The 54,813-nt window shown below is 67.9% G+C and carries 56 protein-coding genes and 2 pseudogenes (2 of these 58 cut by a window edge); 36 read left to right on the plus strand and 22 right to left on the minus strand.

Translation table 11 applies throughout. From position 1 onward, the window contains the following. From RZE77_RS32245 to RZE77_RS32265, 5 genes and pseudogenes are all read left to right on the plus strand, one after another. On the plus strand, positions 1-340 hold the 3' portion of the coding sequence (locus RZE77_RS32245) for a sigma-70 family RNA polymerase sigma factor (protein ID WP_319442745.1). The gene continues 161 nt to the left of window position 1, outside the view; 340 of the gene's 501 nt are visible here — the last part of the coding sequence; the start codon falls outside the window, past its left edge; its stop codon occupies positions 338-340. Next, complete coding sequence (locus tag RZE77_RS32250) at positions 337-1,317, plus strand: DUF4880 domain-containing protein (protein WP_319442746.1); 981 nt, start codon at positions 337-339, stop codon at positions 1,315-1,317. The genes RZE77_RS32245 and RZE77_RS32250 overlap by 4 nt, the downstream gene beginning before the upstream one ends. A gap of 57 nt (positions 1,318-1,374) precedes the next feature. Continuing rightward, positions 1,375-3,891 (plus strand): TonB-dependent receptor, encoded by a 2,517-nt coding sequence (locus RZE77_RS32255; protein WP_319442747.1) that lies wholly within the window; start codon positions 1,375-1,377, stop codon positions 3,889-3,891. Between the two features lie 39 nt (positions 3,892-3,930). Further along, positions 3,931-4,272 (plus strand): annotated as a pseudogene (locus tag RZE77_RS32260) (carboxymuconolactone decarboxylase family protein); the annotation flags it as partial. 81 nt (positions 4,273-4,353) lie between these two features. Further along, complete coding sequence (locus RZE77_RS32265) at positions 4,354-4,785, plus strand: DUF3592 domain-containing protein (RefSeq protein ID WP_319442748.1); 432 nt, start codon at positions 4,354-4,356, stop codon at positions 4,783-4,785. Between the two features lie 101 nt (positions 4,786-4,886). Here the strand turns inward: RZE77_RS32265 and RZE77_RS32270 are convergent, their stop codons facing one another. Both RZE77_RS32270 and RZE77_RS32275 read right to left on the minus strand, forming a co-directional pair. Continuing rightward, positions 4,887-5,348, minus strand: a complete 462-nt coding sequence (locus RZE77_RS32270) for a DUF1772 domain-containing protein (RefSeq protein ID WP_319442749.1) — start codon at positions 5,346-5,348, stop codon at positions 4,887-4,889. 35 nt (positions 5,349-5,383) lie between these two features. Further along, positions 5,384-5,788 carry a nuclear transport factor 2 family protein gene (locus RZE77_RS32275; RefSeq protein WP_319442750.1) on the minus strand — a complete coding sequence of 135 codons (405 nt, stop codon included), beginning with the start codon at positions 5,786-5,788 and terminating at the stop codon, positions 5,384-5,386. 142 nt (positions 5,789-5,930) lie between these two features. Between RZE77_RS32275 and RZE77_RS32280 the strand changes: the two genes are divergently transcribed. Next, a complete protein-coding gene (locus tag RZE77_RS32280) occupies positions 5,931-6,191 on the plus strand; it encodes an NAD-binding protein (RefSeq protein WP_319442751.1) in 261 nt (86 codons plus the stop codon). A gap of 350 nt (positions 6,192-6,541) precedes the next feature. Here RZE77_RS32280 and RZE77_RS32285 read toward each other — a convergent pair whose 3' ends face one another. After that, on the minus strand, positions 6,542-7,558 hold the full coding sequence (locus RZE77_RS32285) for a Bug family tripartite tricarboxylate transporter substrate binding protein (RefSeq protein ID WP_319442752.1): 1,017 nt from the start codon (positions 7,556-7,558) through the stop codon (positions 6,542-6,544). A 48-nt stretch (positions 7,559-7,606) separates the two neighbouring features. Then, positions 7,607-8,569: an alpha/beta hydrolase gene (locus RZE77_RS32290; RefSeq protein WP_319442753.1), complete on the minus strand. Its 963-nt coding sequence runs from the start codon at positions 8,567-8,569 to the stop codon at positions 7,607-7,609. A 90-nt stretch (positions 8,570-8,659) separates the two neighbouring features. Here RZE77_RS32290 and RZE77_RS32295 point away from each other — a divergent pair, with 90 nt between their 5' ends. Beyond that, positions 8,660-9,553 carry a LysR family transcriptional regulator gene (locus RZE77_RS32295; RefSeq protein WP_319442754.1) on the plus strand — a complete coding sequence of 298 codons (894 nt, stop codon included), beginning with the start codon at positions 8,660-8,662 and terminating at the stop codon, positions 9,551-9,553. Between the two features lie 175 nt (positions 9,554-9,728). Here RZE77_RS32295 and RZE77_RS32300 read toward each other — a convergent pair. From RZE77_RS32300 to RZE77_RS32315, 4 genes and pseudogenes are all read right to left on the minus strand, one after another. Then, positions 9,729-10,114 (minus strand): annotated as a pseudogene (locus RZE77_RS32300) (helicase); the annotation flags it as partial. Between the two features lie 505 nt (positions 10,115-10,619). Next, positions 10,620-11,597, minus strand: coding sequence for a Bug family tripartite tricarboxylate transporter substrate binding protein (locus RZE77_RS32305; RefSeq protein WP_319442755.1), 978 nt, complete (start codon positions 11,595-11,597; stop codon positions 10,620-10,622). Positions 11,598-11,654: 57 nt separating this feature from the next. Continuing rightward, a complete protein-coding gene (locus RZE77_RS32310) occupies positions 11,655-12,638 on the minus strand; it encodes a Bug family tripartite tricarboxylate transporter substrate binding protein (RefSeq protein WP_405547790.1) in 984 nt (327 codons plus the stop codon). A 43-nt stretch (positions 12,639-12,681) separates the two neighbouring features. Beyond that, a complete protein-coding gene (locus tag RZE77_RS32315; protein ID WP_319442757.1) occupies positions 12,682-13,635 on the minus strand; it encodes a 2-hydroxyacid dehydrogenase in 954 nt (317 codons plus the stop codon). 86 nt (positions 13,636-13,721) lie between these two features. Between RZE77_RS32315 and RZE77_RS32320 the strand changes: the two genes are divergently transcribed. After that, positions 13,722-14,876 carry a citrate synthase family protein gene (locus tag RZE77_RS32320; protein WP_319442758.1) on the plus strand — a complete coding sequence of 385 codons (1,155 nt, stop codon included), beginning with the start codon at positions 13,722-13,724 and terminating at the stop codon, positions 14,874-14,876. On the opposite strand, the gene map is transcribed toward RZE77_RS32320, so the two are convergent. Both map and RZE77_RS32330 read right to left on the minus strand, forming a co-directional pair. Beyond that, complete coding sequence (gene map, locus RZE77_RS32325) at positions 14,840-15,652, minus strand: type I methionyl aminopeptidase (protein WP_319442759.1); 813 nt, start codon at positions 15,650-15,652, stop codon at positions 14,840-14,842. The two genes, RZE77_RS32320 and map, sit on opposite strands and share 37 nt — an antisense overlap. After that, entirely contained in the window at positions 15,652-15,906 is a 255-nt protein-coding gene (locus RZE77_RS32330; RefSeq protein ID WP_319434260.1) for a ParD-like family protein, read from the minus strand. Before RZE77_RS32330 ends, map begins: the two co-directional genes overlap by 1 nt. A 156-nt stretch (positions 15,907-16,062) precedes the next feature. Between RZE77_RS32330 and RZE77_RS32335 the strand changes: the two genes are divergently transcribed. The 8 genes from RZE77_RS32335 (at position 16,063) to RZE77_RS32370 (ending at position 25,019) form a co-directional block, all read left to right on the plus strand. After that, positions 16,063-16,704, plus strand: a complete 642-nt coding sequence (locus RZE77_RS32335; RefSeq protein ID WP_319442760.1) for a dihydrofolate reductase family protein — start codon at positions 16,063-16,065, stop codon at positions 16,702-16,704. 103 nt (positions 16,705-16,807) lie between these two features. After that, positions 16,808-17,161 (plus strand): hypothetical protein, encoded by a 354-nt coding sequence (locus RZE77_RS32340; protein WP_319442761.1) that lies wholly within the window; start codon positions 16,808-16,810, stop codon positions 17,159-17,161. 129 nt (positions 17,162-17,290) lie between these two features. Then, entirely contained in the window at positions 17,291-18,550 is a 1,260-nt protein-coding gene (locus RZE77_RS32345; protein WP_319442762.1) for a TolC family protein, read from the plus strand. Then, positions 18,547-19,161 carry a hypothetical protein gene (locus RZE77_RS32350; protein ID WP_319442763.1) on the plus strand — a complete coding sequence of 205 codons (615 nt, stop codon included), beginning with the start codon at positions 18,547-18,549 and terminating at the stop codon, positions 19,159-19,161. Before RZE77_RS32345 ends, RZE77_RS32350 begins: the two co-directional genes overlap by 4 nt. A gap of 56 nt (positions 19,162-19,217) precedes the next feature. Next, positions 19,218-20,330, plus strand: coding sequence for an efflux RND transporter periplasmic adaptor subunit (locus RZE77_RS32355; protein WP_319443451.1), 1,113 nt, complete (start codon positions 19,218-19,220; stop codon positions 20,328-20,330). 15 nt (positions 20,331-20,345) lie between these two features. Beyond that, complete coding sequence (locus RZE77_RS32360) at positions 20,346-23,489, plus strand: efflux RND transporter permease subunit (protein ID WP_319442764.1); 3,144 nt, start codon at positions 20,346-20,348, stop codon at positions 23,487-23,489. Positions 23,490-23,569: 80 nt separating this feature from the next. Then, complete coding sequence (locus tag RZE77_RS32365; RefSeq protein WP_319434273.1) at positions 23,570-23,956, plus strand: hypothetical protein; 387 nt, start codon at positions 23,570-23,572, stop codon at positions 23,954-23,956. A gap of 7 nt (positions 23,957-23,963) precedes the next feature. Beyond that, positions 23,964-25,019: a DMT family transporter gene (locus RZE77_RS32370; protein WP_319442765.1), complete on the plus strand. Its 1,056-nt coding sequence runs from the start codon at positions 23,964-23,966 to the stop codon at positions 25,017-25,019. A gap of 96 nt (positions 25,020-25,115) precedes the next feature. On the opposite strand, the gene RZE77_RS32375 is transcribed toward RZE77_RS32370, so the two are convergent. The 3 genes from RZE77_RS32375 to RZE77_RS32385 all read right to left on the minus strand — a co-directional run bounded on the left by RZE77_RS32375 (position 25,116) and on the right by RZE77_RS32385 (position 27,907). Continuing rightward, a complete protein-coding gene (locus RZE77_RS32375; protein ID WP_319442766.1) occupies positions 25,116-26,381 on the minus strand; it encodes an MFS transporter in 1,266 nt (421 codons plus the stop codon). Next, on the minus strand, positions 26,378-27,277 hold the full coding sequence (locus tag RZE77_RS32380) for a Fe-Mn family superoxide dismutase (protein WP_319442767.1): 900 nt from the start codon (positions 27,275-27,277) through the stop codon (positions 26,378-26,380). Before RZE77_RS32380 ends, RZE77_RS32375 begins: the two co-directional genes overlap by 4 nt. A 195-nt stretch (positions 27,278-27,472) precedes the next feature. After that, positions 27,473-27,907 (minus strand): nuclear transport factor 2 family protein, encoded by a 435-nt coding sequence (locus RZE77_RS32385; protein WP_319442768.1) that lies wholly within the window; start codon positions 27,905-27,907, stop codon positions 27,473-27,475. Positions 27,908-28,046: 139 nt separating this feature from the next. Here RZE77_RS32385 and RZE77_RS32390 point away from each other — a divergent pair, with 139 nt between their 5' ends. From RZE77_RS32390 to RZE77_RS32470, 17 genes are all read left to right on the plus strand, one after another. Further along, positions 28,047-29,228 (plus strand): CaiB/BaiF CoA transferase family protein, encoded by a 1,182-nt coding sequence (locus tag RZE77_RS32390; RefSeq protein ID WP_319442769.1) that lies wholly within the window; start codon positions 28,047-28,049, stop codon positions 29,226-29,228. Positions 29,229-29,298: 70 nt separating this feature from the next. After that, a complete protein-coding gene (locus tag RZE77_RS32395; protein ID WP_319442770.1) occupies positions 29,299-30,312 on the plus strand; it encodes an AraC family transcriptional regulator in 1,014 nt (337 codons plus the stop codon). Positions 30,313-30,410: 98 nt separating this feature from the next. Next, complete coding sequence (locus RZE77_RS32400) at positions 30,411-31,913, plus strand: class I adenylate-forming enzyme family protein (RefSeq protein WP_319442771.1); 1,503 nt, start codon at positions 30,411-30,413, stop codon at positions 31,911-31,913. Next, the gene (locus RZE77_RS32405; RefSeq protein WP_319434292.1) at positions 31,913-32,332 is read left to right on the plus strand and encodes a PaaI family thioesterase; all 420 of its coding nucleotides are present in this window, start codon (positions 31,913-31,915) and stop codon (positions 32,330-32,332) included. The genes RZE77_RS32400 and RZE77_RS32405 overlap by 1 nt, the downstream gene beginning before the upstream one ends. Positions 32,333-32,378: 46 nt before the next feature. Further along, positions 32,379-33,359 carry a tripartite tricarboxylate transporter substrate binding protein gene (locus tag RZE77_RS32410; RefSeq protein ID WP_319442772.1) on the plus strand — a complete coding sequence of 327 codons (981 nt, stop codon included), beginning with the start codon at positions 32,379-32,381 and terminating at the stop codon, positions 33,357-33,359. Positions 33,360-33,376: 17 nt separating this feature from the next. Further along, the gene (locus tag RZE77_RS32415) at positions 33,377-34,195 is read left to right on the plus strand and encodes an SDR family oxidoreductase (RefSeq protein ID WP_319442773.1); all 819 of its coding nucleotides are present in this window, start codon (positions 33,377-33,379) and stop codon (positions 34,193-34,195) included. Then, on the plus strand, positions 34,192-34,626 hold the full coding sequence (locus RZE77_RS32420; RefSeq protein WP_319442774.1) for a PaaI family thioesterase: 435 nt from the start codon (positions 34,192-34,194) through the stop codon (positions 34,624-34,626). Before RZE77_RS32415 ends, RZE77_RS32420 begins: the two co-directional genes overlap by 4 nt. A gap of 108 nt (positions 34,627-34,734) precedes the next feature. Beyond that, positions 34,735-35,919 carry a lipid-transfer protein gene (locus RZE77_RS32425; RefSeq protein ID WP_319443452.1) on the plus strand — a complete coding sequence of 395 codons (1,185 nt, stop codon included), beginning with the start codon at positions 34,735-34,737 and terminating at the stop codon, positions 35,917-35,919. 1 nt (position 35,920) lies between these two features. Next, positions 35,921-36,364: a MaoC family dehydratase N-terminal domain-containing protein gene (locus tag RZE77_RS32430; protein ID WP_319442775.1), complete on the plus strand. Its 444-nt coding sequence runs from the start codon at positions 35,921-35,923 to the stop codon at positions 36,362-36,364. 8 nt (positions 36,365-36,372) lie between these two features. Further along, on the plus strand, positions 36,373-36,801 hold the full coding sequence (locus tag RZE77_RS32435) for a MaoC family dehydratase (RefSeq protein ID WP_319442776.1): 429 nt from the start codon (positions 36,373-36,375) through the stop codon (positions 36,799-36,801). Between the two features lie 23 nt (positions 36,802-36,824). Further along, positions 36,825-37,664, plus strand: a complete 840-nt coding sequence (locus RZE77_RS32440; RefSeq protein ID WP_319442777.1) for an SDR family NAD(P)-dependent oxidoreductase — start codon at positions 36,825-36,827, stop codon at positions 37,662-37,664. Continuing rightward, positions 37,661-38,827: an acyl-CoA dehydrogenase family protein gene (locus RZE77_RS32445; RefSeq protein ID WP_319442778.1), complete on the plus strand. Its 1,167-nt coding sequence runs from the start codon at positions 37,661-37,663 to the stop codon at positions 38,825-38,827. Before RZE77_RS32440 ends, RZE77_RS32445 begins: the two co-directional genes overlap by 4 nt. Then, positions 38,824-40,515 carry a long-chain-fatty-acid--CoA ligase gene (locus RZE77_RS32450; protein ID WP_319442779.1) on the plus strand — a complete coding sequence of 564 codons (1,692 nt, stop codon included), beginning with the start codon at positions 38,824-38,826 and terminating at the stop codon, positions 40,513-40,515. Before RZE77_RS32445 ends, RZE77_RS32450 begins: the two co-directional genes overlap by 4 nt. After that, a complete protein-coding gene (locus tag RZE77_RS32455; protein ID WP_319442780.1) occupies positions 40,512-41,315 on the plus strand; it encodes an enoyl-CoA hydratase/isomerase family protein in 804 nt (267 codons plus the stop codon). Before RZE77_RS32450 ends, RZE77_RS32455 begins: the two co-directional genes overlap by 4 nt. After that, positions 41,312-41,701, plus strand: a complete 390-nt coding sequence (locus tag RZE77_RS32460) for a Zn-ribbon domain-containing OB-fold protein (RefSeq protein WP_319442781.1) — start codon at positions 41,312-41,314, stop codon at positions 41,699-41,701. The genes RZE77_RS32455 and RZE77_RS32460 overlap by 4 nt, the downstream gene beginning before the upstream one ends. After that, positions 41,698-42,879, plus strand: coding sequence for a thiolase (locus tag RZE77_RS32465; protein WP_319442782.1), 1,182 nt, complete (start codon positions 41,698-41,700; stop codon positions 42,877-42,879). The genes RZE77_RS32460 and RZE77_RS32465 overlap by 4 nt, the downstream gene beginning before the upstream one ends. Before the next feature lie 41 nt (positions 42,880-42,920). Continuing rightward, positions 42,921-43,913: a Bug family tripartite tricarboxylate transporter substrate binding protein gene (locus RZE77_RS32470; protein ID WP_319442783.1), complete on the plus strand. Its 993-nt coding sequence runs from the start codon at positions 42,921-42,923 to the stop codon at positions 43,911-43,913. A 27-nt stretch (positions 43,914-43,940) separates the two neighbouring features. Here the strand turns inward: RZE77_RS32470 and RZE77_RS32475 are convergent, their stop codons facing one another. Together RZE77_RS32475 and RZE77_RS32480 are read right to left on the minus strand one after the other, a co-directional pair. Continuing rightward, entirely contained in the window at positions 43,941-44,753 is an 813-nt protein-coding gene (locus tag RZE77_RS32475; protein WP_319442784.1) for a class I SAM-dependent methyltransferase, read from the minus strand. Between the two features lie 100 nt (positions 44,754-44,853). After that, the gene (locus RZE77_RS32480) at positions 44,854-45,939 is read right to left on the minus strand and encodes an alpha/beta fold hydrolase (RefSeq protein WP_319442785.1); all 1,086 of its coding nucleotides are present in this window, start codon (positions 45,937-45,939) and stop codon (positions 44,854-44,856) included. A 140-nt stretch (positions 45,940-46,079) separates the two neighbouring features. On the opposite strand from RZE77_RS32480, the gene RZE77_RS32485 reads away from it, so the two are divergent. The 3 genes from RZE77_RS32485 to RZE77_RS32495 all read left to right on the plus strand — a co-directional run bounded on the left by RZE77_RS32485 (position 46,080) and on the right by RZE77_RS32495 (position 47,746). Beyond that, positions 46,080-46,733, plus strand: a complete 654-nt coding sequence (locus tag RZE77_RS32485) for a glutathione S-transferase family protein (RefSeq protein ID WP_319442786.1) — start codon at positions 46,080-46,082, stop codon at positions 46,731-46,733. 84 nt (positions 46,734-46,817) lie between these two features. Beyond that, positions 46,818-47,510 (plus strand): alpha/beta hydrolase family protein, encoded by a 693-nt coding sequence (locus tag RZE77_RS32490; RefSeq protein ID WP_319442787.1) that lies wholly within the window; start codon positions 46,818-46,820, stop codon positions 47,508-47,510. 110 nt (positions 47,511-47,620) lie between these two features. After that, positions 47,621-47,746, plus strand: a complete 126-nt coding sequence (locus RZE77_RS32495) for a hypothetical protein (RefSeq protein ID WP_319442788.1) — start codon at positions 47,621-47,623, stop codon at positions 47,744-47,746. A 137-nt stretch (positions 47,747-47,883) separates the two neighbouring features. On the opposite strand, the gene RZE77_RS32500 is transcribed toward RZE77_RS32495, so the two are convergent. The 7 genes from RZE77_RS32500 to RZE77_RS32530 all read right to left on the minus strand — a co-directional run. Further along, positions 47,884-48,579 carry an EthD domain-containing protein gene (locus tag RZE77_RS32500; protein WP_319442789.1) on the minus strand — a complete coding sequence of 232 codons (696 nt, stop codon included), beginning with the start codon at positions 48,577-48,579 and terminating at the stop codon, positions 47,884-47,886. A 5-nt stretch (positions 48,580-48,584) separates the two neighbouring features. Continuing rightward, on the minus strand, positions 48,585-49,769 hold the full coding sequence (locus RZE77_RS32505; RefSeq protein ID WP_319442790.1) for an NADH:flavin oxidoreductase/NADH oxidase: 1,185 nt from the start codon (positions 49,767-49,769) through the stop codon (positions 48,585-48,587). Positions 49,770-49,916: 147 nt separating this feature from the next. Beyond that, positions 49,917-50,876 carry an MBL fold metallo-hydrolase gene (locus tag RZE77_RS32510; RefSeq protein WP_319442791.1) on the minus strand — a complete coding sequence of 320 codons (960 nt, stop codon included), beginning with the start codon at positions 50,874-50,876 and terminating at the stop codon, positions 49,917-49,919. Between the two features lie 31 nt (positions 50,877-50,907). Next, positions 50,908-51,618: an ABC transporter ATP-binding protein gene (locus RZE77_RS32515; protein WP_319442792.1), complete on the minus strand. Its 711-nt coding sequence runs from the start codon at positions 51,616-51,618 to the stop codon at positions 50,908-50,910. 15 nt (positions 51,619-51,633) lie between these two features. Further along, entirely contained in the window at positions 51,634-53,412 is a 1,779-nt protein-coding gene (locus tag RZE77_RS32520; protein ID WP_319442793.1) for a branched-chain amino acid ABC transporter ATP-binding protein/permease, read from the minus strand. Next, the gene (locus RZE77_RS32525; protein WP_319442794.1) at positions 53,409-54,332 is read right to left on the minus strand and encodes a branched-chain amino acid ABC transporter permease; all 924 of its coding nucleotides are present in this window, start codon (positions 54,330-54,332) and stop codon (positions 53,409-53,411) included. The genes RZE77_RS32520 and RZE77_RS32525 overlap by 4 nt, the downstream gene beginning before the upstream one ends. Positions 54,333-54,389: 57 nt before the next feature. Beyond that, positions 54,390-54,813: the 3' end of an ABC transporter substrate-binding protein gene (locus RZE77_RS32530; RefSeq protein WP_319442795.1), read on the minus strand. Its footprint extends 773 nt past the window's final position; the window shows 424 of its 1,197 coding nt (coding positions 774-1,197); the start codon falls outside the window, past its right edge — the gene reads right to left on this strand; it ends in the stop codon at positions 54,390-54,392.

The raw sequence follows: 54,813 nt of genomic DNA on the forward strand, positions 1-54,813 counted from the left end.
GATCCAGGATGCGCGCGCGTTCCTGACGACCATTGCCAAACGCGTGCTGTTCCAGCTGTGGCGACGGCACGACCTGGAAGCGGCTTACCTGGACACGTTGCGGCACATGCCCCAGGCGATGGCGTTGTCGCCGGAGGAGCACGCGCAGTTGATGGATGCGATCCAGCAGATCGACCGCATCCTTTCCGCGCTGCCCGCACCGGTGCGCACGGCCTTCCTTCTCTCGCGGCTGGACGGGCTGAGCTACCCCGAGATCGCGCGCCAGCTCGGTGTGTCCCTGGCGACGGTCGAACGCCACATGCGGCGGGCCATGATGCAGTGCTTGCGCCACGCCCCGTGACGGCCTCCGCGTCACGCGACCGGGCGCTGGATGCCGCCGTGGACTGGCGGGTGTGCCAGGAGTCCAACCGCTTCGGAGAGAGGGAGCGGCAAGCCTTCGAGCATTGGCTGTCCTCCGACCCGGACAATCAGGCGGCCTGGGCCCGCGTCAGCGGCGGCGTGCTGGAGGCGCCACTCGAGACCGTGCGGGCCTTTCGGGAACGCGGTGCCATGCCCCATGCGCAAGCGGCCGTGCTGGCGCTTCACAAGGTGCGGCGCCGGCGCGTCTTTCGAGGCGCGCTCGCGGTCGCGGGCACGGCCGCGACGGCCGGCTTGCTGGCAGACCGCCTCACGCCGATCGGCGAGCTCACGGCCGACCTGCACACCGGCACCGCCCAGCGAAAGAACTTCGCCCTTGCCGACGGCACCGATGTGCTTCTGGATGCCCGTTCCGCGGTCGATGTGCTCCATCGTTCCGGCGCAACGCAGTTGCGGCTGCGGTCCGGCGCACTGATCGCGACGCCGGCCGCGTCGATGAGCGCGTCCGTCCTGACCATCGATACGCCGTACTGCCGCGTGCTTGGCGAGGGAGCCCGCGTGCACTGCCGCGCGCACGCGTCCGCCACCGAGGTGGTCGCGATGGACGGCGCCCTGCAGGTGCAGCTCGCGGACGGACGCTCGATACGACTGCGTGCCGGCGAGGGAGCTTCGGCCTCCAACGAAGCGCTGCAGCCGCTCGCAGGCCGCGCCGCGGATCGTGCCGCCTGGCGCGACGGAATGCTCGCCGTGCGGGACTGGACGCTCGGGGAGACGGTCGACGCCCTGCGGGCCTACCACGCCGGCTTCATCCGGGTGTCCAGGCCGGCGGCGGCATTGCGGGTGTTCGGCATCTTCCGGCTCGACGTGGACGATGCGCTGGCCGCCCTCGCCTACACGCTGCCGCTGCAGGTGCAGCGGCTCGGACCCTGGCTGGTGTCGATCGACGTCGAAAAAAGATGAGGGGTTTTCCGGTCTCGCTCCACAAGGTCTTCAAGACAGAGCGAAAGGCCCCTTTTCATGATTCACTCCCCTTCCCTTCTCCCGCGCTCCCGCCATCGGCTGCGCGGACTGGCCTGCGCCGCCATGCTGGCCTGCGCGGCATGGCCCGCGGCCGCGTGGGCCGCCGAGCCGGCAGCAGCTGCAGCCGCCGTACGGCTCGACATCCCTGAAGGCCCGTTGGCCGACACCCTGACCCGCATCGGCCAGGACAGCGGGCGAACCATCACGGCCGACCCCGCATTGCTCGGCGGCCGGCGGGCACGCGCCATCCACGGCGCGTTTCCGCCGGCGCAGGCGGTGCGCCATGCCCTGGAGGGCTCCGGCCTGGTGGTCGACGAGTCGCCAGCCGGCGCCCTGCGGATCCGGGCGCGGACCGAGACCGGCGACGGCACGGCCTCATCCGGTGCGTCCGCCGCTTCCGGCGCGGGCGCTTCGGCCGCCAGCGGCGCGTCGTTGCTGCCGGAAGTCGCCGTCACCGACCAGCGCCTGGGTGGTTCCCTGATGCACCCGACCCGCCAGGTCACGGTGATCGAGGGCGAGGAACTGGAGGACCTGCGTGCCACCTCCCCGAACCTCGGTGCCATGCTGACCAAGAGCGTGCCCGGCATGTCCGACTCCAGCCGCAACCTGAGCGACTTCGGCCAGACGCTGCGCGGACGCAATGTGCTGGTGCTGGTGGACGGCATTCCGCTCAACACGAACCGGGATTCCTCGCGCAACCTGGTGAACATCGAGCCCAGCCGCATCGAGCGGCTCGAGGTGCTGCGCGGCAGCAACGCGGTGTACGGCAGCGGCGCCAGCGGCGGCATCGTCTCGGTCACCACGCGCCCGGTGGGCGGCGAGCCGGTGGTGCAGACCACGGTGGGCATCGATGCCTCGCTGTCGCACCTGAGCCGCAACGGCCTGGGCGGACAGGTGCAGCAGTACATGTCGGGCCGCGGCGAGGTTATCGACTACGAGGTGGATCTTTCCGCGCGCCGCACCGGCGGCTCCTACGACGGCCATGGCGACCGCATCGCCCCCGACGCGAGCCAGGGCGACCTGTTCGATTCCAACACCTTCAGCCTGGGGGGCAAGCTGGGGATCCGCATCGACGCCGACCAGCGCCTGCAGTTCGCGGCCAGCTACCTGCGTGCGCGCCAGCACTCGGACTACGCCAGCGATCCGAGCGTCAACCGGGCGCCGCTGGGCAGCGTCGCGGCGCGCGCCATCAAGGGCCTGGTGCTCGACGAGCAGAACCAGGTCGAGAACACGCTGCTGAGTGCCAGCTACGAGCACAAGAATCTTGCCGGCAGTTCGGTATCGGCCATGCTCTATGGCCGCGACAACTTCACCCGCTTCGCGCCAGCCGATTTGCGCAACAACCCCAACCGGGGGGGCCATGTGGACCAGGTGATGCAGAACAACAAGGTGGCGGGCGGTCGCCTGACGGTGGACACCCCGCTGGGTGCCGGTGGCGATTCGCGCGTGGTGTGGGGTGCGGACTTCATTCGCGAGCGCAGCAACATGCCGATCGACGTGTTCAACCCGGCCCTCTACGACGCCAGCGGGGGCCTGGTCTTCCGTACGATCGGCCAGCAGATCTACATGCCCTGGACCCGGACCCAGAGCGCCGGCGCCTTCGCACAGCTGCAGCACCGCTTCAGCGATCGCTGGTCGGCGGAGGCCGGCCTGCGCTACGAGAAGGCGCAGGCCAGCTTCGATGATTTCCAGCCGCTGTCGCAGTCCAGGCTGGCCCGGCCGGCCACCGTTCGCGGCGGCAAGCTCAGCTACGACGCCTTGCTGTACAACGCCGGCGTCGCCTTCAAGCCGGCGAAGGGCCAGGAGTTCTACGCCTCGTTCAGCCAGGGCTTCGACCTGCCGGATGTCGGCCTGCAGCTGCGCAACGCGGGTGCGCGCTTCAACATCGGCGCGTCCGATCTGGAGCCGGTCAAGACGGACAACTACGAGCTCGGCTGGCGCGGCAGTTCCGGCAATACCGCGGCATCGCTTGCGATCTTCCATTCACGCTCCGACCTGGGTGCGGTGCAGTCCTTCAACAACGGCTTGCGCCTGCTGCGCACCCGTGAGCGCATCCATGGGCTTGAGGCCACCGTGGACCACTACGGCAAGGCCTGGTCCGCCGGCGGCACGCTGACTTGGATGGAAGGCCGCGAGACGCCGCAGGACGCGCTGCGCGACCAGATCATGACCGGCTACCGGATTCCGCCGGTGAAGGTCACGGGCTACGTGCAGTACAAGCCCGGCGATCGCTGGAGCGTGCGCACGCAGCTCACCTGGTTCGGTGCGCGCGACTACCGGCTGGCCGACGGCCGGACGCAGTTCGCCCGCGCCGACGTGAAGAGCTATTACTCGGTCGACGTGGTGGGCCGCTACAACCTGGATTCCAAGCGCTACATCACCGTCGGCATCCAGAACCTGTTCAATCGCTATTACCTGCCGCTGTACAGCCAGCTGATTCGCAGCGGCAGCAACAACAGCCGCCTGCCCGCGGCGGGCGCCGTGTTGACGGCCAGCTATACCCACCGGTGGTAGGCCGCGTCCGGGCCATTGCTAGCGCGGGCCCGGCCCGGCAGTCACCAGACGAAGCTCGCCGGTGGGCCGGTCAAGGGCGCATTGTTCGATTTCGCGCCGGCCATCGACGAATACCTGAAGACGCATCTCTTCGGCGATGTGTTCGAGCGGGACAACCTTGACTGGCCGAGCCGCGAGCTGGCGACGGTCGGGATGCTGTCGGCGCTTGCGGGCGCCGAATCCCAGCTCCAGTCCCACATGCGCATCAGCATGAACGTGGGCCTCAGCGCAACCCAGCTGGACCAGCTGACCCGGGTGCTTGCGGAGCGCGTGGATGCGGGGGCGGGCCGCAGGGCTCGTGAACCGCTGGCTCGCCAGCTGGCCACGCATGCGGGAGGCTGAGGCGGGCCGCTCGCTGCGACCCGCATAATTGCATGCGTCTTTCCCGGCGCAGAAAACCGGAGTGTCCGCACCCCTCATCGAATGAAGATCGAAACCTGCGCCAAGTTTGTTCTTTCGCTCATCGGCATTGCGCTGCTCACACTGTCGGGATTTCTGTTCTACCAGCGGCTCGCTTTCATCGCATCGGCCGATCGCGCCGAGGGCGAGGTGATGGACCTGGAACACGTGCGAAGCAGCAGCAAGAGCAACCCCGACGGCACCTGGCGGCCGCGCGTGCAGTTCCGGGCACCGTCCGGCGCGCTCATCGACTTCACGTCGTCGAGCAGCAGCGGCACGCCGCGCTACGAGGTCGGCGAATCCGTCGGTGTGTTCTTCCAGCCCTCCGACCCGCGCGACCTGTTGCTCGACGATTGGTTTGAACTGTGGGGCGGCACGCTCATGGCGGGTGTCATCGGCGCGGTCTTTACCGGCTTTGGCTGGCTGGTCCACAAGGTGACGAGCCAGGGCGCGTGATTCAAGGGCCTACCCTTTAGGCCCTCTGGCGAGACCGCGAGGCATGTGCGTGCCCGGTCGAGTGAAACCGCCACGGAGTCCAGCCCGGCACGGCCATGGCTTCAACGCCTGCGGCCACCAAGCACCGCGAGCAGGGTCAGGCCGAGGCTGGCAATCCCGGCCGATGCGCGCACCATGTGCCATCGCCACCAAGCGTCGCGCAGCTGCGCCCACTCCGCCGGCGGACTCTGCGGGTTCCAGGTCATGACGATCGCATTGATCGGCTGGTTGCCGAAGCGCGTGACCAATGCGGCGGCCAGCAGGCAGACGGCAGCGGCTACCAGCAGGTAGCGGGCGCGCGCATCATCCTTCGCCAGGATCGCAAGCCAGATGGTGAGCACGATGCACACCGCGCCGATGGCGGGCAGCAAGGTGTTGAGCGACCGGATCGCGTTCTGCTGCTGTTCGACGTAGGCCGACGCCGAGAGCGCAGCCGGGTTGTAGCCAGCCCAGATGCCGAACGTCGTGCCGACGAGCAGCGCCAGCAGCAGCAAGAGAATGAAGCGCAGGGCGTTCGCTGTCATGATTCGACGCGAGCTGATTCCGGGGCAAGCAAGCGTCACCGCGTCGGCGCCGCAACGGGCGGACGGTTCTTGCGATAGGAGTTCTTCAGAAGAATCTTGCCAGCGCGAAAAGTGAACAGATCGCAGCCTTGCACCTCGACGCGGGCTCCGTCCGTGCGTGTGCCCGTGAACGTCCACTCCGACACGCCGCGGTCCCCATGGACGAAATGGCGCGCGTTCCCCCAGTGGGCATCGGGAAAGACGGCCCAGACCTCCGCAAAGGCAGCCCGCACCGCCACGCCGCCGACGTATCGGGCGCCGCAGGCCTCGGCGCCGGCGGAGGCTTCGAAGACACAGTCGGGTGTCATGAACGACATGAGCGCATCGACATCGTGCCGATTCCACGCATCGGCAAATGCCTGCAGCACTTCCGTGGTCACTTCGGGATTCACCGTTTGCATGATGGGGCACCTCCGGCCGGCGGGCGGCTCGGATGCCGAGATTAGTCCGATCGACCCCGGCCAGCAATCTCCGTGAAACCACGGTGACTTTCTTTGCTCCGCTGGCCCAGCACGCCCAGGGCGTGATTGGAAGCCTAGCGGGATGGGCGCGGCCCACACCATGAAGTGCCTGAACAACCTCGTCACGGCATTGACGCTCACCGCCACGGCCGAGGGCCTGGCGATCGGTACCCACTGCGGGCTGGACCCGGCGGTGATGACCGAGGTGCTGAACGAATCGACGGGCAACTCGTGGATCACCCGCACGCACATCCACCAACGTGTGCTGAGGCGCAGCGGCAGCTACACCGCCATGCAGGCGAGCATGGTGCCCATGCATGCCGCACCGTCCGTGCTGAATTGATGACGCGTCCTAGTCCAAATAGCGCACGGCCGTCACCTTTCCCTCTTCGGTCTATAAGACAAGGTGCCGACTTCAAGCAAAGATCCTTCCGTTCCGACAGTTGTTCCTGACCGTTGAAGTTCCTTGAATAGCTCGGGAAGCTCTCTTCGAGAGGCTTGATTCCAAGGTGAGAGAACTGGTCGATGGGCTGCTCGCCGACGGCAATCGTGCCGCGGCAGGCGGCGCCACTACGGGCAGCGGGAAGCGGCCCACAGCCCGTAGTGGCGCATGGCCATCTTGACAACGGTCACACGCGCCAAAGCGGTCCACGGTCGCGGCTTCGTAAGTACACAACAGAGAGGCGCACAGCACTACTCGCTGCTTGCGCTTATCCTGCCACGCTTGACTGCCTCCCGAAGCTGGCGCTGGCTGTTCTGCACATACGCCTCGAAGTCCTTCACGCTGTGCGGTGGTGCGATCTCCACGCCCATCTTGGCGAATTGCTCGACCACCGCGGGCTGCTTGAGCACTGCGGCAACGGCCTCGTGCATCTTCGCCACAATGGCCGGCGGCGTACCCTTTGGCGCGAACATTCCGGTCCAGAACGCGAAGTCGATGTCCTGGAGTCCCGGCGTTTCTCCCGCTGATGGGATGGCTTTGTTGCCGAGGTCGCGCTTCTTGCTCAGCACCGCCAAGGCCTTGACCTTCTTCTGCTCAATCATGGGCAGCAGCGCGGGCAAGCCGACGATGGCGAGATCGATATGACCACCCAGCACGTCGGTGGTGATGTTGGAAGCGCTCTTGTAAGGCACCAATGGAATGTCGAGGCCGGCGCGCGCCTTGATGTTTTCCATGGCCACGTGGGGCAGCGAGCCGCTGCCAGAGGTGCCATAGCTGATCTGTCCGGGCCGGGCCCTGGCCAGTTGGATCAGTTCGGCCAGGTTGTTGGCGGGCAGGTCGGGTCGGCCAATCAGCACGATGCCGCTGGTGCCGATATTAGTAACGGGTGTCAGGTCGGCGATCTGGTACCTGGCCGTAGCGTTAGTCAGCGGCGCCAACGCCACGTCCGAGGTGATGCCCATGAGCAAGGTATAGCCGTCCGGCGCGGCGCCAATGACGCGCTTGACCCCGATGGTGCCGCCCGCGCCCGCGATGTTCTCGATCACGAAGCTTTGGCCCAGCACCTTGCCGAGCTCCTGGCCGAGCAGACGCGTCATGGCATCGAGCGAGCCTCCCGCGCCGTAAGACACGATCAGCCGGACAGGCCGGTTGGGATAGCTGGCCGCATCGCCCTGGGCGAGCGCGGGCGCGCTGCCGGCGGCGGCAAGGCCTGCGGCTATGGTGAGCGCGGCGATGCGCGAAAGAGTCAAGCGTTTGGAGGTTTGCATGTCAATGTCTCGTTGGTTAATGAATTGCGCGTCCGGCCGTGCCGGGACCTACCAGTTCAGGCGCTGGGCCTCCAGCCAGTGCAGGACCTCGCTGAAGACTTGGTCGCTGTTCTGGTCCAGCATGGGGAAATGCGAGTTGCCATGGATACCGTGTGCGGGCAAATCCAGCGTGGCGTAGGGCTGGCCGGCAAGGAATGCGTCGTGCCAGTAGCTGTCGGCTGCCGAGCGGTAGCCCGCCCAGACGGGATGCTCGGGCTTCAGCAAGTAATCGCCCCAGACTGCGAGGTGCGGCTGCGGCGCCCCGGCCGCGTTCCCGCAGGTGCCAGCGGGCTCAATCGCCACCACGGCGCGCACCTGGCGGGGATGGCGCTGCGCCGCGGCGATGGCGTAGCCGCCGCCCTGACTGTGCGCCACGATGATGCAGGGCCCCACCCGTTCGATGAGCGCATCGTAGGCGGTCTGCGCCATCTCCTCGTGGTCGACCCAGCGGGGGACCCATTGCTGCGCGAAATTGTCGAAAGCCTGCACCGGGAACTGCTGGCTCACAAACGGACAGCGACGCCCCGGTTCGCTGTCGTAGCCCTCCTGCGGGCCGATACGAAACATGTGCCATGCCTCTTGCTTCGTGCGAAACAGTGGCGCCTCTGCATAAATCTGCGGCCAGGGCGCCCACGAGGCCCGGCCGCGCTCCGCTGCATCCGTGACGAAGACGTCGAAGCCGGCCTCGAGGAAACGCCAGAGCCAGCCGGTGCGTCCGTCCGGGGTACTTTCCCAGTGACAGCCGGTCATGCCGCCTCCGTGCCATAGCAGCACAGGCAAGGCATGCCGAGGCGCGGCGAGGCGGTATTCCTGCGCATACATCTGGCCGACCACGTAGTCGCCGTTGGGGTCCACTATGCGCGGCGCGCCACCGGGCACCGTGCGCCGATGTTGCATTGGCAGCCCCGCCAGACGGCGGCCATGCCCGCCCACGTGGAAACTGCCGATGGATCGCAAGGTGACGGACGACATAAGGGGTGGCGAGGGGCGACTGAAGAAACCTCGATCCTCCTGCCCGCGGTCTTTGGCGTAAATCGCAAAGAAATGGATAATTTGTGCGTCATGCGCATCAACGTCGACTTCCCTGACCTGCAGGCCTTGTGCGTACTGGCACACTGCGGCTCCTTCACCGAAGCCGCCCAGGTCTTGGCGCTGACACCCTCGGCCTTGAGCCGCCGCATCGCCAAGGTGGAAGATGCGATTGGCGGGCGTCTTGTGGAGCGGACCACCCGTTCCATGGGGCTGACCTCGCTGGGGCAACGCCTCGTAGAGCGCATGGCGCCCCTGCTGGAGATGGTGGACGGTTGCCTCGTGGATGCCTCGGATGTAGCGGCCGGGCGCCAGGGCCGGCTGTCGGTGGGCTGCATTGCCACACTCGCGCAGTCGGTGTTCCCGCTCGCGCTGCAGCATTTCCATGCACGGTATCCCGAGGTCCGCATCAGCCTGCGCGACAGCCACGGCGCTCAGGTCCGTCGTGCGGTCCTGGAGCGTGAGGTCGAGTTCGGGTTGACGCCGCTCTGGGAGTCCAATGAGGAACTGGTGGCGGAACCTGTCGCACAGGACGCCTATCGGGCGGTCTGCGCAGCCGATCATCCATTGGCGGATCGCAAGACCCTGCAGTGGCGCGAACTGGCGCGCTGGAAGGTGCTGAGCTTCAACCCCGGCAGCGCCACGCGCCAGCAGATCGACGGCGTGCTGCGGGCGGAGGGCATTTCCCTGCCGTGGTTCGACGAGGTGGATTCACTCTCGACGCTGATGGGCCATGTCGAGCGCGGCGACGTGGTCACCGTGCTGCCAGCCCTCGCCATGGCGGCCGGCGCGCACCTGGCGAGCCTCGCGCTCGAGGGGCCGCGCATCGAGCGCACCGTCTACCTCATCCGCCGGCGCGATGTGACTTTGGGATCGCCGGCGCAGTTCCTTTGGGACGCGCTGCGGGAAGCGCTGCATGCTCGATAGATTTGAAGCTTCCACTGAAAAAATAGGTCGATGCGTCTGCAGTGAGGCTCGCTAACCTGGCGCGAAATGAGCCCTGCTCCGTATGCTGGTTCGCGTGACCGAGCTTGCATTCGCCAACGCACCCAACTTCGATGCCACACCATTCGACCTCTTCCGCCAAGGTCTCGGCGTTCTATTCGACCCAAGCGGAATCCCGATCGAAGCTCTTGCCGATGGTGGTCGCGAGATCCTTGAGGTTCTTCACCGCCTTGCTCACTGTCGAGCCATGTCCAGTTGGGCCCGCGTTGCACTGGTGAGCAGCTTGAAGTTCGCATCCTTGGCAACCCACCCCGCAAGGTCCGACCCCATCAGTAGCACGACGCAATGATCGCCTGACCCTCGAGCACCCCGCCCGATGCTCTGCTCGATCCGCTGGGCCAGCATGCGAGAGATGGTCGCGCCACCGCGCAGGGCGCTTGCGCGCAACAATTCGTAGTAGGCAGAGGTTCCCGCCGGCAGGCCCTCGATGATCAACAATCGGCATGAATCCCCGGGCGGGTCAATACCGTCGTAGCGACCGGCGATCGACCGGTTGCGGCGGGACAACTGGACGCAGCGCTGGCTGTGCAACGCCGAGGCACAGGTCATCGCGACCGAAGCACCTTCGGCCGAGGCCGATGCGGCGCAGGCCGAATCCATAGAACGGGCGCTGCGCCTGCTGGCCACCAGGCTGACACCGGCCGACGGCGCCGCCGCTCCTGGAGCACAGCAACGACGTCGCCGCACTGGCAGGTCAGGTCGCCCGCGAGTTGCATCGACAAGGCAGGGTCCATCGCCTGAACTTGAGCGCACCCAGCAATTTTGGCGCGATCGGGCTGGTGTGGGATGAAGCGGAGGCCAGCGCCATGCCGGGCAGTTTCATCGACATCTTGCGCAGCGTCGCTGGCCGGAGCAACGGCGAAAGTCACAGCCGACCTGCCTGATCGGTTGCCCAACTTTCGGCACGATGCAGCACATGGTTCCGGCAAGAGCAATCGATCGCGCTTCCGGCCGCTCACGGCGAGAGACACGCGACCCCCACCCGCCCTCACTCCGCCTGGATCCCCGCCTCCTTCACCACCTTGCCCCACTTGGCAAGGTCGGACTTGATCAGTGCGGCATACGCCTGCGGCGTGCCGCCCTGTACCTCGATGCCGGCAGCCTCCAGCTTGGCCCGCACGTCGGGCAGCTTGAGCGCCGCGTTGATCTCGGCGTTCAGCTTGGCGATGACGGCCTTGGGCGTTCCGGCCGGCGCCAGGAAGCCGCCGTTCGTGTTGGCGTCGTAGCCCTTCAATCCCTGCTCGTCCGCGGTCGGCACTTCGGGCAGCGAGCTCGTCCGCTTGCGCGTCGACACCGCCACCGCGCGCACGTTGCCGGCCTTCACCTGCGGCTGGATGGCACTGATGGTGTCGATGAAGAGCGCGGTGCGTCCGGCCAGCAGGTCCGGGTGCGCGGCGGACGAACCCTTGTAGGGCACCAGCAGCATCGGCGCGCCGCTGGCCATGCGGAACATCTCGGCCGCCATTTCCTGCGCGCTGCCGCGGCCGGAGGTCGCAACCTTGGCCTCGTCCGGATGCGCCTTCATCCACGCCACCAGCTCGGGCAGCGTCCTGGCCGGAAGCTGCGGGTAGATGGCGAACACCAGCGGAACCTCGTGGCTGTAGACGATGGGCTCGAAGCTTTTTTCCGGATCCCAGCCGAGGTTCTTGAACAGGAACTTGTTGATGTTGTGGCTGCCGCCCACGATGCCGATCGTGTAGCCGTCGGGCGCCGACTTGGCGAGAACGTCGGTGCCCAGGTTGTTGGAAGCGCCGGGCCTGTTGTCGACGATCACCGGCTGGCTCATCGACACCGCGAGCTTGTCCCCGACGACGCGGGCGATGGTGTCGATGGCGCCGCCCGGCGGGGCGGGCACGATGATCTTGATGGCGCGCGCCGGATAGGCCGCCTCGGCCGATGCGGCGATCGGCATCGCGGCGAGCGACGCCGAGACTGCAAGGATCTTGATCAGGGATGTGAGCTGCACGGATGTCTCCTCTTGGGGTGGGTCTGTCGTCTCTTGTGAAAGGCCTGCTCGCCGCGCTCACTCGATGGTGATCTTGCGGCTGCGGATGATCTGGGCGTAGCGGCGCTTGTCGTCCTCGATCAGCCGCGCGAACTCCTGCGGCGATGTGGCGCGCGGCACACCGCCCAGCCCCACGAAGCGTGCTTTCACCGATTCGTCGGCCAGCACGGCGCGCAGGTCGGCGGCGATCTTCTCCACCACCTCGGGCGGCGTGCCCGCCGGTGCGAGCAGGCCGATCCATGAGATCGCGTTGAAGCCGGGTGCCACGCTTTCGGCGAGCGTGGGCACTTCGGGAAACGCCGGCACGCGCTTGTCGCCCGTCACAGCCAGCGCACGCAGCTTGCCCGCCTTGATGTGGCCGGAGGCCTCGAGCACGGTCATGAACGACAGCTGCACATGGCCCGCGAGCAGGTCGGCGATGGCCGGCCCGCCGCCGCGGTAAGGCACATGCAGAATGAAGGCACCCGCCTGGTCCTTGAACATCTCGGCCGCCAGGTGCGGCGCGCCGCCGGCGCCCGAACTGCTGTAGCTCATCTGGCCCGGCCTGGCCTTGGCCAGTGCGATGAATTCGGCCGCTGTCTTCGCAGGGACCGATGGATTCACCATCATCGCCAGCGGCAGCTCGGCCACCAATGAGACGGGCGCAAAGGCCCTGTCGGCGTCGTAGGGCAGCTTCGGATACAGCAGGGGATTGATCGCCTGCGTCCCGATGTTGCCCAGCAGCAGCGTGTAGCCGTCCGGCCTGGACTTGGCGACGAAGTCGGTGCCGATCTGCCCGGCGGCGCCGCCCTTGTTCTCCACGATCACAGGCTGGCCCCAGCGCCGGCCCAACTGCTCGGCGATAACGCGGCCGCCGGTGTCCGTCCCGCCGCCCGGCGGGAACGGGACCACCAGCGTGACGGGGCGCGAAGGAAAAGTCTGTGCGAAGCCCGGCGCCTGGATGGCGCAAAGGGCAAGGGCCAGGGGAATGGCAAGGCGTCGAATGAACAAGGATGTCTCCATTTATAGGTTTGATGTGCGGCCGCTGCGCCGCGAAGGCGGATGCTCAGGTGGTCAGGCTCATGGCCGGTCGCTCGCCGGCCAAGGCCTGGGCGACGCTGGCCAGCACCATCTCGGCCATGGCGGTGCGGGTCTCCCAGGTGGCGCTGGCGCGATGGGCCTGCAGGGTCACGCGCTCGGACTGGCGCAGCGCCGGCGGCACGCGCGGTTCGTCGACGAACACGTCCAGCCCCGCGCCCGCAATGCGGCCCTCAACCAGCGCTTGCGTGAGGTCGGCTTCGTTGACGAGCCGGCCGCGCGCCACGTTGACCAGGAAGCCGCGCGGGCCCAGCGCGTCGAGCACGGCCGCGTCGACGATGCCTTCGGCCCGGTCCGCGGCGGCGCACAGCACCAGCGCATCCGATTCGCGCGCCAGGTCCACCAGGCTCGGCATGAAGCGGTACGCGACATCTTCCATCGCGTGCAGGTCGGTGTAGCGGATGGGGCAACCGAAGGCAGCCGCCCGCACCGCGACGGCGCGGCCCACCCGGCCCATTCCGACGATGCCGATGCGCATGCCGCTGAAGCGGCGGGCAAGCGGAATGGCGCTCGGCTGGGGATGGCGCTCCCATTGGCCGTCCCGCACGAAACGGTCGCCCGCACACAGGTTGCGGCAGGCCGCGATCAGCAAGCCAATGGCGAGGTCGGCCACGTCTTCGGTGAGCGCACCCAGCGTTGCGGTGACGGGCAGGCCGCGCTCCCGGCAGTACGCCAGGTCCACGGCGTCGGTGCCGACGCCATTGACGGCCACCACCTTCAGGCTGGGCAACTGCTCCAGCATCGCGCGCGAAATGCCGGTGTGCCCACCGGTGATCACGGCGTCGATCGACGCGCCATGCTCACGCAGCCAGCCCTCTGGATCGGTCAACTCGAAGTGCTTGTGCACGGCGTAGAGCGAGGCGAGCTTGTCGTTGATCGCGGGGATCAGGATCGGATTGAGTTGAAGGACTTGGGGTTTCATATGTTGGGCGGATGCTATTGATAGATTGATATATAGGTCAATCTTGATACATATAATCAATAGAAACTCACTCGCTCAACCTGCCCATGGCTTCCTGGATTTCAATGACCGAGGCGTGCAAGCTGCTGGGCGTGCAGCCCCAGACGATCTACGCCTACGTGAGCCGCGGCAAGCTCGAGGTCATGCCCGACCCGGCCGACACCCGGCGCAGGCTCTACCGCGCCGAGGACGTGGCCGGCCTGGCCAAGCGCAAGCAGGCCGGCCGCAAGCACGAGACGGTGGCCGCCAACACGCTGTTCGGGTCGGAGCCCAGCATTCCCACGGCGCTGTGCGCGTTCTCCCGCGGGCGGCCGTACTACCGCGGCCGGGATGCCGTGCGCATGGCCCGGACCGCCACGCTGGAAGATGCGGCGCAACTGTTGTGGGGCGCCGAACATGCCGTCGATTTCACTTGCATGACGTCCCTGCGTTCCGGCAAGCCGGGGCGAGGCGCGGCCTTCACCGCCTTGGCCAGCCTGGCGGCCGCCGGTCATTCCACCGGTGGGCGCCTGACCCGGGTGCTGCATGCCGAAGGCCAGGACCTGGTGGGCCGGCTGGCCAACGCGTTCGGCGCGTCACCGGGCCATGAAGCGCTGCATCTGCGCTTTGCGAAAGGATGGAAGCAGCCTGCCAAGGTGGCCGATCTGCTGCGAACGGCCCTGGTGCTGCTGGCCGATCACGAACTGACCAGTTCAGCCTTTGCCGCGCGCATTGCCGCTTCGACGGGCGCCTCGCTGCCCGCATGCCTGCTGGCCGGATTGACCACGCTCTCCGGTCCCTTGCACGGCGATGCCTCGGGCCGCGTCCGCGCGCTCTTCAGCGAGGTGGAACGGCTGGGGGAAGACCAGGTGCTGGCCCACCATCTCTCGAACGGCTTGCCGCTGGCCGGGTTCGGCCATCACCTCTACCCCGACGGCGACCCGCGCGCGGCCGCGCTGCTGGCCCTGTTCGAACCGCCCAAGGTGATCGCGCGCTTCATCGCAAAGGTGACCAAGCTGACCGGCTTGCAGCCCAACATCGACGTCGCGCTGGCCGCCATGGCCGCTCACCATCGGCTGCCTGCCGATGCGGCCTTTGGCCTGTTCGCCACCGCACGCAGCGTCGGGCTGCTGGCGCACAGCCTGGAACAGCTGGGCACGGCGCAGGTGATCCGCCCGCGCGGGCGCTATGTGGGGCCGGTGCCCGAGGCGCTTGGCGCGTAGCCGCCCGTACTTTCCGGCCAGGCCGTCAGCACTTCATATCCCTCGGGCGTGACGGCCACCATGTGTTCCCACTGGGCAGACAGCGACCGGTCCTTGGTCACGACGGTCCACCCGTCGGGCAATTGCCGGGTCTCGCGCCTGCCAGCGTTGAGCATCGGCTCGATGGTGAAGACCATCCCCGGTTCCAGCGCGAGCCCTTCCCCGCGCTGCCCGTAGTGCAGCACCTGCGGTTCGTCGTGGTAGATCCGGCCGATGCCGTGCCCGCAGTATTCGCGCACCACGCTGAATTGCTCGCGGTGGGCGACCGACTGGATCGCGTGGCCGATATCACCCAGGGTCGCTCCGGGCCTGACCTGCCGGATTCCGGCCAGCATTGCTTCGTAGGTCGTCTCCACCAGGCGCCGAGCCAGCACGCTGGGCGCTCCGACGAAGTACATGCGGCTGGTGTCGCCGAACCAGCCGTCCTTGATGACGGCGACATCGATGTTGACGATGTCGCCCTTCTTCAGGATCTTGGCCGGGGACGGGATGCCATGACAGACCACCTGGTTGACCGAGGTGAGGATGGTCTTGGGATAGCCCTGGTAGCCCACGTTGGCGGGAATGGCGCCCTGCACGTTCACGATGTGGTCGTGGCAGATCCGGTCGAGCGTCTCCGTGCTCACTCCGGGCACCACGTAGGGCTCGATCATGGCGAGAACCTCCGCGGCAAGCCTGCCGGCGCGCCGCGCCATCGCAAGTTCCTCGACGGGCTTGATGGGAACGCCGTGCGCCACTAGTGTTTTCCCGTCGCGGATCCGCGGGGCTTGCCGGGCTGGCTGGTGACGGCCGTGGCAATGTCCAGGCCGCCCGCGAGTTCAGCTTGGATCAGCAGCTGGCAGACTTCCCGGTAGTCCAGTTCCGGATGCATCTCGGTCAGCATGCCGACCCGCATCCAGTGCTCTGCCTGCGCATTGATGGACCTGCTCAGCGCGTTGCCCGCCACCCGCAGGTTCTCATGCATCAGGTCCGAAATTTTCACGATGCCCATCGCTTGCCTCTATATGAAATATGCTTGAATTATATATGTTTCGTATATTGCCAGGGGCGGCGCGTCCCTGGCAGAAACCGCGGCTTCATTGGCATTGCCGCGCGGCCCTGCAGTTCCTAGACTCGCCCTCTTCGGCCACCCTGCAGGAGACGCAGCATGTCAAGGCTTCGATTCAGGATCTCGATGTCGCTGGACGGTTTCGTCGCCGGTCCGGACCAGGGCTTGCGGGAACCGCTCGGCATTGGCGGCGAGCAATTGCACGAGTGGGTGTTCCCGCTCGCGGCCTGGCGGCGTCCACACGGCATGGAGGGCGGCGTGGTGAACGAGAGCACGCCGGTGGTGGAGGAAGAGCTTGCCGGCATCGGCGCGACCATCATGGGCCGCAACATGTTCGGCGGTGGCCCGGGACCGTGGAGCACCACCGCCCCCTGGGACGGCTGGTGGGGCCGCAATCCGCCGTTCCATCACCCGGTGTTCGTGCTGACGCATCACGCGCGCGACCCGTTGGTCATGGAAGGCGGCACGAGCTTCAGCTTCGTGACCGACGGCATCGAGAGCGCACTGGACCAGGCCCGCCGCGCGGCGGGCGGCAGCGACGTGGCGCTGGCGGGCGGCGCACGCGCTGCGCAGCAATACCTGAAGGCCGGCCTGGTCGACGAAATGCAGCTTCACCTGGCGCCGATCCTGCTCGGCGGTGGCGAGCGTCTGTTCGACGACGCCGAGGCCCTGCGTGGCCTCGCGCTGGTGAAAACGGTCGCGGCACCGGACGTTGTTCACATGAAATTCCTGAGAAAGTAAAAGCAGTGCGGGAGCGCCTCGTTCGCGCCTTCCCGGCCCGCAGGAAACCCGTCCGGCGCACGGGCATTCGAGTCAGGCCGAAAGCTTCCGGTAGACTGCTCCGATGCGTCGGCGCTTCGCAATCGTTCTTCTGCTGCTCTCATTCTTCTGGCAGGCCTTTGCCATCGCCGGCCAGGCGACCGCATTCGCGGACGCGCAGGAGATTGCGCACGCGGCGATGCATTGGCAAGAGGAAGCCCACCACCATCACGACGATGGATCGGTCGCCCTGGACGATTCCGACGAATCGCTGCAGCACGTGGTCGCCGATGGTTGCCTGGGCAGCTCCGCGGTTTGGGCGACCACGTCGTTCACGTTGGCGCCAGCCACCGGCGCGCGGCCTCTGGTCTCCAACGAATTGCCAAGACCCGGGCCGCATCTCGACGGCCTTCGACGACCTCCCAGACTGACCGCCTGAAAACGTCCTCGCTCACCCGGCGCTTGCGCGGGTGGGTCGTTTTCATGCAGGCGAGAGCCGCCATCTGATCCCGTGCCCCGGCGCGCGTGATCCGAGCGCCCTTTTCGCCTCACGCCAGTCAGGAGTCTTGTGAAACCCGTTCCATGGTTCGTGCCCTGCGCCATTGCAGGATGCGTGCTTCTGGCGGCCGCGTCTGCAGCCGCGCAGGCGCCCGCCGCTTCCCCGGTTGCAACGCCCGCTGCAGCAACCATCGCCCAGGCCTTCGACGCGGCCTGGCAGCGCGCCGTGCAGGCCCGGGAATCCGACGCCCAGGCCCGACGCGCACGCGCCGAGCAGAGCGCAGCGTCCAGCCTCTGGGCCGCGCCGCCCGCCGTCGAGCTCAACCACCTCAACGACCGCCTGCATTCGAATGCGGGACGCCGCGAAACAGAGGTCGGCCTTGTCTGGCCTCTGTGGCTGCCCGGCCAGCGCGATGCCCGCGCGGCAGCAGCCGACGCCGAGTCGAAGCTGGCCGATGCCGCAACGCAGGCCGCGCGGCTGCGCGTGGCCGGCCAGGTGCGGGAGGCCGCCTGGAAGCTCTCGGCCGCCCAGGCCGAAGCCGTCTCGCTGGCCGCGCAGGCACGCTATCTCGAAGGCATTGCGGCCGACGTGCAGCGGCGCGTCCAGGCCGGCGATCTCGCAAGAGCCGATGCCCTGGCCGCGCGCGCCGAACTCCTGGACGCCAAGTCCGCTCGGAGCGAGGGCGACCAACGGTTGCAGGCGGCCCGCGCCCAATGGCGGACGCTGACCGGCCTCGAGGCGGCCCCCCGGATGCAGGTTCCGGCCACCGCCACGCTTCCTGAAGCGGCGCCGCGCACCGACGAGCACCCCGAGCTGCGCCTGGCCGCCCAGGCGGTCGAGCGCGCACGCAAGCGGCTCGATGCGGTCAACCTGTCGCGCCGCGACCCGCTCGAGCTCTCGGTGAAATACCGAGAGGAATCGCCGGGCTTCAGCGAAGCAGCGCAACGCGGCATCGGCATCGGCCTTCGGATTCCGTTCGGCACCGAGAGCCGCAATGCGCCGTTGCAGGCGGCGGCCATCGGCGAGCTCGACGTGGCCGAGGCCACCGAGCAGCGTTTGCGCGAGCGGCAGGACGCCGACCTGGTCCTGGCGCAAAGTGCGCTGCAGAGCGCGGCGCAACAACTCGACGGCATCCGCGACCGCGCAGCGCTGCTGCGGGAGCGCGCCCAGCTCATCGACGCCTCGTTCAAGGCCGGCGAAACATCGCTGCCCGACCTGCTGCGCGCCGCGAACGCGGCCGCGCAGGCCGATGCGGCATTCGCGCGCCAGCAAGCCGCGCTGGGCCTCGCCCACGCCCAACTCCAACAAGCACTCGGACTTCTTCCATGATCGACCTGTCAACCACCCTGCAGCGCGGATGGCATCGCCTGCTGCTGCCGCTCGCCGCACTCCTTGTCCTGCTCTGGGCAGCCAGCGCCGCCACCGCATCGCCGGGCGCCCATGGGCCGAACGGCGAGCACCTCGATGGTCCCGCCCAGGCGGCCACCGGCACCAGCAAGGCGCCGCGCATGGAGGCCAGTTCGGAGTCCTTCGAACTGGTCGGCACCTTGCGCGAGGACGAGTTCTCGATGCTGATCAACCGCTTCGAGACCAACGAGCCCGTGCTGGACGCGAAGGTCGAGATCGAGACCGGCGCACTGAAGGCGCCTGCGAAGTTCCATGCGGACATGGGCGACTACGCGGTGGACGACGCGGCGTTTCTCAAGGCGTTGAAGGCACCCGGTGCGCATGCGGTGGTCGTCACCATCGTCGCGGGCGCCGAATCCGACCTGCTGGAAGGCACGCTCACGAGCGAAGGCGCCGGCGCGCATTCCCATGAAGACGGGATTCCGGTGACGGCATGGCTGGCGGTGGCGCTCGTCGCGCTGGGTCTCCTGGCCTACGCCTTGAGCCGCCGGCCGGGCGCGCGCACCGCGGCACCGACTGGGGGCGCGCGATGAAACAGGTGCCTCTTTACGCGCTGCGCCTGCGGGCGCGCAGCCATCAGCGCAGGGCCATGGGCATCGCCATCGTCCTGAGCCTCGCCGCCTTCGGCATCGCATCCGCCGCGCCAGGCGCCCACGGCCCGAACGGCGAGCACCTGGATGCGCCGAGCAGCGGGGGCGCCTCCGGCCTGGCCCGGCTGCCGGACGGCAGCGTGCAGGTTCCGATGCTGGCGCAGCGGCGCATGGCAATCCGCACGGCGATCGCGAGCGAGAGCGAAGCCCGCGCCACCGTGGAGCTCCCGGGCCGCATCGTGATGGACCCCAACGCCGGCGGGCGCGTGCAGCCGGCGCATGGCGGCCGCATCATCCCGGGCCCTGCGGGCCTGCCGGTGGCGGGGCAGGCCGTGCAGCGCGGCGAGGTGCTCGCCTATGTGCAGCACCATGCCGAGCCTTACGCGCTGGCGAGCCAGCAATCGCAGTTGGCCGAACTGCGCAGCAACCGCGAGCTGGCCGCAAAGCGCGTGCAGCGCTTGCAGTCGCTCGAAGGCACCGTGCCGCGCAAGGAGATCGAAGCGGCCCGGGCCGAGTTCGAGAGCCTCTCGGCGCGTGAGAAGAGCATCGGCGCCAGCCTGGCCTCGCGCGAGGCATTGGCGGCACCCGTCGCGGGCGTCATCGCGCGCGCCGATGCGGTCGCCGGGCAGATCGTCGAAGCGCGCGACGTGCTGTTCGAAGTGATCGACCCGAGCCGCGTGCTGGTCGAAGCAACGACCGCCGACCCGGCGCTGCCGGCGCGCGTCGGCGACGCCTTCCTGCAGGGCATCCCCGGCGTGAAGCTCAAGCTGCTTGGTGCCGCGCGTTCCCTGCGCGACGGCGTGCTGCCGCTCAGCTTCCGCGCGCAGGCCGAGAAGGCGGGCACACCGATGCCCGTGGCAGTCGGACAGCCGGTCACGGTCGTCGCCTCGCTCAACGAGCGCATCAAGGGCTTCGTGCTGCCTGCGCAGGCCGTGGTGCGCAACAGCTCGAACGAGCCGATCGTCTGGATCAAGTCGGGCGCCGAGCGCTACATCCCGCAGCCGGTGCAATACCGCGCGCTCGATGCCGCCACGGTGATCGTGACCCAGGGCCTGGGCGCCGACAACCGCGTGGTGGTGCAAGGCGCACCGCTGATCGCGCAGATCCGCTGAACGGGGCCGCGCCACATGTTCAACTGGATCGTTCGAAACAGCCTGCACAACCGCCTGTTCGTGCTGGCGATTGCGCTGCTGCTGCTGGTCTACGGCGCCATCACGGCATGGCGCACGCCGGTCGATGTGTTCCCCGACCTCAACAAGCCATTGGTCACGGTGCTGACCGAAGCCGGCGGCATGGCGCCCGAGGAGGTCGAGCAGCTCGTGACCTTTCCGCTGGAGACGGCGCTCAACGGCATGCCGGGCGTGACCCGCGTGCGCTCGACATCGGGCGTGGGCCTTTCCATCGTGTATGCGGAATTCGACTGGGGCACCGATGTGTACCGCAACCGCCAGCTCGTGGCCGAGCGGCTGGCGCAGGTGCGCGAGCAGCTGCCCGCGGGCATCGCGCCGGTCATGGGCCCGGTCTCCTCGATCATGGGCGAGGTGATGCTGATCGCATTGCCGCTGTCGGCGGGAGAGGGCACGGCCGCCGCCGACCCGATGCGGGCGCGCGAGTACGCCGACTTCGTGCTGCGGCCGCGGCTGCTGTCGATTGCCGGCGTGTCGCAGGTGATCCCGATCGGCGGCGACGTGCGGCAGCTGCGCGTGGAGCCCGACACCGCGCGCATGGCGCAGTTCGGCGTCTCGCTCACGCAGGTGGAGCAGGCGCTGCGCGGCTTCGCCGGCAATGCGGGCGGCGGCTTCATCGACCTCAACAGCCGCGAATACCTGATCCGGCACATCGCGCGCACCAACCGCGTGGAAGACCTGCAGGGCATCGCCGTGGCCTGGAAGGACGGCCGCGCCATCCTGCTGAGCCAGGTGGCCGAGGTGCGCTATGCAGCGGCCATGAAGCGCGGCGACGCCGGCTACAACGGCGCGCCCGCTGTGATCGTGAGCGTGCAGAAGCAGCCCGCGGCCGACACCGTGCAGCTCACCGGTGCCATCGAGACCGCCCTGGGTGAACTCAAGCAGGGCCTGCCGCCCGGCCTGGCACCGCCCAGGGTGCTGTTCCGGCAGGCGGACTTCATCGAATCGTCGATCGGCAACGTGAGCGAGGCCTTGCGCGACGGCGCCATCATGGTGGCCATCGTGCTGTTCGCGTTCCTGCTCTCGGCGCGCACCACGGTCATTTCGCTGGTCGCGATTCCCTTGTCGCTGGCGGTCACGGCGCTGGCCTTCAAGCTGCTCGGGCAATCGATCAACGTGATGACGCTCGGCGGCCTGGCCATTGCCATCGGGGAGCTGGTCGACGACGCGGTGGTCGACGTCGAGAACATCGTGCGAAGGCTCAGGCAGAACCGCGCGGCGGGCAATCCCTTGTCCACCATGGAAGTGGTGCGCCGGGCCAGCGTGGAGGTGCGCTCGGGCATCGTGTATGCCACGGTGATCGTCGTGCTGGTGTTCGTGCCGCTCTTCGCGCTGCCGGGCATCGAGGGGCGGTTGTTCTCGCCCTTGGGCATTGCCTACATCGTGTCCATCCTGGCCTCGATGCTGGTGTCGATGACCGTCACGCCGGTGCTGTGCCACTACCTGCTGCCGAAGATGAAGCGTCTCGACCATGGCGACAGCCCGCTGGTCGCGCGCCTCAAGCACTGGGATGAAAAGGTGCTGGCCTGGTCGTTCGGACGCGCGAAGCTGCTGATCGCCATCGCCGCGCTGGCGGTCGCGGCGGCCGCCGCCAGCGTGCCGTTCTTTCCCCGCGCCTTCCTGCCGGCCTTCAACGAAGGCTCGCTGGTGCTGGGCATGGTCTTCAATCCCGGCACGGCGCTGGCCGAGGCCAACCGCATGGGCGCGCTGGCCGAGACGCTGATCGCCGAAGTGCCCGAGGTGACGCAGGTCGGCCGGCGCACCGGCCGCGCCGAGCTCGACGAGCATGCCGAAGGCGTGCATTCGGCCGAGATCGACGTGGATCTGAAACGGTCGGCGCGCGGCCGCGAGGCAGTGATGGCCGACATCCGGGCGCGGCTTGCGGTGCTGCCCGCGCAGGTCGCGGTCGGCCAGCCGATCTCGCACCGGCTGGACCACCTGCTGTCCGGTGTCCGCGCCCAGATCGCGCTGAAGATCTTCGGCGACGACACCGACACGCTGCGCGGCCTGGGCGAGCAGATGCGCCAGGGGCTCGCAGGCGTGCCGGGGCTGGTCGACCTGACGGTGGAAAAGCAGGTGCTGATCCCGCAGATCACCGTGCGCCTAGACCAGCGCAAGCTCGCCCAGACGGGCCTCTCGCCCGGCGAGGCGATCCGCATCCTGCAGGCGCTGACCGATGGCGCGCATGGCGCGCAGATCGTCGACGGCCCGCGGCGCTACGACCTCGTGCTGCGCCTGCCCGATGGCCGGCGCAGCCCGCAGGACCTGGCCGCGACGCTGATCGACACGCCCGCGGGGCGGCTTCCCGTATCCGCCATCGCGACGGTCGAGGAAACCGACGGCCCGAACCAGATCGGGCGCGAGAACGGCCGGCGGCGCATCGTGGTGTACGCGAACACCGACGGCTCCGACATGGGCCGCGTGATCGCGGACATCCGCGCGGTGATCGCGAAGACCAACCTGCCGCCGGGCACCTTCGTGAGCCTCGAAGGCCAGTTCCAGGCGCAGGAGCAGGCCGTGAAGCTCATCGTGGGGCTGTCGCTGATCTCGCTCGCGATGATCTTCCTGGTGCTGTACGCACGCTACAAGTCCGCCGTGCTGGCCGGCATCGTCATGGCCAACATCCCGCTCGCGCTCATCGGCAGCGTGGTGGCGATGTGGCTCGCGGGCGTGAGCCTTTCCGTGGCCTCGATGGTCGGCTTCATCACGCTGGCGGGCATTGCCACGCGCAACGGCATCCTGAAGATCAGCCACTACATCAATCTCTGCAAGTTCGAGGGCGAGACTTTCGGTCAGCCGATGATCGTGCGCGGCTCGCTGGAGCGGCTGACGCCCGTGCTCATGACCGCGCTGGTGGCGGCCTTTGCGCTCACGCCGCTCTTGCTGGCGGCCGATGCGCCGGGCAAGGAAATCCTGCATCCGGTGGCGGTGGTGATCTTCGGCGGGCTGATCAGTTCCACCTTGCTGGACACGCTGCTGACGCCCGTCGTCTTCGGGCTCTTCGGCCGAAGGCCCGTGGAGCGATTGCTGCACGCCGAGGACCGGGAGGAAAGCTCGCCCTCCGGCTTGCGGGAGGCGTACTGACGCCGGCACCATTGGTTTCAAGGCCTGTCAGCGCCGCCTGTCGAAGCGCGCTGCAAAATGAACATGGGAACCCGATCATCATGAAGATCCAATCACTCAAGAGCCTTTGCACTGCCGTACTGCTCGGCGCGTCGGCAGTCGCTGCCGCCCCCGCCTTTGCCCACGGCGCCGCACCGGCACGCCATGGCGGCGTGGTCCAGTCGGCGAACGACATGTCCTTCGAACTCGCCCCCGCGGCCGATGGCGCGGTCATCTACGTGGTGGACCACGACGACGACTACGACGCGAAGCAGATGGGCGGCAAGCTGACCGTCCTCAATGGCGCCGACAAGTCCGAAGCCGAACTGAAGCCGGCCGGCGGCAACAAGCTGGAGGCCAAGGGCGTCAGGCTCGGCAAGGGTGCCAAGGCCGTTGCCACGGTGACGGAGGGCCGCAAGACCACGACGGTGCGGTTCACGATCAAGTAACCCGGACATGGCAGCTCGGCATCTTTCCCTGCCCGCGGTGAGAGGCGGACTGCTTGCCTTGCTCGCTGCCGTTCTCTTTGGCGTCAGCACGCCGCTGGTCCAGCATTTCGGCAAGGGACTGGGTGCCTTCACCACTGCCGCACTGCTGTATGCGGGTGCGGCGGCCGTCGGGTTTGCGTCCCGTCAGCGGGTGGAGCGCGAGGCGCGGATGGTGCATGGCGATCTTCCGCGTCTCCTGTCCATGGCAGCCTTCGGCGCAGTGCTGGGTCCCGTTGCACTGGCCTGGGGGCTGCAGCACACGAGCGGTACCAGCGCGTCGCTGATGCTGACGCTGGAGGCACTGTTCACCGCTCTGCTGGCGCGCATGCTCTACCAGGAGACGATGGACCGCCGCGTATGGGGTGCCATGCTGCTCCTGCTTGCCGGAGGCGTCGCGCTGGTCCTGGACCAGGGCCGCAGCGGCAGCACGCAGCTCTGGGGAATGCTGGCCGTGCTCGTCGCGACCGCGGCCTGGGGCATGGACAACACGCTCTCGCGTGCGCTGGCCGAGCGCGATCCCGGGCAAGTCGTGCTGGGCAAGGCCGCCATCGGTGCCACGGCGACGGCCTTGCTGGCGTGGCTGTTCGGCGAGCCTATACCTGCCTTGGGCGCCGCGCTGGTCCTGTTCGCGGTGGGAGCGAGCGGCTATGGCCTGAGCCTGCGCTTCTACCTGCTCGCGCAGCGCGCCTTCGGAGCAGCGCGGACCGGCTCCGTCTTCGCCTTTGCGCCATTTATCGGTGCCGCCTTTGCCATCGCGCTCGGCGACCGAAGCGGGACTTGGGCCATGGCGGCGGGCGGGCTGCTGATGATGCTGGGCGTGGCGCTGCACCTGGCGGAGTCGCACGGCCACGAGCACGCGCATGAGCGCGTGGAGCACGAGCATGCGCACCGCCACGATGACGGCCATCATGGCCACCCCCACGAGGTGCTCCCGGTGGGCTCGCACAGCCATCCGCATGTGCACGAACCGGTTCGCCACGCACACGCCCATGTGCCCGACGCGCACCACCAGCACATCCACTGAGTTGCAGCTCGAGCCGCCAGCACGCCGGCCGCCAAGCCGGGCGGGTCAAGATGTTGCTCGCCCCGCGAAGCAGGCGGATTCCTTCGCCTCGGACGGCTACTCCGCGTCCACGCGGTCCCGCCGCATCGCGCGCCAGAGTGCCAGGTCGTAGCCGATCTTCAGCAGCCCGCAGGCGATGAGCGGCAGAGAGATCCATCCGGCCGCGAACAGCGCGCCGCTGATCGTCGGGCTGATGGCCGCCGCCAGGCTCCGCGGCACGGCGGTGAAACTCGCCGCGGCGCTGCGCTCCGCCGGCGTCACGACCGCCATCACGTAGGCCGTTCGCGTGGGCACGTCCATCGACGACAGCGCACTGCGCACCATCAGCAGGCCGAGCGCGATCGGCAAGCTCGGCGCCAGCGCGGCCAGCACCAGGCAGACGTTGGCCGGCAGGTGCGTGAAGACCATGGTGTTGAGCAGGCCGATGCGCCGGGCGACCACGGGTGCGGCAAGCTGGGACGCCGCGCCCAGCAGACCGGTCCAGAAGAAGAACACGCCCGCCTGGGTCAGCGAGAAGCCGAATCGCTCCAGCAGCCACAGCGACATCAGTGCGTTGATGGCCAATCCGCCCGCAAACGAATCGACGCTGAAGAGCGCCGCCAGCCGCATCACCACGCGGCGCGACGGCCCGAGCGGTGCCGGTGCGACGGGCGCGCTGTCCGGGCTGTCGCCGGCACCGGCGTGGGCGGGCAGATTCCGGTAAAGCCAGAACACAGCCAGCCCGATGGCCGCATAGACCACGAACATTCCGCGCAGTGCGTCGGGCCGCGTGAACTCGCTGTGCCGGACCAGCCAGTCGGGAACGGCCGCAGCCAGCGCACCCAATGCCGCACACAGTGCACCCAGCAGGCTGTAGCGTGCGAACAGCGCCGTGCGCGCATGGCCCTGCGCCGCCGCGGCCAGGCGCGCATGCTCGAGCGGCAGAAACACGCTGACGTCGCCGGAACTGGGATTGAGCGTGCCCACCAGTGCGACCACCAGCAACGGCCAGAACGAGGTCAGGCCCGCAAAGCCCAGGCCGGTGGCCGCCATCAGCAAGGCGGCGCCGCGAAGCAACCGCCCGCCCGCGAAGCGGAACCCCCATGCGCCGACGGCCAGCGTGGCCAGTGCCGAGCCCAGCATCGTCGCCGTGCTGACGATGCCGACCTCCAGCGTCCCCAGCCCGATCGACAGCAGGTAGGCCGGCATCAGCACCGCCATGTAGCCGTCGCCGAAGGCACGCAGACCCCGCGCGGCGAGCAAGGGCACGGCGCACGGATCGACCCCGGCGGGCAGCAGCCGCGCAAGACCGCTGCGCGGCCGAGGCTGAGGGGCTGCGCTCATCGGCTTTGCCCGGCGGGCTTGGCTTCGACCGGCCGGCCCGCGGCCTGCCAGCCGTCGAAGCCGCCGCGCAGATAGCGTGCATCGACGCCCATGGCGCGCAGCCGCATCGCGGTGCTGCGCCCGACCTCGTGCCCGTAGACGCAATAGACCACCACGCCGCGGCCCGCCGGCAGTTCGCCGGCCCAGCGTTCGACGGCCGACGGATCGAACCATGCGGCTCCCGGGATCATGGCGCTGGCCTGCTCGAACACGCCGGCGCGGCGCACGTCGAGCAGCATCGATCCGTCGATTTCGTCTTGCGCCGCGCCCAGAGGCTCGCTGGCGGCGTGCACGGCCCGCTGGTAGCGCTCGTACACCCGGGCCCAATGGATGTTCTCCATGAAGGCATCGACGTACGCGCCCGCCGCGGCGCCATGGTCGAGGTGGTAGGCGTGCTCGTACATGTCGAGCGCGAGGATCGGCGTGGCGCCTGCCAGGGCATGGGTGTGGTCGGCGGCCCATTGGTTGACCAGCGTGCCCTCGCGCGGCTGGAAGGCGAGCAGCACCCAGCCCGAGCCGCCGCCGAGCGCCTTGCCCATGGCCGCGAACTCTTCGCGCCACCGCTCGACGCTGCCGAAGCTGGCAGCCAGGGCGAGGGCCATGGCCGGCTCCATCGCTTCGCCTGCGCCGCCGAGCGAGTCGAAGTACAGCTCGTGCAGCAGCATCGAGTTGTTCGCGATCAGTTCTTCCCGCTTGAGGCCGTTCAGCTGGAACCCCGGCGTGGCCGCGTACGGCGTTGCGGCGAGTTGCGCGCGAATGGCGTTGAGGCGTTTCACCGCACCGGCATAGTTGTTCTGGTGGTGGCTGGCCAGCAGCTTTCCCGACAGGCCGCGCAGCGTGGCGGGATCGAAGGGCAAGGGTTGAATTCGTGCGTCGAACGAAACAGGCTGGGAGGGCGCAGGAAGCGCAGGAGGTGCGTCAGGCAAGGCGGTGTCCACGGAAGGCTCCGTTGTGAGTCACCAGCGCTTGGACGGGACACCGTCTACTTTGCAGAACGGGAGGCTGTTTTCCCGATGCCGCCATCGTAGCACCGAGTTGAAAGTACGGGCGGCTCATGCGATGCCGTGCTTCTTCAGCTCGGCATTTTCGTCTCCGGTGATCCAGCCGAACACCTTGCCCTGGGTGCCATCGATCCGGACCAGGTACGCGTTGGTGAAATCGATCAGCTTCGTTGCGCCGTCGACGTCGTAGGTAGCGCGCCAGTCGACGTGCGCCAGGCCATGGAGCTCATCGATCGGCGTCACGCGCAGGCCGCGCACTTCCATCTTCTTCGTGCCCATCCCGCGATAGCGCGCGAAGCCGTCGGCCATCACCTTCCTGAGTTCGTCGTCGTTCTTGCCCGACATGATCCCGGCGGGCGAGGCAGCGATGAAGGTCTCGGTGTACAGGCCGGCAATGGCTTCGAGATCGGGCTCGGCCGTCAATGCGTCGTTGAAATTCCGCGCGTAGCGCTCGAACAGTTCTTTCACCGCATTGTGCATTTGCATGATTCGTGCTCCTTCGGGTAGTGGCATGCAGTTCGATTCGCGTCAGGGCCGGCCGGCCGCCGCCTGACGCTTTTCGCCAATCGCCAGGAGCAGTGCTGCCATTGCCGCGCCGTCCCGCGCCGCCTAGATTGCAGCCCACATGACCTCTTCTCCCGAACCCATGGCAGGCGCAGCCAAAGGCGCGCCGCTCGCCGGCGTGCGCGTGCTCGACCTGACCCGCCTGCTGCCCGGACCGCTCGGCGCCATGCACCTGGCCGACCTTGGCGCCGACGTGATCAAGATCGAAGACACCGGCACCGGCGATTACGCGAGCCCCAGTGTGCGCGCGCTCGTCAACCGCAACAAGCGCGCGATCCGCATCGACCTGAAGCACGTGCAGGGCGTGGCCACGCTGCTGCGCCTGTGCCGCGAGGCCGACGTGCTGGTGGAAGGCTTCCGGCCCGGCGTGATGCAGCGGCTCGGCGTCGGCTATGAAGCGGTGGCGGCCGCGAACCCGCGCATCGTCTACTGCAGCATCAGCGGCTTCGGCCAGACCGGGCCGCTCAGCAACACGCCGGGGCACGACCTGAACTACGCGGCGCTTGCCGGCGTGGCCGACCAGATCGGCAATGCCGCAGGCCCGGCCCTGTCGAACCTGCCCGTGGCCGATCTGCTGGGCGGCACCATGACTGCGGTGGCCGGCATCCTGGCCGCGCTGTTCGATGCCGCGCGCAGCGGGCGCGGGCGGCATGTCGACATCGCGATGGCCGATGGCGTGCTGGCCCATGCGGTGCTGCCGCTGGCCGGCCTGCACCAGCACGGCGGCGTGCCGCGCACCGGCCACAGCGCGCTGACGGGCGCGCTCGCCTGCTACGGCTACTACCGCACGGCCGATGGCCGGCAGCTGGCGGTGGGCGCGCTCGAGCCCAAGTTCTGGAACGACCTGTGCCGCCTGCTCGAGCGCCCCGACCTCGCACCGCTGCACCGCAGCGGCGATGCCGCCACCGAGGAGCGCCTGCGCGCGGAACTGGCCGCGATCTTCGGCGCGCGGCCGCTCGCGCACTGGCGCGGCCTGTTCCACGACGGCACGGGCTGCGTGACGCCGGTGCTGCGCATCGACGAGACGCTGGCGCATCCGCATTTCCGCGCGCGCGGCATGCGCATTGCGGCCGATGACGCGGCAGCGCCGCAGCTCGGCTGCCCGATCAAGATGACCGGCTTCGAGCCGTCTGTTCCCCGCCCCGCCCCGCGCCCCGGCGAGCACACCGACGAGATCCTGCGGCAGGCCGGGCTCGACGCATCGGCCGTGGCCGCGCTGCGGGCCGCCGGCGCCATCGATTGAGGCACTGCCTCCCGGGGCGCTGCCTACAATCCGACCGGCCGAGTTGCAGCAGCAGCAGCGGCCGCCACCGATGACGCTCACCCACCACACCGTTGCCATCCAGCAGGTGCACAGCATCCTGATGGGCGCGCGCCACCGCGGCGTCGATGCGGCGCGCGTGCTGGTCCGCGCGGGCATCGCGCCCTCGTTGCTGGAATCGCCGCTCGCGCGCATCTCGCAGCGCCAGTACGCGCTGCTGATCCGCGCGCTGCGGCGCGAGCTGCGCGACGAGATCTGGGGCCTCCTGAGCGGCCCGCTGCCGCCCGGCAGCTTCGGCCAGTGCATGCGCCAGCTGGTGCGCTGCGCCACGCTCGGCGAGGCCCTGCGCGAAGGCTTCGCCTCCTACCACCTGCTGCTGCACGACTTCGTGCCGCGCCTCGCGGTGCGGGGCGGCAGCGCGCATGTGCAGTTCGTGCTGCGGCGCGCCTCCGATGCACGGCTCGACTATGCGGTGAAGGCCTTCATGCTGTTCGCCTTCAACGCCTCGTCCTGGCTGGTGGCGCGCCGCATTCCGCTGCTCGAGGTCGACTACACGGCGGAGCAGACCAACACCGAGACCTCGCGCGTCTACCAGGTGCCGATCCGGTATGGCCAGGCGCATGTGGGCATGTCGTTCGAGGCGCGCTGGCTCGACCTGCCGGTGGTGCAGTCGCCGCAGAGCCTGCGCGAATTCCTCGCGGGTTCGCCGGCCAACCTGATCGTGAAGTACCGCGACACCAGCAGCCTCACCGAGCGCATCCGCCGGCTGCTGCGCAAGGGCCTGGGCAGCGAGCTGCCGTCGCTGGAGGAAGTGGGCGAGGCACTGGCCGTGACGCCGCAGACGCTGCGCCGTCGCCTGCGCGACGAAGGCCGCGGCTTCCAGCAGATCAAGGACGAGCTGCGGCGCGACGCCGCCATCGACTACCTGCTGCACACGCCGCTGCCGCTGCTCGACATCGCCAACCGCGTGGGCTTCTCGGAAGCCAGCACCTTCCACCGCGCCTTCAAGCAGTGGACCGGCGTGGCGCCCGGCGAGTACCGGCTGACGCACGGCCCGGAACGCTGAGCGGTTTCGCCAAGCCCTTTGGCGCTTCCCGCCATGGGTGCGGCGTGCGGTGCGGCCTAAGCTGTGCCGCATCTTCGTTACCCGTCGGTGGCTCCATCGTGTACCTGACCCAAGGCCTGCATCGCGCGCTCCAGCGCAACCCCGGCATGGCGGCGCTCACCCACGTGGGCGACGCCGGCGTGCGCCGCCAGACGCATGCGCAGATGGCGGACGGCATCGCGCGCCAGGCAGCCGCGCTGGCCCGGCGCGGCATTGCGCGCGGCGACCGCGTGGCGCTGCTCGCGCCCAACAGCGACCAGCTGGTGCGGGCCATCCTCGCATGCTGGTGGCTCGGCGCCGTCGCCTGTCCCTTGAACATCCGCTGGAGCACGCCGGAGCTCGCGCATGCGCTGCAGGACAGCGAAGCCTCGCTGCTGCTCGTGCACGAAAGCCTGCGGACGCTGGCACCGGCCGATGCACCCGCACTTGCACAGCTGGATGCGCTCGAAGAAGAAGGCGCGGCGCTGGAACCGCTGCCCGACACGCGCACCGGCGGCGATGCGCTCGCCGCCATCCTCTACACCGGCGGCACCACTGGCCGCTCCAAGGGCGTGATGCTGAGCCACGCCAATTTCTGGACCGCGTCGATGACGCGCGGCGCCGAGCTCAACAACGCGCCCGATTCCGTTTCGCTGCTGGTGGCGCCACTGTTCCACGTCGCCGGGCTCGGGCGGCTGGTGGGCCAGCTGATCGTCGGCGGCGGCTGCGTGACGATGGCGCAGTTCCGGCCCGCCGCGGTCATCGACGCGATCGAGGAGCACCGCATCGGCGACATCGTCGTGGTGCCGAGCATGCTGCAGTCGCTGCTCGACGATCCGGCATTCGCGCCCGGGCGCGTGCGCAGCCTCACGCGCATCGCCTTCGGCGCAGCGCCGATGCCGCCCGACCTGCTCGACCGCGCGCTGGAAGCCTGGCCGCATGCCGAGTTCTTCCAGGCTTACGGCCTCACCGAAACCGCGGGCGCCGTGTGCATCAACCTGCCGTCGAACCACCGGCCCGAGGCGCGCGCGCTCGGCCGGCTGAACTCGGTCGGCCGCGCCGGCCTGGGCGCCGAGATCATCATTGCGGACGACAGCGGCCGCGAGCTGCCGCGCGGCCAGGTCGGCGAAGTGCTGGCGCGCGGGCCGATGGTGATGCAGGGCTACTGGCGCAACCCCGAGGCCACGGCCGCCGCGCTGCGGGACGGCTGGCTGCGCACCGGCGATGCGGGCCGCATGCTGCCCGACGGCCACCTGTTCATCGTCGACCGCCTCAAGGACATGATCATCAGCGGCGGCGAGAACGTCTACTGCGCCGAGGTCGAGGCCGCGCTGCGCAGCCATCCGCAGGTGCGGCAGGCGGCGGTCATCGGCGTGCCCGACGCGCGCTGGGGCGAGGCGGTGCACGCGGCGGTCGTGATGGCCGACGATGCACGTGCCGACGCCGATGAACTGCGCGCCTGGTGCCGCGAGCGACTGGCCGGCTACAAGTGTCCGCGCGGCATCAGCTTCCTGCGCGAGCTGCCGCTGTCGGCCGCGGGCAAGGTGCTGAAGAACGTGCTGCGCGAGCGGCTGCAGGCGTGATGCAGCCCGTCACCGGCGCGGACCACCGCAACCTGTTCGGCCAGGTGCCGTTCATGCGGCTGCTGGATGCGCGCCGCGAGTTCTCCGAAGGCGGCCGCGCGCGCCTCGTCATCGATGCACGGCCCGAGCTCGGCAACGTCATCGGCGCGGTGCATGGCGGCGTGCTGGTCACGCTGCTCGACGTGGCCATGGCGAGCGCGGCCGTGTCGCTGTTCGACTTTGCGCGCACCGCCGTCACGCTCAACCTCAACACCAGCTTCCACGCGCCGGGCCGCGGCCGCCTCACGGCCGACGGCGAAGTGGTGCAGCACGACGCCAGCGTGGCCTGGTGCCGCGCCACGGTCAGCGACGAGGCCGGGCGCCTGGTCGCGCAAGCGCAAGGGTCCTTCCGCTACCTGCCGCTGCCGCAGGCCGCCTGAAGCGCATGCGCCGCCGCCAATTTCAAACGACAGGAGACACGACACCATGAACCGCAGCTTCCGCCCGCTCAGCCGGCGCGCCGCGCTGGGCGCACTGATCGCGCTCGGCGCCAGCGCAGCCGCCCCGGCCTTCGCCGCCGATCCGTACCCGAGCAAGCCGATCCAGCTCGTGCTGCCATTTCCGCCGGGCGGCTCCTTCGACCCGATCTTCCGCACGCTGGCCGAGGCCGCCTCCAGGGACCTGGGCCAGCCCATCGTGCTGATGCACAAGCCGGGCGCGGGCGGCGTCACCGGCACCGCATCGCTGGCGACCATGAACGAAGCCGACGGCTACACGATCGCGGTGATGCACAACTCGGTGATCCGCGCGCCGCTGGTGCAGAAGGTGAGCTGGGACCCGCTCAAGGACTTCAGCTACCTGATCGGACTGGCCGGCCTCACCACCGGCATCGTGGTGGCCACCGATGCGCCCTGGAAGTCGCTGCCCGAGCTGCTGGCCGACGCCAGGAAGCGTCCCGGTGCCGTCAGCTGGGGCAACGTCGGTGCGATCAGCATCAACCGCATCTACGCCGAGCGGCTCGCCAAACAGGTGGGCACCTCCTTCAACCTGGTGCCCTACAAGGGCGGCAGCGAGGCCTTCCAGGCGGTGATCGGGCGCCATCTCGACGTCTACGGCGACCCCGGCTTCGGGCCCCAGGTGCAGGGCGGCAAGGTGCGCCTGCTCGCCACCTTCACCGCCGAGCGCCTGAAGCGCTACGACGCGCCGACCGTCAAGGAGCTGGGCCATGACATGGTGATCGATTCGCCGGTGGGCCTGGTGGCGCCGAAGAACCTCGATCCGAAGATCGCCGCCAGGCTGCACACGGCCTTCGTCAAGGCCGCGGCGGACCCGGCCTACCTCCAGCAGCTGGAGCTGTTCGACATGCAGCCCAAGCTGATGACCGGCGAGAGCTACGCCGACTACGCCCGTGCGCAGTTCGAACGCGAGCGCAAGATGCTGGCCGAAATCGGCTTCAAGCCGGAGTGAACGAAGTGATGAACCCCATGGACTTTTCCGCCTTCGATTTCTCGGGCCGCCACGTGGCTGTGGCCGGCGGCTCCAGCGGCATCAACTTCGGCATCGCGCAGGCTTTTGCGCGCGCCGGTGCGCGCCTCACGGTGCTCAGCCGCTCGGCCGACAAGGTGGCCGCGGCGGCGCAGCAGCTCGAGGCGCTCGGCACGCAGGCACTGGGCATTGCGGCCGACGTGCGCCAGCCCGAGGCGCTGGAACGCGCTTTCGCACAGGGCGCCGAGCGCTTCGGCCCCATCGACGTGCTGGTCTCGGGCGCCGCGGGCAACTTTCTTGCGAGCGCGCTCGACATGTCGCCCAATGCCTTCAAGACGGTGGTCGACATCGACCTGCTGGGCAGCTTCAACGTCGCGCGGCTCGCGCATGCGCACCTGCGCCGGCCCGGCGCCTGCGTGATCCAGATCTCGGCCGGCCAGGCCTTCACGCCCACGCCCTTCCAGGCCCATGTGTGCGCGGCCAAGGCCGGCGTCGACATGCTGACGCAGGTGCTCGCGCTCGAGTGGGGCCCGCAGGGCATCCGCATCAACTCCATCGTGCCCGGGCCGATCGCCGACACCGAAGGCCTGAAGCGGCTTGCACCCACCGGCGACACGATGGCCGCGATGGCCGACCGCGTGCCGCTCAAGCGCCTGGGCCGCATCGAGGACATCAGCCGCATGGCGATGATGCTCGCGAGCGACTGGGGCTCCTACATCACGGGCGCCGTCATTCCCGTGGACGGCGGCCTTGCGCTGACCGGGCCGCGCGACTTCACGACGGCAGCGGCCGCGTCGAAGCGGGGATCCGCGCCATGAGCCTGCACCTTGCGAGCGCGCCGCAGGAAGGCGACGGCCGGCCGCACAGCGGACCGCAGCGCCATGTGCCCTTTTCCGAGCACCTCGGGCTCAGGCTCGAGCATGCGGAAGGCGGCGAATCGCTGGTGTCGGTGGCGCTGCGCCCCGAGCTGCTGAACAACCATGCGAGCGGCCACGGCGGCGTGCTGATGACCCTGCTCGACAGCGCCATGGCGCATGCCGCGCTCTCGCGCGTCGGCTATGCACGCGAGGTTGTCACGGTCGACATGCACATCGCCTTCATGCGGCCCGCGGGCGGGGTGCTGCAGGCGCAGGGGCGCGCCACGGGCGGCGGGCGTTCGGTGTGCTTTTGCGAGGCCACCGTCACCGATGCCAGCGGCGAGGTGGCGGCGCGTGCGATGGGTACCTTCCGCTACCGCGATATTGCGTGAGCGTTTCGGCCAATCGTTTTGGGCCGATCCGCGATTGTTGAAGCCCGCGCAGCGGCGGAGACTTCGTTCATCGTCACCGCATCTCATCCAGGAGTTTCCATGACACGTATGCAGCGCCCCGTCCATGTGGTCGGCGTGGGCATGATCCCCTTCACCAAGCCCGGCGCCAGCGATCCGTACACCGTGATGGGTGCGCGCGCCGCGAAGCTTGCGCTCGACGATGCCGGCGTCGACTACGCGCTGGTGCAGCAGGCCTATGTCGGCTATGTCTACGGCGACTCCACCGCGGGGCAGGCCGCCATCTACGGCGTCGGCCTGAGCGGCATCCCCGTGTTCAACCTCAACAACAACTGCTCCACCGGCTCCAGCGCGCTGTTCCTCGCGCGCCAGGCGGTCGAGAGCGGCATGGTCGAATGCGCGATCGCGCTCGGCTTCGAGCAGATGCAGCCCGGCGCGCTCAAGGGCGCCTACGACGACCGTCCCTCGCCGATGGCGCGCTTCGCCGATGTCATGGCCGAGAAGCAGGGCTACGTGCCCGAGGCGCCGCGCGCCGCGCAGTTCTTCGGCGGCGCCGGCCGCGACTACATCGCGCAGCACGGCATCCGACGCGACACCTTCGGCCGCATCTCGGTGAAGGCGCGCCAGCATGCCGCGCGCAACCCGCTCGCGGTGTTCCGCCAGACGCTGACGCTCGACGAGGTGATGGCCTCGCCGCTGGTGTTCGATCCGCTCACGCGCTTCCAGTGCTGCCCGCCCACCTGCGGCGCGGCCGCGGCCATCGTCTGCTCGGCCGAGTTCGCAGAGAAGCACGGGCTCGACATGCGCGTGGTGATCGCCGCGCAGGCCATGACCACCGACACGCCCTCCACCTTCGAGAGCAAGGACATGCGCAAGCTGGTCGGCTACGACATGACCGCCGCCGCCGCCCGCCAGGTGTACGAGGACGCCGGCATCGGCCCCGAGGAGCTCGACGTGGTGGAGCTGCACGACTGCTTCACCGCCAACGAGCTCATCACCTACGAGGCGCTGGGCCTCACGCCCGAGGGCACGGCCGAGCGCTTCATCGTCGAGGGCGACAACACCTACGGCGGGCGCGTGGTGACCAATCCTTCGGGCGGCCTGCTGTCCAAGGGCCATCCGCTCGGCGCCACGGGCCTTGCGCAGTGCGCGGAGCTCGTGTGGCAACTGCGCGGCCGGGCCGAGCAGCGCCAGGTCGAAGGCGCGCGCCTCGCGCTGCAGCACAACCTGGGCCTGGGCGGCGCCTGTGTGGTCACGCTCTATCAATCCATTTGAAATGATCGACCGCCGCCACATCGGCCACCAGCTTCCACCCTTCCAGGTGGAAGTGGAAAAAGGCCGCCTGCGCTTCTTCGCCAAGGCCACGGGCCAGGTCGATCCCGTCTACATCGACGAGGCCGCCGCGCACGATGCGGGGCATCCGGACCTGCCGGTGCCGCCCACTTTTCTCTTCTGCCTGGAGATGGAGGCGCCCAACCCGGCCGCCATCCGCGAGCTGCTGGGCATGGACTACCGCAGCCTGCTGCACGGCGAGCAGGGCTTCAGCTACCACGCGATGGCCTATGCGGGCGACACGCTCACGTTCCGCCAGCGCATCGAGGACATCTACGACAAGAAGAACGGCGCGCTCGAATTCGTCGTGCGCAAGACCCACGTAAGCAACCAGCGCGATGAACTCGTGGCCGAGCTGCGCTGCGTGACCGTCGTCCGCAACTCATGAGCCTCGCAATGACCACTGCCACCCTCCCCGACTGGAACACGCTGCAGCCCGGCGACGCCCTGCCTCCGCTCGAATTGCCGCCGATCCGCCGGCTCGACCTGGCGCTGTACTGCGGCGCCTCGGGCGACCACAACCCGATCCACGTCGACATCGACTTCGCCAAATCCGCCGGCATGCCCGACGTGTTCGCGCACGGCATGCTGTCGGCGGCCTGGCTCGCGCGGCTGCTGACCCACTGGGTGCCGCAGTCGGCGATCCGTTCGCTCGACCTGCGCTTTGCCGCCATCACCCATGTGGGCGAGCGCATCCGCTGCACCGGCACGGTGGCGGAGAAGTTCGAGCATGAAGGCCGGCGCAGCGTACGGCTGAAGCTCATGACGGCCAACCACGATGGCATCGCCAAGCTGACTGCCGAGGCACGCGTCGCCTGGCCCTGACACACCCTCCGAGGAGACAACCCATGAACAGCAGCACCCACAGAAAACTCGAAGGCAAGGTCGCCATCGTCTCCGGCTCCGGCCGCGGCATCGGGCGCGAGATCGCGCTCAAGCTCGCGAGCGACGGCGCGCGCGTGGTCATCAACGACCTCGATGCCGAACCGGCCGCGCAGACCGTCAATGACATCGTGGCCGCGGGCGGCAGCGCCATCGCCTGCGCTGGCAGCGTGACGGACGCGGGCTTTGCCGACCGCTTCGTGCGCACCGCGGTCGACAGCTACGGCGGCCTGGACATCGTCGTCAACAACGCCGGCTACACCTGGGACAACGTGGTGCAGAAGATGAGCGACGAGCAGTGGGAAGCGATGCTGGCCGTGCACCTGACCGCGCCATTCCGCATCCTGCGCGCGGCCTCCAACTTCATCCGCGACGCGGCCAGGCGCGAGGCCGACGAAGGCCGCGAAGTGTTCCGCAAGGTGGTCAACATCTCGTCCACATCGGGCGTGTACGGCAATGCGGGCCAGGCCAACTACGCGGCCGCCAAGGCCGGCATCAACGGCCTCACCAAGGCCATGGCCAAGGAATGGGGCCGCTACAAGGTCACGGTCAACAGCGTGGCCTTCGGCCTGATCAAGACCCGGCTGACCGAAGCCGATGCCGGCGCGGGCGCGAGCATCGACATCGAGGGCCGGCAGATCAAGGTCGGCGTCAACCCGCAGATCCTCAAGAACGCCGAGGCGCTGATCCCGCTCGGCCGCGGCGGCACGCCGCAGGAAGCTGCGGGTGCGGTCTACCTGTTCTGCATTCCGGAGTCGAACTACGTGAGCGGCCAGGTGCTGGTCTGCGGAGGCGGGCGGCCATGACCGCCGGGGCCGTCGCCACGCGGCCGTGGATGAACGAAGAACTCGAGATGCTGCGCACCAGCGCGCGCCGCTTCTTCGAGCGCGAGTGCGTTCCCCACGAGCCGCGCTGGCGCGCGCAGCACCACGCCGACCGCGAGATCTGGACCAAGGCCGGTGCGGCCGGGCTGCTGTGCGCCAGCATCCCCGAGGCCTACGGCGGCGGCGGCGGCAGCTTCCTGCACGAGGCGGTGATCTGCGAGGAGCAGATGCGCGCCATGGCGCAGGGCTTCAGCAACAACGTGCACAGCGGCATCGTCGCCCACTACCTGCTGGCCTACGGCACCGAGGCGCAGAAGCAGCGCTGGCTGCCGCGCATGGCCAGCGGCGAGCTGGTGGCGGCCATCGCGATGACCGAGCCGGGCGCCGGCACCGACCTGCAGCGCATCAAGACGCAGGCACGGCGCGACGGCGGCCACTGGCGCATCAGCGGCAGCAAGACCTTCATCACCAACGGCATGCACGCAGGCCTGGTCTGCGTCGCGGCCAAGACCGATGCGGCGGCCGGCGGCAAGGGCATCTCGCTGCTGATGGTCGAGACCGAAGGCACGCCGGGCTTCCGGCGCGGGCCGCTGCTCGACAAGATGGGCCAGAAGACGCTCGACACCACCGAGCTGTTCTTCGACGACGTGCGCGTGCCGGCCGACCACCTGCTGGGCGGCGAAGAGGGCCGCGGCTTCGCGCAGCTCATGCAGCAGCTGCCGCGCGAGCGGCTGCTGATCGCCGTCGGTGCGGTGGCGACCATGCAGCGCGCGATCGGCGACACGCTCGACTACGTGCGCGACCGCCAGGTGTTCGGCGAGCCGCTCCTGAAGATGCAGAACACCCGCTTCAAGCTTGCGGAATGCGAGACGCAGGCACAGGTGGCGCGCGCCTTCGTGGACGACTGCATCGCACGCCTGATGCAGGGCGAGCTCGACGTACCCACGGCCGCCATGGCCAAGTGGTGGACCACCGACGCCTGCTGCCGCATCGTCGACGAATGCCTGCAGCTGCACGGCGGCTACGGCTTCATGAACGAATACCCGATTGCGCGGCTGTATGCCGACGTGCGCGTGGGCCGCATCTATGGCGGCGCCAACGAGGTGATGAAGGAAATCATCGCGCGGGCGATGGAGAAGCAATGAGCGCCAGGCCGCCGCACTTCCGCTTCTGGCCCAAGGGCGTGGCGCGCGAGCTGCGCGTGCCCCGTGCCACGCTGCCCGACTACCTGGACACTGCGGCGCGCCGCTATCCCGGCAAGCCGGCCATCGTCTACTGCGGCGCGGCCACGTCCTATGCGCAGCTGCGCGAACGCGTCGACGCGCTGGCCGGCTACCTGCAGCAGCGCCTGGGCGTCGCCCCCGGCGACCGCGTGCTGCTCGCGAGCCAGAACTGCCCACAGTTCGTGACGGCCTTCTACGCCGTGCTGCGCGCGGGCGCCATGGTGGTGCCGGTGAACCCGATGAGCAAGGCCGCGGAGGTGCGGCACTACGCGGCGGACAGCGGTGCGCGCATTGCCTTCGTCGCGCAGGAGCTGCTGCCCGCGCTGGCGTTCGGCGAAGGCGAAGGCGAATTGCGTGCCGCGCTCGTCCATGCCTATGCCGACGCGGCCGATGCGTCGGCGAGCGGCGACGCGCTGCCCGGATGGGTCACGGCGCCGCGCGCGCCGCTAGCCGACTCACGCCTGCACGGCTTCGAGCAGGCGATCGCGCGCGGCCTCGCGCCCGCGGCATTACCCCTGTCGCCCGACGACCTGGCCGTGCTGCCCTATACCTCGGGCACCACCGGCCATCCCAAGGGCTGCATGCACACCCATGCGACGCTGCTGGCCTCGCTCGCCTCCTCGGCGGTGTGGAAGCAGTTGCATGTGGAGACGGTCACGCTGGCCGTCGCGCCGCTCTTCCACATGCTGGGCCTGCAGAACGGCATGAACCTGCCGATGTTCCTGGGCGCCACCGCGGTGATGATGCCGCGCTGGGATCCGGCGATGGCCGCGCGCCTGATCGAACGCCATGCGGTCACCGCCTGGTCGGCGCCGCCGGCGATGGTGATCGACCTGTTCTCCCACGCAGAAGCCGAGCGGTGCGATCTCTCGAGCCTGGCGCTGCTGTCGGGCGGCGGCGCCGCGATGCCCGAGGCGGTGGCCGCAATGCTCCTGCAGCGCCACGGCCTCTCGTACAACGAAGGCTATGGCCTGACCGAGACCGCGTCCTTCCTGCACGCCAACCCGCCCGCGCGCGGCAAGCGGCAATGCCTGGGCATGCCGACGCAGGGTGTGGATTCGCGCATCGTCGATCCGGTCACGTTCGAGGAACTGCCGGCCGGCGAGGTGGGCGAGCTGGTGACACGCGGTGCGCAGCTCATGAAAGGCTACTGGCGCAACCCGGAGGCCGACCGCGAGGCCTTCGTCGAGATCGGTGGCCAGCGCTTCTTCCGCACCGGCGACCTGGCCTCGATGGACGAGGACGGCTACTTCTTCCTGCGCGACCGGCTCAAGCGGATGATCAATGCCTCGGGCTACAAGGTCTGGCCCACCGAAGTGGAGAACGCGATGTACGAGCATCCGGCCATCCACGAGGCCTGCGTGATTGCGGTGCCCGACGGCAGGCGCGGCGAGTCGGTCAAGGCGCTGGTGGTGCTCAAGCCCGCGCAGCGCGGCCGCGTCGCCGAAGAGGACATCGTCGCCTGGTGCCGCGAGCGTATGGCCGTCTACAAGGCGCCGCGCGTGGTCGAGTTTCTCGACAGCCTGCCGAAGTCCGGCACCGGAAAGATCCTCTGGCGCGAACTGCAGGAAGCGCAGCGCGCCGCCGCCCAGGAGCAAGCACACCCATGAACGATTTCACCGCACTGCGCTGCGAGCGCCACGGCAGCACCGCGCTGCTGACGCTGGACACGCCCGCCAACCGCAACGCGCTCGCCCCCGCCCTGCGCGACGAGCTCGCCCGGGCCATCGCGCAGGTGCGCGGCGACCCCGAGGTGCGCGCGCTGGTGCTCGCCGGCGCCAACGGCCAGTTCTGCTCGGGCGGCGACCTGCGCGGCATTGCCGATGCGACGCTCGACAATGCCGGCTGGCGCGAGCGCATGCAGGCCACGCAGCGCTGGTTCAGCGAGCTGATCCTGCTCGACAAGCCCGTGATCGCCGCGGTCGATGGCGCGGCCTATGGCGCCGGTTTCAGTCTGGCGCTCGCGGCCGACTTCGTGCTCGCAAGCCCGCGCGCGCGCTTCTGCATGTCGTTCCTCAAGCTCGGCCTGGTGCCGGACTGCGGCGCGTTCTACACGCTGCCGCGCGTGGTGGGCGCGCAGCGTGCCCGCGAGCTGATGCTGTCGGCGCGCGAGGTTGGCGCGGCCGAGGCGCTCGAACTCGGCATTGCGATGGAACTGCACGGACCCGCGCAGCTGCTCCCGCGCGCGCTGGCGCTGGCCGAAAGCTTTGCCGGCGCCTCGCCACTGGCGGTGAGCCTGGTGAAGCGCGCCACTGGCGACGCGGGCGCACTGGCCGCGCTGCTCGACACCGAGGCCAACGTGCAGGCGCTGGCCTTCGGCAGTGCCGAGCACCGCGAGGCGGTGAACCATTTCCTGGACAAGAAGCCACTGCCCTTCCAGTGGCCCGCCCACAAGGAGCAAACCCGATGAACGACCACCGCATCGGCGTGCAGGCCTTCCATCAGCGCGAGCTGGACGCCGGCCGCTTCCTGCTGCAGCACTGCGGCGACTGCGGCCGCCACGTCTTCTACCCGCGCGAAAGCTGCCCGCACTGCGGCGGCACGGCGCTCGAATGGAAGGCACCCGGCGGCCTGGGCACCGTGCATGCCGTGACGACGGTGCGGCGCAAGCCGGCCGATGGCGGCGATCTCAACGTGAGCCTGGTCGATCTCGACGAAGGCGTGCGCCTCATGAGCCGCATCGAGAACCTCGCGCCCGAAGCGGTGCGCATCGGCCAGCGCGTCCGCGCGCGGGTGCAGGTGAAGGACGGCCGCGGCCTGGTGCTGTTCGATGCCGTCGAAGGAGCCACTCGATGAGCGCGGAACTGAAGGCCTTGCGCGGCAGCGCGGCCATTGCCGGCGCCGCCACCTTCGGCTGCGGCGAGGCGCCGGGCTTCACCGACATGGAACTGCTGGCGCGCGCCGCGCGCGCGGCCGTGGCAGATGCGGGCCTCGAGATGCGCGACATCGACGGGCTCTGCACTGCGAGCGCTTCGGCCGCGATGTGGACCCTGCCGGTGGTCGAATACCTGGGCCTCAACCCGCGCTACATCGACGGCACCATGCTCGGCGGCAGCAGCTTCATCGCGCACCTGCTGCCTGCGATGCAGGCCATCCGGTCGGGTCAGTGCAGCGCGGTGCTCATCTGCTACGGCAGCGCGCAGCGCAGCGCCGCCTTCGGGCGGCGCGAGATCGTGGCGGCGCGCCGCTTTCTCGATCCGCAGCCCTACGAACACCCGTATGAGCCGATGCTGCCGGTGTCGGCCTATGCGCTGGCGGCTTCGCGCCACATGCACGAATTCGGCACCACGCGCGAGCAGCTGGCCGACGTGGCGGTGGCGGCGCGCGCCTGGGCCGGGCTCAACCCCGAGGCCTTCATGCGCGAGCCGCTCACGCGCGCAGAGGTGCTGGGCGCCCGCATGGTGTCGGACCCGCTGGGCGTGCGCGACTGCTGCCTGGTCACCGATGGCGCCGGTGCCTGCGTGCTGGTGAGCGCCGAGCGCGCGAGGGATCTGCCGAAGAAGCCGGTCTACGTGCTGGGCAACGCCACGGCGGTGTGGAACCGGCAGATCTCCTCGATGGCGGACCTCACCGTCACGGCGGCGAGCCAGTCGGGCCGCGAGGCCTGCGCGATGGCCGGGCTCGCGCCCAAGGACATGGACGTGGTGCAGCTGTACGACGCCTTCACCATCAACACGCTGCTGTTCCTCGAAGACCTGGGCTTCTGCCCCAAGGGCGAAGGCGGCCGCTTCGTGGCCGACGGCGCCATCGCCCCGGGCGGTCGGCTGCCCGTGAACACCAACGGCGGCGGGCTGTCGTGCGTGCATCCCGGCATGTACGGCATCTTCGCGCTCATCGAGGCCGTGCGGCAATTGCGCGGCGAATGCGGCGAGCGCCAGGTGAAGAACGCGCAGACCGCGCTCGCGCATGGCAACGGCGGCATGTTGTCGAGCCAGGCCACCGCGATCCTGGGCACGGCCGAAACGCTGCGTTGAGCCGAGTCGAGTTATTCCACCCCCGAAGAGGAGACAAGCCCATGAAGACGACATCGATGCTGGTACGAAGGCTCTGCGCTGCCGCAGGCCTTGCGGCTCTACTCACCGCACCGGCCTTGGCACAGACATCTGCACAGCCCGCCTATCCAAGCCAACCGCTCAAGCTGATCGTGCCCTACCCCGCCGGCGGCGCCACCGACTCCCTGGCGCGCACCATCGGCCAGAAGCTGCAGGAAGCCTGGGGGCAGCCTGCGATGGTGGAGAACCGCCCCGGCGCCGGCGGCACCATCGGCAACGGCTTCGTCGCCAAGGCGCCGGCCGACGGCCACACGCTGCTCATCGCCATCACCGCGCTGATCCAGCAGCCGCCGCTCATGGACAAGCTTGCCTACGACCCGCTGAAGGACTTCGCGCCCGTCACCATGATCGCGCGCAGCCCCAGCATGCTGGCCGTGCCGCTCGACTCGCCCGCGAAGAACCTCAAGGACTTCATCGCGATGGTGAAGCAGAGCCCCGGCAAGTACAACTTCGGCAGCTACGGCGCCGGCACCTCGTCGCACATCCAGGGCGCGCTGCTGAACATGCAGGCCGGCATCGACCTGGTGCACGTGCCGTTCCAGGGCGCGGCGCCGCTGGTCACCAACCTGGTGGGCGGCCAGCTCGCCTCGGCCTTCATCGACAGCGCCACCGCGCGGCCGCACCTCAAGTCGATGCGCCCGCTGGCCGTGACCGGCACGCAGCGCATGCCCGGCCTGCCCGACGTGCCCACCTTCGCCGAGCTCGGCTACCACTCCTTCGACCCCTACGGCTGGTTCGGCGTGTTCCTGCCCGCCGCCACGCCCGCGCCGGTGGTGCAGAAGCTGTCCGACGAGATCGACCGCATCGTGCACCTGCCCGACGTGAGCGCGAAGATCGAGGCGCTGGGCCTGCAGGTGGCCGGCGGCAAGCCCGAGGCGTTCCAGAAGGTGGTGCGCGCCGATGCCGCCATCTACGCGAAGATCATCAAGGACGCGAACATCCGCCTCGCGCAATGAGCGCGGATGCGGCGCGCGCCGCTGCGGCTACGCCGGCGCCGTGCCCTTGACGGCCCATGCGAGCGCGGCATAGGAGCGCGCGCCATCGGCTTCGCCGTCGAGGTAGGCCCCCTCGACCGCCTCGCGCAGCCTGGAGCGCGCGTTTGCATCGAGCGTGGCGACGTATTCCGCGCCGGGCCCGTCCTTGCCCTCGAAGGGCGCCCAGTAGTCGGCGAACGATGCGAACTCCATCCGGATGGCGAGCGTGGTTTCTTCCACGCCCTTGAACCCCGCGTCGCGCCACGCCCGGGCCAGTTCGCCGGGCCGCGTGAGGGGTCGCGTGTAGTTGCGGGCGCGGCGGGCGCCGGCCTCGGGGTCGAGCACGGCGGCGGTGTCGAAGAACATGCGGTTGGAGACCCAGCCGCCGCGCGCATCCCACACCGCCGCGCCGACCACCGCGCCGGGCCTGGCGACGCGGCGCATCTCGGCAATGGCCCTGCCCGGCTCCGGAACGAAGTGCAGCACCAGCAGCGAGAGCACGCGGTCGAAGCTTTGCGCCGGATACGGCAGCGAACAGGCATCGCCCACCTCGAAGACGATGCGCGCATCCTCGTTGTGGCGCCTGGCATGCTCGATGTAGGGCAGCGCGATGTCCACGCCCCGCATTTCGCCGGCGCCGGTGCGGCGGGCCACGGCGAAAGTCAGGTGGCCGGTGCCGCATCCGACATCGAGGATGCGGTCGCCGTCTGCGGTGCCGACAAAGTCGAGAAAAGGCAGCGCGAGGAGGCGGCTCCAGCGGCCCATCAGCCGTTCATAGCCATCGCCGTCGGCGGCGACGAAGGTCGAGGACGTGGTGCTCATGGCAATTCCTCCGCACGGCCGGGCGCATGGAAGAGTGCCGTGCAGGCCGATGCTATGCCTCGGCCGATGGCTGCGTCAACGCCGGTGCGCCTGCCGGTTTCTACAGCCCTTGCCTTGGCGCCTTTTGCAGCAGTTCCGCAAGCTGCGCCTTCCACCACGTTGCCTGGCCTGTGGTTCCGTGCCCGGTGGTCCGGTCGCTGGCCGGAATCAGGTAGTAGCGGCCATTCTTCACGCGCTTCATTTCGCGTTCCATGATGCCCGTCTCAGGCGGGTTGCGCTCGTCGTCCGCCGCGTTGATGGCGAGCACGGAAGCCTGAATGCGCTCCAGTCCGGGGGATGGGTTGTAGTCGGCGGACGCCTCCCACTGGTAAAGGATGTCGTTTGCATCTGCAGTGAAGGGCGCACCCAGGCGCGTCTCCAGCAGCTTGTCGGCCTGGGCACGCGTCGGTGCGGCCTTGTACATCGCCAGGTCGCCGCCGTTGGTGGCGGTGGCGAAGAACACGGAGGCAAACTGGGCGCTGCGAGGCTGGGTGGTGTAGTTGCCGTTGTTCCACTCCGGATCCCTGCGGATGGACTCGGTCAGCAGCCGGCGCATCATCCAGTTGCGGCTCGACATCTCGGTCGGCTGGCACGCCATCGGCACCAGCGCGTCCATGGCGTTGGGGTGCTTCACGCCCCACATCCAGGCATGCATGCCCCCCATGGAATTGCCGATGATCGCCCGGAGGTGCTTGACGCCAAGGTGTTCGGTGACGAGCCGGTACTGTGCGTCCACCATGTCCTCGTAGTTGTAGCGGGGAAAGTTGGCGCGCAGGCCATCCGACGGGCGGGCCGACTTGCCGGTTCCCAGGCCGTCGGGAATGATGATGAAGTAGCGGGTGGCATCGAGCGGCTGGCCCACGCCGAACAGCTCGCCGGCAAATGCGGGCGTCAGCATGCTTGCTGCCGAGCCGGTGGTTCCATGCAGGATCAGCACCGGCTCGCCGCTGGGCGCGCCAATGGTGACGTAGTTCAGGCGCAGTTCCGGCATGACCTGGCCGGTGTGAAAGCGAAAGTCCTTGGCGATCCAGCTGCCCTCCTTCGGCGCCGGGTAGTCGGCGGCCCGGCTCGTCAAGGCGAGCATCGCGAGGCAGGAATACAAGGCGGCTCGCAAGGCGAAGCGGTTGAAGTGCGGAATGGCGGGCATGCGTGTCTCCTGTGGTTTGAGCACAATTTACCGTGAAAGCCACGTTTGCCGCGCCATGAACTTTCTTCTGACCGGCCTCGCCGAGAATGGCATCGGCGCTGCCAACGCCGCTCCTGCCGTACGCTGAAAGGACACTCGCCATGACCATCACCATCACCGCCTTCGAACGGTCGCCCGATGGCGGCAAGGGCCTGGCGCGCGACACGCGCGTGCGCTGGGCGCTGGAGGAAGCCGGCCTGCCCTACGAGGTGCGCCTGGTGTCCTTCCGCGCGATGAAGGAGGCCGCGCATCTGGCGCTGAATCCCTTCGGCCAGATTCCCACTTACGAAGAAGGCGAGCTCGCGCTGTTCGAGACCGGCGCCATCGTGATGCACATCGCCGAGCGCCACCCGGGCCTGTTCCCCGCCGATGCCAACGCAAGGGCGCGCGCCATCACGTGGATGTTTGCGGCGCTCAACACGGTCGAGCTTCCCATCCTCGAACTCGTCACGGTCAAGCTGGCGGAAGGCGACAAGCCCTGGAAGGCCGCGCGCCTGCCCCTCGTGGAAGACCGGGTGCGCGCCCGGCTGAACCAGCTGGCTGCCCGCCTCGGCGATGCCGACTGGCTGGACGGCGGCTTCAGCGCGAGCGACCTGCTGATGGTGTCGGTGCTGCTGCGGCTGCGACCCTCCGGCCTGCTGAACGAGTTTCCCGGCCTGGCCGCCTACGTCGCTCGCGGGGAGGCACGGCCTGCCTATCAGCGGGCGTTCGCCGCGCAGTTGGCGGTCAACGCCGCTCCGTTGCCGGCGGGCTGACCTGGAAGGCTGCCTCAACTTGTCGCCGCCAGTTCTGATGGTCTTCTCGCTTTCGAAATCACTTGCCACGAGGAACAATTTCCAATGCTGACGCAGACACTGCAAGACGGGGGTGATTCATTCGATGTCTCGGTGCGCAAAGCCGCCACAGGTTCGCCGATCGTTCTTTTCTCAGTGGGATCGGGCGGTCAGCCGGAGCGGCTCTCTACGCTCCTGGACGCCTTGGCCGCATCTGGCTGCACGGTTGTTGCGCCACATTTCGAGCGACTTGCTTCGACCACCCCAACAGAAGAGGAGCTGACACTCCGGGCAAGACGCCTCGGCCTTGCACTGGACGCATTCGTCGAGCCATCCGCAAGAGCGATAGGCGTGGGGCATTCGATTGGTGCAGCTACCCTTGTCGCCATGGCCGGGGGACAAATGTGGTTGGGGCCAGGCCGGTGCGTCAGCATCGTGCAGGACAGTCGCTTGGCTCGTCTCGCCCTTCTGGCACCGCCAACCGGTTTTTTTCAAGCTCCGGCCGCACTTGATGCCGTGCGCATCCCGGTCTTGGCGTGGGTGGGGTCGGCGGACAGCATCACCCCGCCGGCCCAAGCAGAATGGCTTGCACGTGCCATGCACGATTGGAACGTTGTGGATTTCCGCATTACCGAAGGGGCTGGCCATTTTTCGTTCATGGACGTACCACCGCCGCACACCACGGAGCCACTTCCCAACAAGCAAGCGTTTATGCAAGCGTATTCGAGCGAGATCTGCAAGTTCGTGAGGGCCGCGTAGAGAGCGAACTGCGGCAAATGGCGGGCGCGGCTCTGCGGCCTACGCTCCGTCGAGCACAAGAAGACATCAGTGCCTTGCGGATTCACCACAACCAGACACTGCCCAACACAATGCTTTCGCTTCGTATTGATCAATTCGAGTTCGACGATCCTGGCAGCGAAGAGTCGCTCGAGATCGACGTGTCGGGCCAATCGAGATTTCCGCATCCGGACGTGAAGGCGTTCGAAACGGGATGAGGACCTTCACGAACCGCTCCGCAGGCTCATCTCCATCGGTTTCGCCATGAGCCTGACCACGCCTGAAGTCGCACTTGGCCCACCCTTCCTTCCGTGCAAGGAGCGTCATTCGCTTCATCATCTCGGGCCCTTCGGAGCTACAGCACTTGCCGCTCGGCTACTCCGAAAGCCGTGATCTCGGCCAGGAACGTCTTTGCGTGGGCCATTGTCACCCTCCCGGCCTCGGAGCCGAACGCCGCCTCCAGCGTCTTAGCATCCTCGAACCAGAGCTCGACGATGCCGTCGATCGGGAAATCGCCGTAGCCACATGATTGCCCCTTCACCAATTCACGGGCGGTCACAACGTTCTGCCTGTATGCGCTGACGCCCGGCATCTTGCGGACCAGATCACCGTGGACCTTCCATTCGCGGCCAAACGCCTCCTCGCTGAGATCGCCGCGACGCTTCAAGATCGACATCCGCTTCAAGAGGCGAGCACGGGCTTGCGGCTCAGGCAAGTCGATGACCACACGTTGCTCGGCGGTCACTATGTGAAGGCCCCCAAGGAAGTGATCCTCGTCCGCCATGAGGACTGCGGCGAGCTCACTGTCGTTGAACGCGTGGTCCGCCTTGCCGACGTTGTCGAACCAAAGCTGCGAGAAACCATCGAAGTCCCACGGTCCGCGCGGGAAATCAATGCCCCGTTGCAAGCGCTCGGTCACCGGGTTTTGCCAGTACCCCCGCAAACCTGGCGCCCTCTTGGCAAGCTCTCCATGGTGGCCCTGCCAGTATTCGTTGAATTTCTCCGCGGACCAATCGGACTTCTTGCGGATCAGGCCCATTCTTACGTTCATATCGGTTACTCCTGGTTGGCGGTGGATTCGATGAGTTCAGCCGCAGCTTGCTCGCGGGCACGGGCGAGGCCCGGCGCGCGCTTGGCAAGCCAGACGCCGTGCCGCACCGGCCAGCGCTTGTATCCGGGGTCGACGCCCAAGGTGATGGCGGCATGGTGCGGCCAATACGGATCAAAGAGAGCTTCGCGACCCAGGGCAATCAGATCTGCGTTTCCGTCGGCGAGCACTGCTTCAGCCTGGCGCGCATCGACGATCATCCCGACAGCTTGTGTCTTGATCTCCGCCTCCCGCCGGATCCGCTCTGAGAACGGAACCTGGAAGCCAAGTCCCCGCGGCACCGGCAGAGCGCGGGTTTCTTCGGTGAGGCCACCGGAGGAGCAATCGATGACGTCGACGCCGCAACGTGCGAGTTCGCGCGACAGGACGATCGAGTCCTCGAGACTCCAGCCATCCACGCTGCCGTCCACCGCCGAAAGCCGGCAGAAGAGAGGCTTGCCTTCGGGCCAGGCAGCACGAACCTTGCGCGCTATTTCAAGCGCGAGACGCATGCGTCCCTCGAGGCTGCCGCCCCATTCGTCATTGCGGTGGTTCGAATTGGGCGACAGGAAGCTCGCAACCAGATAGCCATGGCCGAAATGGAGCTCCACCACATCGAAGCCCGCCTGTTCAGCGCGCAAGGTCGCATCGACGAAGGCCTGCACCACGTCTGCAATGCCAGCAGCGTCCAGCGCAATCGGCGCAGACCAGCCGGGTCCTGCCGGCAGCGCACTCGGTCCGACACGCTGCCAAGGCCGCAGATCCGACGCGAGGCGTTGCTCGGACAGCGCTGCGCCCCCTTCCCACAGTGGCTGGCTTCCCGACTTGCGACCCGCGTGGGCCAGCTGAACGCCGATAGCACCGGCGTTGGAATGGACGAAGTCGACGACGCCTTTCAACGGCTCGATCTGGCTGTCCTCCCAAAGGCCCAGATCCGCCGTCCCAATGCGCCCCCGAGGATCGACGGCGGTACTTTCGGTGAGGATGAGTCCGGCACCGCCGAGAGCGAATTTTCCAAGGTGGACCATGTGCCACGGAGTCGCGCGTCCGGATTCGGCCGCATGCTGGCACATTGGCGAGATGACGATTCGATTGTTGAGAACGAGCCCGCGAAGCTGAAGTGGCTGGAAAAGAAGTGAGGCGCTGGACGTCATACGAAGCCTGTCAGTTAGGGGCGACGACTGGAGTGGTCGCGGGTTGCCGAGTACTCAGATAGGTATCGCGCATCGCGACGCGCGCCGACCTGGCGTCGGCGCGAGACCAACTGCAGATATCGGTGCTTGCTCTTGCGAGCGAAGGCGTCAACCTTCCAGGGTCTTCCACATCTCGACGTCCCGCTCGGCGGTCCAGATGCGCGGATCGGTGTACTGGGTGACCTCGTCGTAGCACCGTGTGACGTCGAACGGCATGCAGTGGTCAAAGATCACCCAGTGGCCATATTTGGGCTTCATGGCAGCGAACGTGTCCTTGTAGACGGCGTTCAGGTCCTTGCCGGCATCGACACCCTTCTGAACATTGGAGTACACGTCCGAAATGAAATCACGTGTTTCGCTGAGGCCCTTGGAAACTTCCTCGGGCGTGGTCAACGCGGCACCGCGGCCGGGCACCAGCGCCTTGGGCTTGAGCGCAGCAACGTTCTCCAGCGTCTTGGGCCAATCCTTGAAGTAGGCATCGCCGGCATAAGGTGTTGCACCGAACTCGACCAGGTCGCCCGACAGCAGAGCGCCCTCGCCAGGGAGCCACACAACCGTGTCGCCCTTCGTGTGACCGCGGCCGAGTTGCAGCATCTGTACTTCAAGCTTGCCCAGCCACAGCGTCATCTTTCCGGTGAAGGTCATTGTGGGCCAAGTCATCCCAGGTGGCACGGTCTCGACACCTGCGAACAGACGCGGGAAGCGGCCGATCTCGCTGGCCTTGTCCTGCTCGCCACGCTCCACAATGAGGTCGTACGTGTCCTGGCTCGCAAGGATGTGTTCCGCGCCGTAGGCGCTGGCACCGAGCACACGCACCGCGTGGTAGTGGGTCAGCACGACGTACTTGATTGGCTTGTCGGTCACTTCGCGAATGCGACGAATGACATCGGCCGCCATGGCCGGCGTGGCCTGGGTGTCAGCAACCAGCACGGCGGCGTCTCCGATGATGATGCCGGTGTTCGGGTCGCCTTCGGCCGTGTATGCCCAAGCGTGCTCGGAGATCTGGCTGAAGGTGACCTTCTTTTCTTCCAAGTCAGCCTGGCTCGCGAACTTTTTCGTTTCGGTCATGGGTACTCCTTGTGTGGATTGGGTCAATGGATCAGTGCGAACCGAGATAGGCCGCCTTGACCTTGGGATCGTTGAGGAGTGCGCGACCAGTGCCCTCCGCGGTGATGTGCCCTGTTTCGAGCACATAAGCTCGATCGGCGACGCCGAGCGCCTGCTTGGCCATCTGTTCGACCAGCAAGATGGTCAACCCGGCCTCGCGCAGTTGGCGGATCGCACTGAAGATGTCCTTGATGATCAACGGGGCGAGGCCGAGCGAGGGTTCATCCAGAAGCAACAAGCGGGGGTCGCTCATCAATGCGCGGGAAATCGCCAGCATCTGCTGCTCACCGCCGGACAAGGTTCCAGAGAGCTGGTCCTGGCGCTCCCGCAGTCGCGGAAACCGTTTGAACTCGCGCTCGATGGAGGCTGCCGTGGCGGCAGGGTCGCTCCTTCGCGAATAAGCACCCAGCATCAGGTTTTCTCGCACGGTCTGATCGGCGAATACGCCTCGGCCCTCGGGAGACATCGCGACTCCAAGGGCCACACGCTGATGTGACGCGACGTTCGTGATGTCCTTGCCATCGAGAAGGATGCGACCTTCGGTGACCGGCTCCAAGCCGCAGATGCTCTTGAGCAAGGTGCTTTTGCCTGCCCCATTGGCGCCAATGATGGTCACCACTTCGCCCTTGCGCACTTCGATGCTCACGCCCTTGACCGCCTGAATAGCGCCGTAGGCAACCTTGATTGATTCGAGTTTCAGCATATTTGACCTTCCGGTTCAGGCTGCCGCGAGCGATTCTTCGGGCTCATCGACGCCAAGATAGGCCTCGACAACACGTGGGTTGGCCTGCACTTCCGCGGGCTTGCCCTCGGCGATCTTGATGCCGTAGTCGAGCACGATGACGTGGTCGGAGATCGACATGACAAGATCCATGTGATGCTCGACCATCAAGATGCTCACACCGCATTTGCCGATCCGAAGCAGCAACTGCCCGAGCTCGGCGGTCTCCTGCGGGTTGAGACCGGCAGCAGGTTCATCGAGCAGAAGGAGTTGCGGCTCGGTCGCCAGCGCCCGCGCGAGCTCGACGCGACGTTGCAAGCCGTAGGGCAGGCTTCCAGCCGGTTGGTGCGCAAGATGCAGCAGGCCCACCAGATTCAGCAACTGCAAGGCACGCGCCCGCGTCGCGGCCTCTTGCTTCTTCGCGCTCGGCAGGTGGAACAGGGAAGCAAGAAAGCCGTTCGTCATACGGCTGTGACGGCCGAGCATGACGTTGTCGAGCACTGACAATTCGGCGAAGAGACGCAGGTTCTGGAAGGTGCGGCCCATCCCCATGCAGCAGATCGAGTGCACCGGCTGACCGGAGACTTCCTGGCCGAGGAACCGGATCGAGCCCTCGGTCGGATCGATCAGGCCAGTCAGCATGTTGATCATCGTGCTCTTGCCGGCCCCGTTCGGCCCGATCAGCGCGTGGATATGCCCGCGCTGCAGCCGGAACGAGACGTTCTGGGCTGGCTTGACGCCGCCGAAGTTTTTGGTAACTCCTTGCACCACCAGCAACTCCCCTTGGCCCGCGGGGCCGATGTGCGTGGGTGCGGCATCAGCGTTCGATAGTTCGGCTTTCTCAATCGACCGTCTGAACCACCTCGAGAACAGGCCGGTCACGCCGCCTGGCATTACATAGAGCGCAAAAAGCAGCAAGAAGCCATACAGGAAATGCTGCGCCGAGGGCCAGCGTGCCAAGGCGGCATCGACCGCCGTCAGGATGACGGTGCCGACCAGCGGTCCATACTGGGACCCCGCCCCGCCGAACAGCACCAGAAGCAGGATGAAGATGGACAGATGGAAGGTGATGAAGTCCGAGTTGATGTACTGGTTCTGTTGGGCGACCAGCGCACCAGCGATGCCGCACGTGACGGCCGCGACGACGAACGCAATGACCTTGGCGCGATAGACCCGGACACCCACCGATGAAGAAGCAATCTCGTCAGCCTGTAACGAGAGCAGCGCGCGGCCGAAGCGGCCCTGCAGAAGGTTGCGCAACAAGAGGTGAGTCAAGGCGCACAGGCCAATGCCAAGCCAGACCCATTGCAACGAGGTCAATGGCTGCCCCTCCCAGGTCAGGGCCTTGATGCCATAGATCCCTTGCGCGCCGCCGAACACGTCGGTCCATTCGCCCACGAGCTTTTCCACAACAATGCCGAAGGCCAGCGTCACCATGGCGAGGTAAGGTCCCTTCACTCGCAGCGATGGCAAAGCGATGAGGACGCCGCAGACCGCAGAGATGCCGGCTGCCACCACCAGCGCGAGCCATGGATTCATTTCGGTACGCGTCGTCAGCAGTGCAACCGCATAGGCTCCTGCAGCGAAGAGCCCTGCCTGGCCCAGCGACTTCTGCCCTGCATAGCCCACCAGCACATTCATGCCGGCAGCGCAGAGGTAGTAGACGCACATCATGAAGACGATGCGCAGGTAGTAGTCGTTGCCGAACAGGGACGTGATGCCGATCATCGCGGCGGCGGCGAGCAGGACGCCTGCAAGATGTTGGGTGCGCTTCATACCTTCTCCACCAGCTTCTTGCCGAACAATCCTGTCGGGCGGAAAGCCAGAACCAGGATCACAAGACCGAAGACGGCCACCTCCCGCCACTGGGCCTGCCACAGATTCACCAGCGACTCGAACACACCGAGAACGAACCCGCCGATCACACAGCCACGCGGGTTGCTCAGGCCTCCGATCATTGCGCCGGAGAATCCCTTCAGGCCCACGGTGAGGCCCATGAAGAGCGATGCCTGGGCGATCGGCGCGAGCAGAAAGCCAGACAGCCCCGCGAGCGCCGAACTGATCACAAAGGCGCCGATCATCACGGCGTTGGTGTTGATGCCCATGAGGCTGGCAACGTTGCCGTTCGCCGCCACCGCACGCATGGCTTTGCCGACCATGGTCCGGTTCATGACGAAATCAAAGCCGATCATGATGACCACGGCGACAGCCAGCGTCAGAAGCTCCTGGGGACGGACGCCAATTCCGAGCAGGCGGATCACCTCATCACCCACCGGACCAGGTACCACCACGGGTTTGGGACCCCAGATGGCCAAGCCGATACTCTGCAAGATGACTCCGAAGCCCAGGGTGCTCATGACCCAGGCCATGCCCGGGCGTCCTGCAAAGGGGCGCACACCAACCGCGTAGAGGAGCCATCCGAGAAGGCCCATGACACCGAGCGCTGCCGCAAGAGCAAGAAGCTGGGCTCCAGCGCCTGGCAGTGCCTGCCCAAAGGTGGTCGAGGTCACAGGAAGCCCCAGGACCAGGAAGAGCGCGCTCATGCCGATGAATGCACCTGCCGACACGAACTCGCCATGCGAGAAGTTCAGTGTCTTGGTCGTCGTGAAAGTAATGCTGAAGCCCAGGGCGACCAGCGCGTAGGCACCGCCCACGGCCAAGCCACTGAGAACTGCTTGGAAGAGCGCCTCAACCATAGTTGCCTCCGAGATGATTGTCCGGGCCGCGGATGCGGCCTGGTTACGCAAGTCGCGTTACTGCTTGAAGTCCGCACCAGCCAGTGAGCCGACGATCGAGTCCGTGTACGGCATCAGCTTGCCGTCCTTCCAGCGAATCCACACCAGGTCCTTGGCCGTCAAGGCCTCGTGGTTGGTCTTGCTGAAGGGCTTGTCGTACGTCTTGAGAACGCCTTGGACCGGCGTCTTCAGATCTTCGAGTGCGACACGAACGGCGGGCCCATCAAAACTGTTGGCTTGCTTCGCTGCGGCGGCATAGAGCATGACCGAGTCGTAGCCGTGCAGCGCGAAGGAGAAGGAGCCCGGCGCCTTGAGCTTGGGACCAACGCGGTCGAACAGCTTCTGCTGGGCTGGCGTACGAGTCTCGCTGACGGTGCGCATGAAGATCGGCTTTTCGGCCAACGTCTTGCCTGCTGCGTCATAGAACGTGATGTTGTCTGCG

Source organism: Variovorax sp. SPNA7, assembly GCF_033807855.1.
Classification (GTDB): Bacteria; Pseudomonadota; Gammaproteobacteria; order Burkholderiales; family Burkholderiaceae_C; genus Variovorax; species Variovorax beijingensis.

What these genes read in the sequence shown, in the direction of transcription:
- RZE77_RS32490 (WP_319442787.1), top strand. Translation starts at nt 46,818, where the DNA reads ATGCTGACGCAGACACTGCAAGACGGGGGTGATTCATTCGATGTCTCG.
- RZE77_RS32335 (WP_319442760.1), top strand. Translation starts at nt 16,063, where the DNA reads ATGTCAAGGCTTCGATTCAGGATCTCGATGTCGCTGGACGGTTTCGTC.
- RZE77_RS32470 (WP_319442783.1), top strand. Translation starts at nt 42,921, where the DNA reads ATGAAGACGACATCGATGCTGGTACGAAGGCTCTGCGCTGCCGCAGGC.
- RZE77_RS32255 (WP_319442747.1), top strand. Translation starts at nt 1,375, where the DNA reads ATGATTCACTCCCCTTCCCTTCTCCCGCGCTCCCGCCATCGGCTGCGC.
- RZE77_RS32495 (WP_319442788.1), top strand. Translation starts at nt 47,621, where the DNA reads ATGCTTTCGCTTCGTATTGATCAATTCGAGTTCGACGATCCTGGCAGC.
- RZE77_RS32420 (WP_319442774.1), top strand. Translation starts at nt 34,192, where the DNA reads ATGAGCCTGCACCTTGCGAGCGCGCCGCAGGAAGGCGACGGCCGGCCG.
- RZE77_RS32315 (WP_319442757.1), bottom strand. Translation starts at nt 13,635, where the DNA reads ATGAAACCCCAAGTCCTTCAACTCAATCCGATCCTGATCCCCGCGATC.
- RZE77_RS32475 (WP_319442784.1), bottom strand. Translation starts at nt 44,753, where the DNA reads ATGAGCACCACGTCCTCGACCTTCGTCGCCGCCGACGGCGATGGCTAT.
- RZE77_RS32295 (WP_319442754.1), top strand. Translation starts at nt 8,660, where the DNA reads ATGCGCATCAACGTCGACTTCCCTGACCTGCAGGCCTTGTGCGTACTG.
- RZE77_RS32515 (WP_319442792.1), bottom strand. Translation starts at nt 51,618, where the DNA reads ATGCTGAAACTCGAATCAATCAAGGTTGCCTACGGCGCTATTCAGGCG.
- RZE77_RS32505 (WP_319442790.1), bottom strand. Translation starts at nt 49,769, where the DNA reads ATGACGTCCAGCGCCTCACTTCTTTTCCAGCCACTTCAGCTTCGCGGG.
- RZE77_RS32340 (WP_319442761.1), top strand. Translation starts at nt 16,808, where the DNA reads ATGCGTCGGCGCTTCGCAATCGTTCTTCTGCTGCTCTCATTCTTCTGG.
- RZE77_RS32285 (WP_319442752.1), bottom strand. Translation starts at nt 7,558, where the DNA reads ATGCAAACCTCCAAACGCTTGACTCTTTCGCGCATCGCCGCGCTCACC.
- RZE77_RS32385 (WP_319442768.1), bottom strand. Translation starts at nt 27,907, where the DNA reads ATGCAAATGCACAATGCGGTGAAAGAACTGTTCGAGCGCTACGCGCGG.
- RZE77_RS32360 (WP_319442764.1), top strand. Translation starts at nt 20,346, where the DNA reads ATGTTCAACTGGATCGTTCGAAACAGCCTGCACAACCGCCTGTTCGTG.
- RZE77_RS32310 (WP_405547790.1), bottom strand. Translation starts at nt 12,638, where the DNA reads ATGGAGACATCCTTGTTCATTCGACGCCTTGCCATTCCCCTGGCCCTT.
- RZE77_RS32390 (WP_319442769.1), top strand. Translation starts at nt 28,047, where the DNA reads ATGACCTCTTCTCCCGAACCCATGGCAGGCGCAGCCAAAGGCGCGCCG.
- RZE77_RS32485 (WP_319442786.1), top strand. Translation starts at nt 46,080, where the DNA reads ATGACCATCACCATCACCGCCTTCGAACGGTCGCCCGATGGCGGCAAG.
- RZE77_RS32280 (WP_319442751.1), top strand. Translation starts at nt 5,931, where the DNA reads ATGGGCGCGGCCCACACCATGAAGTGCCTGAACAACCTCGTCACGGCA.
- RZE77_RS32290 (WP_319442753.1), bottom strand. Translation starts at nt 8,569, where the DNA reads ATGTCGTCCGTCACCTTGCGATCCATCGGCAGTTTCCACGTGGGCGGG.
- RZE77_RS32270 (WP_319442749.1), bottom strand. Translation starts at nt 5,348, where the DNA reads ATGACAGCGAACGCCCTGCGCTTCATTCTCTTGCTGCTGCTGGCGCTG.
- RZE77_RS32320 (WP_319442758.1), top strand. Translation starts at nt 13,722, where the DNA reads ATGGCTTCCTGGATTTCAATGACCGAGGCGTGCAAGCTGCTGGGCGTG.
- RZE77_RS32410 (WP_319442772.1), top strand. Translation starts at nt 32,379, where the DNA reads ATGAACCGCAGCTTCCGCCCGCTCAGCCGGCGCGCCGCGCTGGGCGCA.
- RZE77_RS32480 (WP_319442785.1), bottom strand. Translation starts at nt 45,939, where the DNA reads ATGCCCGCCATTCCGCACTTCAACCGCTTCGCCTTGCGAGCCGCCTTG.
- RZE77_RS32510 (WP_319442791.1), bottom strand. Translation starts at nt 50,876, where the DNA reads ATGACCGAAACGAAAAAGTTCGCGAGCCAGGCTGACTTGGAAGAAAAG.
- RZE77_RS32520 (WP_319442793.1), bottom strand. Translation starts at nt 53,412, where the DNA reads ATGAAGCGCACCCAACATCTTGCAGGCGTCCTGCTCGCCGCCGCCGCG.
- RZE77_RS32405 (WP_319434292.1), top strand. Translation starts at nt 31,913, where the DNA reads ATGCAGCCCGTCACCGGCGCGGACCACCGCAACCTGTTCGGCCAGGTG.
- RZE77_RS32430 (WP_319442775.1), top strand. Translation starts at nt 35,921, where the DNA reads ATGATCGACCGCCGCCACATCGGCCACCAGCTTCCACCCTTCCAGGTG.
- RZE77_RS32415 (WP_319442773.1), top strand. Translation starts at nt 33,377, where the DNA reads ATGGACTTTTCCGCCTTCGATTTCTCGGGCCGCCACGTGGCTGTGGCC.
- RZE77_RS32265 (WP_319442748.1), top strand. Translation starts at nt 4,354, where the DNA reads ATGAAGATCGAAACCTGCGCCAAGTTTGTTCTTTCGCTCATCGGCATT.
- RZE77_RS32375 (WP_319442766.1), bottom strand. Translation starts at nt 26,381, where the DNA reads ATGAGCGCAGCCCCTCAGCCTCGGCCGCGCAGCGGTCTTGCGCGGCTG.
- RZE77_RS32350 (WP_319442763.1), top strand. Translation starts at nt 18,547, where the DNA reads ATGATCGACCTGTCAACCACCCTGCAGCGCGGATGGCATCGCCTGCTG.
- RZE77_RS32500 (WP_319442789.1), bottom strand. Translation starts at nt 48,579, where the DNA reads ATGAACGTAAGAATGGGCCTGATCCGCAAGAAGTCCGATTGGTCCGCG.
- RZE77_RS32435 (WP_319442776.1), top strand. Translation starts at nt 36,373, where the DNA reads ATGACCACTGCCACCCTCCCCGACTGGAACACGCTGCAGCCCGGCGAC.
- RZE77_RS32355 (WP_319443451.1), top strand. Translation starts at nt 19,218, where the DNA reads ATGGGCATCGCCATCGTCCTGAGCCTCGCCGCCTTCGGCATCGCATCC.
- RZE77_RS32425 (WP_319443452.1), top strand. Translation starts at nt 34,735, where the DNA reads ATGCAGCGCCCCGTCCATGTGGTCGGCGTGGGCATGATCCCCTTCACC.
- RZE77_RS32395 (WP_319442770.1), top strand. Translation starts at nt 29,299, where the DNA reads ATGACGCTCACCCACCACACCGTTGCCATCCAGCAGGTGCACAGCATC.
- RZE77_RS32440 (WP_319442777.1), top strand. Translation starts at nt 36,825, where the DNA reads ATGAACAGCAGCACCCACAGAAAACTCGAAGGCAAGGTCGCCATCGTC.
- RZE77_RS32525 (WP_319442794.1), bottom strand. Translation starts at nt 54,332, where the DNA reads ATGGTTGAGGCGCTCTTCCAAGCAGTTCTCAGTGGCTTGGCCGTGGGC.
- RZE77_RS32275 (WP_319442750.1), bottom strand. Translation starts at nt 5,788, where the DNA reads ATGCAAACGGTGAATCCCGAAGTGACCACGGAAGTGCTGCAGGCATTT.
- RZE77_RS32455 (WP_319442780.1), top strand. Translation starts at nt 40,512, where the DNA reads ATGAACGATTTCACCGCACTGCGCTGCGAGCGCCACGGCAGCACCGCG.
- RZE77_RS32330 (WP_319434260.1), bottom strand. Translation starts at nt 15,906, where the DNA reads ATGGGCATCGTGAAAATTTCGGACCTGATGCATGAGAACCTGCGGGTG.
- RZE77_RS32450 (WP_319442779.1), top strand. Translation starts at nt 38,824, where the DNA reads ATGAGCGCCAGGCCGCCGCACTTCCGCTTCTGGCCCAAGGGCGTGGCG.
- RZE77_RS32460 (WP_319442781.1), top strand. Translation starts at nt 41,312, where the DNA reads ATGAACGACCACCGCATCGGCGTGCAGGCCTTCCATCAGCGCGAGCTG.
- RZE77_RS32445 (WP_319442778.1), top strand. Translation starts at nt 37,661, where the DNA reads ATGACCGCCGGGGCCGTCGCCACGCGGCCGTGGATGAACGAAGAACTC.
- RZE77_RS32365 (WP_319434273.1), top strand. Translation starts at nt 23,570, where the DNA reads ATGAAGATCCAATCACTCAAGAGCCTTTGCACTGCCGTACTGCTCGGC.
- RZE77_RS32465 (WP_319442782.1), top strand. Translation starts at nt 41,698, where the DNA reads ATGAGCGCGGAACTGAAGGCCTTGCGCGGCAGCGCGGCCATTGCCGGC.
- RZE77_RS32370 (WP_319442765.1), top strand. Translation starts at nt 23,964, where the DNA reads ATGGCAGCTCGGCATCTTTCCCTGCCCGCGGTGAGAGGCGGACTGCTT.